Genomic DNA, 49,902 nt, shown 5'->3' on the forward strand with positions numbered 1-49,902 from the left:
AGAGGAATTGCCACAAGATACGATAAGCTAAAACGTAACTATCAAAGCGCTGTTGCTTTAGCTTGTATATTTATATGGTTGCCTCTTTAGCTCAATTTATCGGCTGTAAATGTCAACACACCCTAATTTAAAAAGACTTATATCTAATTTTTGTAAAAACTTAACATCATAAAATCAACTCCATTGTTAATTACCCTTGTCTATATGACTAGTATTTATAAGACTGCTTGTAGATAAAAAAAGCCGATCATCTGACCGGCTTATTCTCTTACAGTAAATTACTTCGCCATCAAGGCTTCAATGTCTTCCACCGACTTGACCACTGCAGCTGTTAAAACACGTGGACCTGCTTTAGTTACAGCCACATCATCTTCAATACGAATACCGATACCACGCCATTTCGCATCAACGCTTTCATCATCAGGCGCAATATAGAGCCCCGGTTCAACCGTTACAACCATGCCTTCTTCATAGGCACGCCATTCACCGTCTTGCTTGTATGAACCGACGTCATGCACATCCATACCAAGCCAATGACCCGTACCATGCATATAGAATTGGCGGTAACTTTCTTTTGCGATGATTTCGTCAATATCTCCTTGCATAATGCCAAGATCCAATAAACCTTGAACTAAAATACGTACAGCAACATTATGTGGTTCTTTATAAGAGTTGCCGATACGCACAGCATCAATCGCCGCAATTTGTGCATCAAGTACAAAATTATAAAGTGCTTTTTGTTCAGGGCTGAATTTACCGTTGACTGGGAAAGTACGGGTAATGTCTGATGCATACAGCTGATATTCACATGCTGCATCAATCAGTACCAAATCACCATCTTTGAGTTCTTTGTCATTTTCCACATAGTGCAAAATACAGCCATTTTCACCGCCGCCGACAATGCTATTATAGGAAGGCACACAGCCATTTTTACCAAAGACATAATTCAGTTCAGCCTCTAAAGCGTACTCCATCATGCCCGGTTTAACCGTTTGCATGGCACGAGTATGCGCTTCTGCTGAAATATCCGAAGCAATTTGCATCAATTCAAGTTCGTCTTCAGATTTGTGCAGACGCATTTCATCAATAATACGATCAAGCTGAATCACTTGTGCAGGCGCACTTGCACCCTTACGTGATTCACCGCTTGCAGCTGCAATCCACTGCGCCACACGAGCATCAAAATCTGCTTGCTGCCCAATACGGTAAAATAATTTATCTTTATTTTGTAATTTTTCTAAAATTTCTTCGTCTAATAAATCGATAGCAAAGGCTTCATCCGCGTCATAGTCATCAATCGCGCCATCAATACCCGCACGGTAACCATTCCAAATTTCCATTTCACGGTCACGTTCACGGCAGAACAAACTATAGCTATAACCTTCTTCTTCGCTATCAAAGGTTTCAATCACTGCAACCGCTTCAGGTTCAGCAAAACCTGTTAAATAAAAGAAACTACTATCAGCACGGAATTTATAGTCGGCATCACGGTTTCGCATGGCTTCTTTGCTCGTGGCAATAATTGCGATACTGCGTAAGCCCATTTCACCTGCAAGGATGTCACGACGTTCCTGAAAATCTGCTTGAGTTAATTTCTTCATTGATATGCTTCTTATACGCTTGGACTATGATTGATTTAATAGGATGATGAACTCCTTAGATAGAGCCCATCATCTATTAATTATTAATGCAAAAAGAATGCCTTAACTTGGACGGTGTGGGGTGAACATTTCAACCACATTGCCCGCTTGAGCCAATGAATTTTTAGCGCTCAGTTGTAGCAACGGTGTTTCTGAAACATCAACTTTGGTACGTCCCATCGACAGACTCACTGGGATTAAACGAACAAATTCGTATAATTCCTGATAGCTTTCTTCACCTTCTTCATCATCATCTGAATCTTCAAATTCTACTGAAGCGACATCTTGTAAATGCTCAATCAATTCTTGTTCATTGGTACGCAGATGTCCTGCCGCTAAACCAAAACCAAGAACCACACCTGCACACCAGTCTGCCAAGGCTTGCACACGTTCACCAAGTAAGTGATCATCATCTGGTAATAAAGGAAGATAGTCGAGTTCATCATCTGAAAGTGAATGAGCAACATCTTCTGCTTCTTCAGTTAACAATGCCAATGCATCTTCATCTAATTCAGCTACATCAAGTGTTGCTAAAATTTGTTGCCACTCTTCACGACTCGGTGGTTGTGACACACAAACTATACCAGTGAGTAAACCATGTAACTCACTTGGGCTTGAAATTTCTTCAATTTTAGAAAAATTGTGGGACCAATCTGACCAACCTGAAATATCGTCTTGCATTCGCTTATCCAATCTCTATACTTCGTATATATTACCTTTGTTTGCAAGACTGTGCGACTACGTTATGTTAGAAGAATTACAGCGTCTCCAAGCGCATATTAGCGTTTTAAAAACGCGACTGGCGCAATTTGAAAGCGAAAATGGTGCCTTACATGATGAGAAAAACTCATCAAATGAGCAGCATCATGCTCAAATTGTACATAAGAACGGCATTATCACCTCGAAACAAGAAGAAATTGAAACACTGAATGAGCAATTAACTGATTCACGTGCTCAACTTCAACAGCTCAATACTGATGCAACTGCTTTGGCTGACCGATACAGCCGCCTCGAAAAAAGCTGTACTGATCTAAAAAATCGTTTTCAGGAAATTTTGGCAGAGCGTAATGAGTTACGTATCGTCAAAGAAAAAATGCAAAATGAACAACGTCATGCTCAGCAAGAAATTCAAGGTTTAAAGCAAGAACGTGAACGTCTGCTACAAAAAAATGAACATGCCAAGGCCAAAGTTGAAGCGATTATTCAACGTTTAGCAATTTTAGGTACTGCTCAAGATCAACATGCACAAGAAATTCAACAATTGGCACATCCGGCTGAAAGTAATGAGGAAGTTTGATCATGAGTGAACAAATTGCAGTTGATTTAAAAGTTCTAGGTCATAGTTTCCGTTTAGCAACGACTTCTGACCAACAAGCAGATTTAGAACGTGCAGCGCAGCTGCTGAATGACAAATACGATGAATTTCGTCGTAAAGCGCCACGTATGGAACCAAGCAAGTTGATCATTATGGTCGCACTTGAGTTAATGCAAGAAGTCCTGTCGATGAATAAGAGTTTGCAAGAATATGCAAACTGCGAACTTTTGTTGCAAAATATTTTGGAACAAGTGGAAGAATTGACTGATTAATCGGTGGTTTAGTGATTATACTTTGCCCGATTGCTTCATTTTAAACACTTTGTCAGCGTTTGGTGATTTGCCAATAACGCTGAATTCGTTATACTGAGTACATCTCTGAGGTGTTCGCCAGCTAGGTCTAATCCCCTGCCGATACTTAAACTTATGGATGTGTTCTGTATATTCTGAGCGTATGCCCTCCTCGTGTGGGAAACCCAGCGAGTGTACGTCGCGTCCACCTTGAACTCATCGGGTTCAGGGTCACGACATTTGCAGCGGCATCTTCGGAGTGTTTATCTTCCAAGTCATTAAATGAATTTTCAGCATTCAACTCAATTCAAAAATATTCTAAAAAATTCACTATTCTATTTCTGCGCTATTCGACTCCTGTTCTTTTCTTAAAAACTGATGTTACGCACATAAAAGTAATTTCGCATTTTTAAAATAATTTTAAGCCTATTCGACGGAGTCTTACATCTAAGGATTAAATAAAGAGATTAGCCTTCGGCTGGAGATACTTTTGTTTCGGCAAAAGTACCCAAAACCATTGTCATCCGCAAAACTCGTTCACTACCGTCAAATTATTCAAAGCATCACAAAAACATTTTTGATTAGAAGTAGTCCTGTCTTAAACACTTGCGGATGACGTTACCGCGTATCGTTGTTTTATTTGAAGCAAATTGCGCTTTGATGTTACTGCGTAACATCAGTTAAAAATTTTTATTCAAGTTTGTTCACCTTCAAAAGCTGATTTAATCCGCCTTATTCAATTTTTGAGTTGTTCCAATTTAGCTTGCTGCCCATCTAAAAATCGATCCATTTCGGGAAGTATTTGGCGTAAATATTGAATAGATGAAATAGCTTCATCCACGTTCACGACGCCTTTTTCAACCAATCTGTATTGCTGCTCGAGTAAAGCGAGTACTTGATTTTGATTCGGCTGCTGCCCCTGACTCATCTGTGTGTTTATTTGCTGAAATTGTTGAAATACCTGTTCACGTTGCTGTAATAACTGGGTGTGCGTTTCATTATCTTGTCTTTCTTGTTTGGGTTTGGAACTTGAATGCTGTAAAACATTTTCCGTGGTTTGATCTGAATGTGTTTCGGACACTTTTTGTTGATCTAAAGGTAGCTGTTCATGAACCTCCTGCTGCCGTGGTTTTAAAAACTGAATCATCAACCATAAAATTAAACTAAACGTCAAACCTAAAACAATCCATTTTTTATTCATGATGCAGTCTCTAGACACCTTCTGATATTTAAAAAATTCAGAGCCGATTTGACTCTGAATTTACCTTTTTATTTAATTTTATCTAAATTATTAGTTGCCCCATCCTGCTGGCGCATAACCCAAACGAACACGCTGTGGGTGATTGCCAACTGGAACTGTGATGACTTTTTCACCTGTTGCAAAATCAATCACGGTTACTGCATCTGTCGCACTTTCAGAAATTACACAGCGTTTACCATCTGGGCTTTGCGTTGCCCAATACGGTTTGCCTGCAGCAATCAATTTGGCTGCAGTCAAAGTTTTACGATCGACGATAGTGGCATAATCATCCATGGTTCCTGCGACACATAGTTTTTCACCATCTCCACTGATGGAAAGCCCATGATGGCGTGAGTCATTCACCCATTTCGTGCGATCTGAGGGAATCGTTGTACTTCCCGGAAGCTGTGCAATGCGCGTGACTTTGTCTTGATTGAGATCATATTCGACCAGACCATTAAAAAATGAGACCTGCGCATAGATTTTGGATTCATCTTTACTAAATACAATCGGTCGAACTGAGTTTGATAAGTCTTTGCGTCCTACGGCATCTAAAGCAGGTCTAAAATCTATTTTTTTGAGGACTTTATAGTTTTGAGCATCTGCTATCGTGATGTAGCGTTTGCCTTTGGTAAAGTCTTGCCAAGAAGCATCCATGGCTGTTTCGACATTACCAATGGCTGAATTTAGGATTTTAGTACCGTTGGCAAAATAGATATTTTCATGTGGTTTATCGCCCGTCGCAAAACGTCCCAGTTCTTTGCCTGTGTTGATATCGAATATATGTACGACATTACCTGAAGATGCTGAAACAGCAACTTGTTGTCCATCGGGTGAAACCGCCATATGGTCTGCTCGAAATCCTTCAACGGGTGTGCGCCAATTGATTTTCCCCGTTGCTATGTTAATCGAGACTACATCTGCAAAACTTGGGCGTGATGCAACTACCGATTTGCCATCTGGTGTGGAATACATGTCATCGACCAATTGATCATTTCCCTCTCCTGCCGTATTACGAATATAGCTATAAGCGATTAATTTTACTGGGTTGAGGTAAATTTCAGTGAGGCGTTGTTTTTTGTCGGGCACCATATTGATGACACCAACTTTCTGATAGTTTTTTGCAGGATTGATCACTGTAACCGTACCATCCCAATTATTGCCGACAAAAAAGACTTGCTGGCTATTGGGTGGAACGGGTGCAGTGGTTGTCGCTGCGAAAATAAGTGGCGACACCGTAACTGTCATACAAAGAAGTGTCCTGATCCAGAGATTTTTTTCCATTTTTATTGTCCATTCATTTGTTTTTATGCATACCTTTTGACCAAAGCCATCAGATAAGTGTCGCTTTTTTAGCGCAAAGAAAGCTTATTAAATATACAAGTGTAGATATAGCGTATTTGTTTTAATTCCGATGAGTTGTTGATTAAAACCAAGTCTTCAATCTGCATTCACTTTTTTGGAAGCAAAAAAAAGCACCCGAAGGTGCTTTTTTTAGTTCATCAAATGATTAGTAAATAATTTGATTATTGTTGATTAGGTCATCTAGTTCGACTTTGCTCGTTTGATTGAGTAAGACCACGAGATCTTGTGATTCGTATTTCAGACCTGATGTGCCATCACGGTCAATTGAAATCACAGCTGAATCAGTTTCTTCGTCATATTCTACTGTTACAAACTCTGCGAGATTCGCTTCAGTTGCATCGTCAGAAAGTAATGAAGAGATATCGATTTGGTCAGCAATAGAAAAATCATTTACTGTTGTTAATGTATTACCGCCCAAATTGTCATCTGCAAGAAGGTCAAAAACAATATCATCACCAATAAGTAAACTTTCACTTTCTAATGAGAACATCGCAAACGATGCTGTCGCAGTCACTGTTTCCTGAATAGGAAGCACATTGTTACTGTTTCCTAACTCTGTTTCGAGCTGGGTTGTAAGTACATTTACATCTTGAATTGAGGTTTCAGGGACTGTAACTTTCACTACAAAATCTTCAACTTGACTACTTGAAGTGCCTTGATAAGCATAATACCCATCTGAATCTTTGCTTACTGATATATCATTTACCGAAACTTTGGCATCAACTAAAGCATCAAGAGCAGCAGATTTAAATTTCACACCATTTACATTCACATTTTCCTCTGCATCATTTAAAACTTCTGCATGTAAAGTAAATTGTAAAACTTTCTTTGGAGCGTCTGCTTCCGGAGCTACTACACCAAGTTGATCCTGTCCATTTTGATTTTTCTCACCTGTCTTAGCAATTTGAGTTCCATCCGTAAATAGTACACCTTCCAACATATTAATTTGGAAACCACTTACATTTTGGACACCCGTAATACTTAAGTTAAAACCATCAATATAGTTGGTTGTATCAGAGTTGTTTAAAATCATTGAATTGACAGGATATTTTTCACCTGAATACGCTTCATCAAATACAATCCAATCACTCGGAGTACCTTTTTGACCTCCAAAGTCTTTAGGGAAACTATTTGAGAAATTAAGCCCAAGCTCATTCTGAGTCAGAACTTTGTTAATTTTCTCCCAATTGATAATAATAATTTCAGAAACGTTAATTTCACTTTTCAAATTAGTAAAGATTCTTAGCGCATCGTTAATTTTATTGAAATCATTACCATACTGTGGATCATTGATAATAGCTTGCATCTGTGCAGCAATATCTACAATTTTCGCACCCGCAACAAGATCATTAGAAACATAATTACCTTGTGCATCTTTATAAATCGTGCCTAGGTTTGGAACGTTAATCACTGAACTTGACGCACCACCACCAGTTCCACCTGATGTTGAAGTTGATACCGAAATTTCACTTGTTAATGTTGCTTTTAACTCAATGAGTTCAGCATTGCCAGTTACAGGAGTTGTAACCTTACCATCAGTAACTTGAAGACTTATCGAAGGTAGTGCAGCACCTGAATTTAACTGATCCGCACCTTTCTGAGTTAAGGTTACAGATTGATCAGCCACTGATAATTGATAGAAACCGTCGGCACTAACTGTCGAGCCATTAGCAAATGTCACAGTCAGACTATCATTATCTGCATCCGATGCAGCATAAGCAGCAATTTTTTGACCGGCAACAGCTGCACCAACTGTGACTACTTCTGGTTCAATATTTCAATTTCAGGTGCAGCGTTTGTTACAGAAGCAGGATACAAAATTACACCGAACTCTAATTCTGAACTTGCAGTTGAACCATTCGATTTTTCAGTTGCAACAGATTCAAGCTTCACATTCAACTGTAAAGAATTACCTGTAACAACCAAACTTGGTGGTGCAATCGCCACTAAGCTTGAACCTTCGATAATCATGCCATCAGCGACAAAACTTAAATTACCATTTGTATCTGCAGTTCCGAGTAATACTCGAGTTCCATTTATAGTAACAGCGTAAATTTGCATTCCTTCAACCAAGCCTGAGAAATTCAGTGTTAAGTTTTAAGAACCATCTTGGTCATTCAATTTCGTATTAAGTAATCCTAGAGAGATATCCTCTCCAACTTCACCACTTAGGTTGAAATATGATCTATGGAAACCATTTTGATCTTTATCGCTACTACTTCCTTGAATCAAATCAGATACTTGCCATTCCACAGAAGAATTAGTCTGTTGATAAAAATTATTCAGATCTGATACAGCAGCATCAAGACTAGGATAATAACTTATCTTATCACCATGTGACTGATCGATTAATTGGAAATCATAGTTACCCTGACCTGCTTGGTTATGCATGTAGAAATCAAAGGTATAGAACCCTGACTCTTTAGCGGTAAAGCTAAGGTCTACCGATTGGCTCAAGCCTCCCCAACTCACAAATACAGGATCTTGGTTTCCAATAATCAACATACCACTATCATCTGCTTTACCTTTATAGCTATAAGTATGCCCAGCTTCCAAATACACATAACCTGTAATTGCAACGCCTTCATAGGTTGCTACACTTGAATCAACCAAACTTGTAGTTTCACTCGTGCTTGCAGGTGGAAGAGTTGTATTTTTCGAACTGGTTAAGTATTCAAAAACCGTTCTCAAGGTATCTGCTGGCATGCCATTACCATTACCTTGCAATAAATTATAAGATTTTCCATCAACAGTAACAGTTTTAAGATTATTCCAAGTTTGAATATTTAAATTAACTGCCGTTGGGCTCCAATCTAATAAATCTAATGTTAAAGAAGGCTTATCTGCCACTGCATCAACAACAATTTCCAATTCACCTGAAGTCACATGTTTACCATCAGAAACATTAAATTCTAGGCCTGCATATACTCCGCCGTCAGTTGCTGAAGCTTCGTTAGCATCTGGCGCAAATACAACTTTTCCGGCATTAATATCAGCATAAGATAGTGTTTGACCCACGATGATTGGTGTTTTATTCCCAGCAGCATCTACGATTGTCAATACACCGTCTTTTGGCAGATTTGTTACCGTAATAACAAGCTGATCATTTGCTGTATTTGCATCTGAAATACCAAAATGCGCCCATGTTAATGTCACACTTTGATCTTCTATCGTACCACTTGGGTTGTCTCAACTTCAGGAGCGATATTGTCCACTGGGACAGTTTTATCTACTTCCTCACCTGGACTACCTGATTTATCTTCATAACTATCTGTAGGGACAGTTACCGTAACGTTACCATCAACACCCGGAGGTACTTCACCAGTCACCACATATGAGCCATCTGGTTGTTCCACTGGCGGCGTAAATGGTACTTCGATTGGACCATTTGGACCTTCAGCAATGATTTTATCTTCTGTAATTGTCGATGGATCAACATCATCAGGATAAGTCACAGTGATGTTACCATCTGGTGTAATCGTCACTTCTGCTACAGGCGGAACCATATTGATGTTTTCGTTGCCTGTACCTGGTAGACCCAGGTTACCCGAAGTGTCTTCATATGAACCTTCTGGTACATTAACCGTAACTTTGCCTTCAACGTCCTCTGGCACTTTACCCGTTACCGTGATTGAACCGTCTGGTTGAGTCTCAGGTGTACCAAACTCAACCACGATGTCTTTGCCATTTGGATCTTTAACCGTAATTTGGTCAGGCGTAATTGTGGATGGATCGGTGTCATCAGGGTAAGTCTGTACGATGTCACCATTCGGTGTCACAGTCACTTCAACTTGTGGACGCTCAGTTGTCGCATGTTCAACTTTTCCTGGCGTAAATAAGTATGCAAAACCAGATAATTTGTTGTTTCAAAACAATACTATTGATGCATACAAAATACATGTGCAACGTGATGAAAAATTATGCGCAGATGATCAAGCTAAAGACCAAAAATGTGCAACTAAACTCTATATAGATGACTTTAAAGCGGGAGATTTTTATATTAATAATTCTGCTGATTTTTATTTAAAAGAAGGCGAATACCAATTTAAGGTGAAAAATTGTACAACTCATTGTAAAAATTATTCAGTTAGCTATTGTGTAAACGAAAAGTCACTTTTGAATAACTTATTACTTACAGTTGATAATAATGGCAAACCTATTATATTAAATAATGATGGCACTACGATTAATAATTGCCCGATTAGAGAAAATGCTCTAAATAATGTGATAAAACCAATTGAACCTAGTTTAGATAATATAAATTTAGCTGCCGATTCTTTATTTAAATTTAATGGTGGCAAACTAAATGATTTACTTCCTGCAGGTAAATCAAGCTTGAATGAACTAGCAACTAAACTTAATAACCAATATGCACGTATTGATATGATTAAGCTTACCGGACATACCGACCGTTTAGGCAGTGAAAATATAATCAGCAACTTGCATTGCAACGTGCACTAACTGTCAAAAATTACTTAATGAACCAAGGGATTGCTGCTGACAAATTAAGTTTCGCTTCAGCAGGTGAAACTCAGCCTGTAACCAATGGTTGTTTTGATGTGCAAGATCGAAATGCCTTAAAAGCTTGCTTACAAGCAGACCGCCGTGTTGATGTGCAAATTCTTGGTATAAAAAAACCTTAAATAAGTATGCGTTCCTTAAGCTAACTAGTGTTTAAGGAACGCTTTATATAAAAAAGATAAAACCTATTTTTTCGGACTTTTAAGCTTGAACGCGTTAAAATGCCTTTGAGAATTTTGTGCTACTTTGAAATGAACCATGACTTTGAGCACCACCAGCCTTCGTAAACAACTCCGTAAGCAGCGTCGTAGCCTAAACCTATGGGAGCAACGACAAGCTGAACAACAAGTCCTACAGCGCTTAATCAGACATAGTTATTTTAAGCGCAGTCAGCATATAGGCGTTTATTTACATGCATTTGGTGAAATTCACACTCAAAAGCTTATCCACTACTGTTTTTCGCATCAAAAACACGTGTATTTACCCATGATTTGCAACATGGATCAGCAACTGGTTTGGGTTGAAATCTCACGTCATCAATACATTAGTAAACGTTTTTCTCATCACCCACTCGGTATGAAAGAACCCATGGCAAGTCGTGGGAAGCATGTTTCTCATCTTGACCTTTTAATTATGCCCTTGCTCGCTTGCGACAAGTACGGCACACGTATTGGTATGGGGGGTGGCTTCTACGATAAAACATTAGCAACAGCCCACTCTACCCCCTACCGTTTAGGACTTGGCCATGATTTTCAACTCATTCAAGATCCCTTGGTCCGAGAGGCATGGGATCAACCGCTAGATGGCTTTATTAGCCCATCTCAAACTTTAAGCTTCAAACGTTAATTTGATATTCTTGACACTGAGTTACACTTATAAATCACATATTTAGTCATTTTTTATACATTTTAATTGGCATGACCCTTGTAATTTAAAAAATACACATCACTATAAAAAACATGGCAACACCGTTGTCACTCATTAGGAGTGCCCATGTCTGAGATTATTATGAATGAAGAAAGCTTGGAAACTACAATTCCGAGCGTATTACCGCTCTTAGCGCTACGAGATGTGGTTGTATATCCTCACATGCAAATTGCACTGTTTGTGGGTCGTGAAAAGTCGATCAATGCAGTCAATGTCGCACGTGACAGTGACAATCTTGTATTCGTAGTTGCACAAAAAGATTCGCTTACAGAAGAAATTGATCACGACAATTTATATCAATACGGTACTGTCGCGAAGATTGTGCAAGTTGTGAATCATGAGAATGATGAAAACTGTATAAAAGTACTGATTGAAGGCTTATATCGTGCCAAGTTAGAAAAAATTATCGATGCCGATGATTACCTGACTGCCGAGCATTCATTAAGCCCAATGACGGTTTCTGTTGACTCAGAAACTCAGAATAACCGTGTCGAAGAATTACGTACCTTATTTGCTCAATATGCAGAAGCAAAACTGCGTAATGCACGTGAATTGATTGCAGCAGCCAATAAAATTGATGATTTACTGCAATTATTATTCTTCGTAGCAACACGCGTGCCTTTGAATATTGATGTCAAACAAAAATTCTTAGAGCATGATGAATTTGAAGCACATTTAGCTGAACTCATGACCTACTTATTACAACAGTCAGAAGAACAGCAAATTGAGCAAACCTTACATGATTCTGTAAAACGCCAAATGGAAAAGAATCAGCGTGAATACTTCTTAAATGAAAAAATGAAGGTCATTCAACGCGAACTTTCTGACATGAATGGCGGTGCTGAAGATGACGTTGCAGAAATTGAAAAACGTCTAGCTGAAGCCGATTTACCTGAACATGTACGTAAAAAAGCTGAAAATGAGTTCCGCAAGCTAAAAGCGATGCAACCTGCTTCAAGCGAAGCTGCTGTCGTGCGTAACTACCTAGAAGTTATTTTAGATACGCCTTGGAACAAAGCCAGCAAAGTCAGCATTAACCTTGCGAAAGCTCAAGATATTCTTGATGCCGATCACTATGGTTTAGACGACGTGAAAGACCGCATCGTGGAATACCTTGCTGTTCAATCACGTGTGAAAAAACTTCGTGGTCCAATCCTGTGCTTAGTTGGTCCTCCAGGTGTTGGTAAAACTTCACTCGGTGAATCTGTTGCCAAAGCGACTGGTCGTGAATTTGTCCGTATGGCGCTTGGCGGCGTGCGTGACGAAGCTGAAATTCGTGGTCACCGTCGTACATATATCGGTGCGATGCCCGGTAAAATTGTGCAGTCTTTGACAAAAGTTGGCGTAAAGAACCCACTGTTCTTACTCGATGAAATCGACAAGATGGCGCAAGACTACCGTGGTGACCCTGCTTCAGCATTGCTTGAAGTCCTCGATCCATCACAAAACAGTAAGTTCAATGATCACTATTTAGATCTTGATCTAGACCTTTCTGAAGTGATGTTCATCTGCACTGCAAACAGCATGAATATTCCAGAAGCTTTGCTTGACCGTATGGAAGTGATTCGTCTACCGGGTTATACCGAAGATGAAAAAGTGAATATTGCTGAACGTTACCTTGTTCCAAAAGCCATCAAGAACAACGGTCTACGTGCGAAAGAATTAACCGTTCACGAAGAAGCCATCCGCGATATCGTACAACGTTATACACGTGAAGCCGGTGTCCGTAGCTTAGAACGTGAAGTGTCTAAAATTGCACGTAAAGTGGTAAAAGAAGCAGTGAGCAAGAAAGCGAAAAATCTTCAAATTGAAGTGAATTCGAAAAATCTTCCTGACTACTTAGGTCCACACAAATTCGACTTCGGTATGGCCGAAGAAGAAGCTGAAGTGGGTCGTGTAAACGGCTTGGCGTGGACATCTGTTGGTGGTGAACTACTAACAATTGAAGTTGCAGCAGTGAAAGGTAAAGGCAAGTTCATTACCACCGGTTCTCTTGGCGATGTCATGAAAGAATCGATCACAACAGCGATGACCGTTGTACGTACCCGTGCAGATGAACTGGGTATTGAAGCGATTCGCTTTGAAGAAACAGATGTGCATGTGCATTTACCAGAAGGTGCAACACCGAAAGATGGTCCATCTGCTGGTTTAGCCCTAACTACCGCTCTTGTTTCAGCTTTTACAGGCATTGCAATTCGTCCAGATATCGCAATGACTGGTGAAACCAGTCTGGGTGGCCGTGCAATGCGCATTGGTGGTTTAAAAGAGAAACTTCTCGCTGCTCACCGTGGTGGCATTAAGCTTGTCTTTATCCCACAAGATAACGTTCGTGACTTGACTGAGATTCCAGACAATGTCAAAGAAGGTCTAGAAATTAAACCAGTGAAATCGATTGATGAGATTTTACCTCTAGCCTTAGTTGATATGCCTAAACCTCTTGCAAAGACACCGATTGTCAAAGCAACTGAAGGTGGAAAAGCTGCTCGTCACTAAGCGCTAGCAACTCGCAATAAAAGAAAAAAGCCCTGTTTCGACAGGGCTTTTTTTCATTCATGCTTTCAACTAAATATTCGAAAAATTTCATTCAAATCCTTCGCTATGACAAGACTCAAGACAACAGCTACAACTTTTGATTGGATTACTATTTCAAATTCGACATCAAGATTAAGAATAGTCAATAAGAAAGTCTTACAAAATTTGAATGCTATTACTTGAAATATCGCCCTCTATCCCACATATATAGTAGAGAGATATACGCGCTGTATGTTTCTTTATTGGTTCCAATCACGTCTAAAAGCGTGATGATCATTGGAACAGGATGGTCATCTACATCTCCAGGTAGATGACCTTTTATCGCAGTCCACAGGCTTTCGGGGCTGCGTTTTTTATGTCATGTGTTTAAAGACATGCTATTTCAAATTTAAGATGGTTTTCACCAAACCATCGATCACTTGAGCCATTTTGTCTAAGTTTAATTTATCCAAGGTATCTTGCTCGGTGTGATAGTGCTTATTACGATAAAATGCCGTATCAGTGATCATCATCGCTGGCATATCAAATTGCCAATAATTCATATGGTCTGAAAAATCCACACCCTGAATAAATGAAGGTGAAATCAAGCGCTCACATTGTAGTTGCTTCAAAGACTCCATCGCCGCACAATACGATGAAGTTAAGTCACGAGACTGAATATTCCCCACCGATGCAATAAAATTTGTATGCGATGGATAAATCCATTTCAGTCCAACTGGATATTCTTGGGTGACTTTGGGATCAAAATAACCAATCATTTCCAGAATATATACACCTGAAATTTTATCCTTTTCCTTTGCTACCGATTTTGCATGGATAAAACTGCCCATCGACTCTGTTCTAAAATACGGCGGCTCTTCAAGGGTATAAAATACAAATTCAATATTTTGTTTTAATCGCGCTTTTTCAGCCGAAAGAATCCGAGCAGCTTCGAGTACACCTGCAACGCCAGAAGCATTGTCATCAGCGCCATGCTGCTCCTCAAATACATCGTAGTGCGCGCCAATGATCACTCGGTTGCTATGCCCTGCATTTAAGGGACAGACCACATTACGGTATGGTTGGCTGTTTACGGTATAGGTTTGAAAACGACAATTCACACCAAATAAACGCATCTGCTCACGAATCCAAGCAGACACCCGGTTTAACTCTTGAATATTCTTATAGTTACGATATTCAGCTTCATTACCAATAATTTGCTCTAAATAGACTTTTAAATTATCCGGTTCAGCCGTTCTAATATTGTTGGCATACGCCGCAAATGAACACCATCCAAAAATTGAAAGCATTGCTGCTTGCTTGAGCAAAAATAATTTACCGTCCTGCCATGTTTTTTTCATTGTTATTATTCCAATTTTCATCTTTGATCTAATCTGTTTATGCTGCGTATTTAAACAGCAAGCAGAACACGATTTCAATTGCAAATTGTGTCTGAACATACAAAGCTCAAGCGAACCGTTATAATGCTCTTTTGTATACTTTCAGGCGCTGTATGAAAATTCGTATTCTGACAATCGGTCAAAAAATGCCAGCATGGGTTCTGACGGGTTTTGAAGATTATTTCAAACGTATTCAGCCATTTGTTCAAACGCAAATCATTGAATTACCTATGGCTAAACGTGGCAAGAACGACTCTGAAGCCGATATTTTAAAATACCGTCAAATTGAAGGTGACAGCATTTTAAATGCCATGAAATCGAATGAAGTGCTGATCGCCTTAGAAGTCGGTGGTCGTGAGTTTAGTACCGAAAAACTAGCTGAAACCATGAAAGGCTGGATGCTTGAAGGCAATGATGTGGTTTTAGCCATTGGTGGGCCAGATGGACATTCTGAGGCGGTACGTAAAGCAGCAGCATGGCATTGGTCTTTGTCTAAACTAACTTTGCCACACCCAATGGTTCGTGTCATGCTCATCGAACAGCTATACCGTGCAATGAGTATTAATCATAATCACCCTTACCATCGTGCGGGTTAATCCGAACTAACATCCAGCGTATACAGCAGTTACAGCGTTGCAACAATGAAACAAACCGTTGAAATTATCCGAATTGTTACGCTGAATAATATAGTGCATGATCATCATATTCCTTTAAACAACCAACGGCGACCGCGATGAATTTACATACACTTCCAGGTTTATTTATTTCCCATGGCTCACCTATGCTTGCCATCAATCCTGAGCAAGTCGGTCCTGCGTTGGAACGTTTAAGCCTGAATCTTCCAAAACCGGAAGCCATTATTATCATGTCCGCACATTGGGAAAGTAACGCACTAGAAGTAAGTACCAGTGCCCGTCCTGAAACTTGGCATGACTTCCGTGGTTTCCCTGCGGAACTTTATGATATTCGTTATCCAGCGCCGGGTAACCCAGAGCTCGCAGAAGAAATTCTCCATTTGCTTGCCAATGCAGGGTTATTGGCACATGCCAACAGCACCCGTCCACGCGATCATGGCGTTTGGATGCCGTTATTGCATATGTATCCTGATGCTGACATTCCTGTGATTGAAATATCACTTCCGATGACCATGTCTGCACAAGAGATCTATAAAATTGGACAAACGCTTGCACCTTTACGTGACAAGCAAATCTTGTTGATTGGATCGGGCAGCATTACTCATAACTTACGTGAATTGGCTTGGGATGGACGTGCAGCAGCCGTGCCTGAATGGGCGTCTACATTCCGTAATTTTGTGGTCAATAAGCTCACTCATCAAGATTTTGATGCAGTTCTCGATTGGCAAAATATCCCATTTGTGCAACGCAACCATCCGACCATTGAACATTTTGCACCCATCTTCTTTGCGATGGGTGCAGGCCCCCGCTTCTCTATTGTTCACAGTAGCTTTAGTATGGGTTCGCTGGGTATGGATATTTATCGTTTTGATTAAACGTGAAATAAACTTGATAGCTTGACTTATTCATAATTTATATTAATAAGTTAACAAATTATTATTTATGGATACATTTTGCTACTTATTTGAGCTGAATGTATTCATATTTTTTTAAAATGAATGGGTTATGCTACAGGCTGAAATTCACTTAGAACAGTTAGCGTAATGAAATTAAAATATTTAGCGATCGCCCTCTTCCCTTTAGCCCTTGCAGCATGTCAATCAAGCGATATCCAAAAAGCTGGAGATTTAGCCGTGAGCGTATTACAACAACAAAATGCTGATAAAACTTTAGCTTCATATCAATGGAGCACCACCACTGAAAATGCACCAAAACCTTTAGTTTTAAATTTTCTAGAAAATGGCACTTTGGGTATTTCAACCAGCTGTAATAGCATGTCAACCCAATGGAAAGTGGAACACAATACACTTGTAACAGGCAACATTGCATCTACCATGATGGCGTGTCCTGATAATGCGATGAAACAAGAAGGACTTGCATCTTCACTCTTGAGTGACCGTAAAGCACCTTTTGTTTTAAATACCACAGATCCACAAAATCCAACGTTAACCATTATCTCTGCAACAGGTGAAAAACTGGTTTTCACTGGAAAATTAACACCTGAAACCCAGTACAACTCGCAAGGCGAAACCATTTTCCTTGAAGTCAGCCCTGAAACGAAACAATGTACAGGCGTTGCTCCACAAACTTGTTTGCAAGTACGTGAAGTGAAGTACGATGAAAAAGGCCTAAAAACACAAGTTGATAAAGACTGGACCTTATTTTACGATCAAATTGAAGGCTTTAAGCACACTCCTGCAGAACGCCAAATTATTCGCGTAAAACGTTTTGAACGTAAAAACCCTGCTGCTGACCAATCAAAATATGCCTATATTTTTGATATGTCAGTCGAACGTGAAGCCGTAAAAGGTACGTTGTAAGTTACAGCCGATAAAAAACCGAGGTCATCGCCTCGGTTTTTTTATATCTTCACAACTGCAAACGCTAATCAGCCGTGCAAAGTTTTCAAATCACGATGTAATGTTCAGCCAATGCTTTAGCGATGTAAATTTAAAGCTACTACAAAAGCAAAATGCCCTGCCTGAATTCATCCTGAAGAATCGCAATCAACAGACCTATATTTTTAAAGGCATACAGCGAATTACTGATTTACATGATTTTGAAGCAGAACAATTAACTCAAAAGAATCGGGTCTCGTAAAGAATAACGCTCCCCCCAAACCACACTCAAATTAACGATGGCAGTATGACATTCTTAGTGGCCGTAATTACATTGGCCACAATTATGATGTAGAAAAGCATACTTTGCGTTTTATAGGAGATGTAGGGAGTACACTGAAGTTCAGCACACAGTTACATCGGTCAGGGCTTCATTTTTAAACGTTTGCTCGACCAACCCTTAAATTTTCACTTCAGTGTTATGGATAGCGAAATCCAACTTACCCTGATGAGCACTAATTAACAATCCAATATATTCCAAACCATTAAGCCATAAAAAAACCGAGGCTTGAGCCTCGGTTTTCAGTTCAACTTACGGAGAACTTAGTAAACGCCTTGAGCAAGCATTGCGTCAGCAACTTTTACGAAGCCTGCAATGTTCGCACCGTTTACATAGTTCACAGTACCATCTTCTTCAGTACCGTATTTCACGCAGTTGCGGTGAATTTCTTTCATGATCGCGTGTAGACGCTCGTCAACTTCTTCGAAAGTCCAACCCAAACGAATTGCGTTTTGAGACATTTCAAGACCAGAAGTTGCAACACCACCCGCATTAGATGCTTTACCTGGTGCATAAAGAATTTTCGCTTCAACGAATTTCTCAACTGCAGCCAAAGTAGATGGCATGTTTGCGCCTTCAGCAACACAGATTACGCCATTAGCAAGAAGAGCTTCAGCATCAGCTTCATCTAATTCATTTTGAGTTGCACATGGCAGCGCGATATCACATTTGATTGACCAAGGGCGTTGACCTTCTAAATATTCAAAACCGTGCTTAGATGCAAATTCAGAAATACGGCCACGCTTAACGTTTTTCAATTCCATTACTTCAGCAAGAAGTTCAGTTGTGAAACCGTCTTTCACGTATACAGTACCAGCTGAGTCAGAAAGTGAAACCACTTTCGCACCTAAGTACATTGCTTTTTCAGCAGCGTATTGTGCAACGTTACCAGAACCCGAAATCGTTACAACTTTATCTTTAAAGCTATCGCCACGAGTTTTTAGCATTTCCTCAGCGAAATACACAGTACCGTAACCAGTTGCTTCAGGACGCGCAAGTGAACCACCGAAAGTTAAACCTTTACCAGTGAACACACATGCTGTGTCATTGCTTAATTTTTTCATCATACCAGCCATGTAGCCAACTTCACGGCCACCTACACCGATGTCACCCGCAGGGATGTCAGTGTTAGAACCAAGATGACGGTATAATTCGATCATTAATGCTTGGCAGAAACGCATGATTTCGCCTTCAGATTTACCTTTAGGGTCAAAATCTGAACCACCTTTACCACCACCCATAGGAAGTGTAGTTAAAGCATTTTTGAAAGTTTGTTCAAAACCTAAGAATTTAAGAATTGAAAGGTTCACTGATGGGTGGAAACGCATACCACCTTTGAATGGACCAATTGCTGAGTTGTATTGAACACGGAAAGCACGGTTAACTTGAGTTTGACCTTTGTCATCTACCCATGAAACACGGAACTGAATTGCACGCTCAGGCTCAACAAGACGTTCTAGCAAACCGTAGTCAGCATATTGTGGGTTCTTTTCGATGAATGGCCAAAGGCTCGTCATCACTTCTTCAACAGCTTGAAGAAATTCAGGTTGATGTTCATCACGTGTTTTAACGTAGTCTAGGAAGTCGTTAAGGCTGTTATATTTCAACACTTAATCCTCAGCAGATGTATGGATCAAAATTGATCACAATTTTGATCAAAGATATATTTTGGCGCAAAATATTAAATATCTTTTGTAACTAATCAGCAATAGTTTTTTTAAAAAATCTTTAAATTCTTTAAAGAACAGCGATTTAAATTGATTAATCAGATATTTTAGTTATAAATATTATTACTTTTAGGAATATTTTAATGAATTATTTTGCTCATTTATGATGCATCTATAGACCCATTTTTGCGCACAGCAATTCATACTGAAACATGCTAGAATTCAACGTCCTCTTTGGTTTTTCACTGCCTTCATTTGTACTCGCGACTACCCATGACTTCTGAAATTTCCCTCATCCAACAAATTGATGCCCTATTGCCACAAACTCAATGTGGACTTTGTGGACACCGAGACGGCTGCTTACCCTATGCCAAAGCCATCAGTGAAGGAGAAGAAGCCAATAAATGTATACCCGGTGGTCAACCTGTGGCAGATTCACTAGCAGCGTTATTAAATCGTCCACACTTAACAGCAGAAGCCAGTGTTTGGCCCATCCAAAGTGATGGGCGCCCGCAACGGGTCAAAGCCGTGATTCGTGAGGATGAATGCATTGGTTGTACCAAATGTATCAGTGCCTGCCCTGTTGATGCCATTATTGGCTCAGGCAAATTGATGCATACGGTCTTGACGGATTTATGTACGGGCTGCGAACTCTGCATCCCACCGTGTCCAGTGGATTGTATCGACCTTGTCGAAGAGCTTGATCAAGTGCCATCTGAACCTGTTCGAATCGCAGAACAGAATGATTTACGTCGCCGCTACTATGCACATATTCAGCGTGAGGAAAAGCGCCGAATTCATCGTAAAGGCCCTATTGTACGCGCAGAAATTGATACGGAACTTTTTGCCCAATTTTCGACCCAGACAGACTCAGTACCGGTCATTGAAGTCGTGGAAAAACCTGCTACGCCAGTCGTTCAACTCGATGCAAAAACCACCATTGAACTTGCAAAAATTCGTACACAAATTAAGAAATTAGAAAAACAACTGAGTGTTCGAGACGATGCAAAAAAACGTGAGTTACTCCATACGCTCACGCAACAATTAACACAACTGCAAGGGGCTTAATCATGGCTGTTAAAAACATGACTAAGAAGCAAATTCAAACTTTTTTTGAACGCTTACGTGAGCAACGCCCCAACCCGAAAACTGAACTCAATTATAGTAGTCCATTTGAACTTTTAGTGGCTGTTACCCTATCTGCTCAGGCCACAGATGTCAGTGTCAACAAAGCCACAGATAAACTTTTTCCAGTAGCAAATACTCCTGAAGCTATTTATGCGTTAGGTGTTGACGGACTGAAGGAATATATCAAGACCATTGGCCTGTATAACTCAAAAGCGGAAAATGTCATTAAAGCCTGCAAGATTCTCATTGAGAAGCACAACAGCATCGTTCCGAATAATCGTGCAGATTTGGAAGCCTTACCCGGTGTCGGTCGTAAAACTGCAAATGTGGTGCTGAATACTGCTTTTGGTCAACCGACCATGGCCGTTGATACACATATTTTTCGTTTAGGTAATCGTACAGGATTGGCTGTCGGCAAAAATGTTCTGGAAGTCGAACACCGACTCGTCAAAGTGATTCCTAAAGAATTTATCGTCGATTCACATCATTGGCTGATTTTACATGGACGCTATTGTTGTATTGCCCGCAAACCCAAATGCGATGAATGTATCGTGTCTGATGTATGTAATTGGAATGATAAGTATGAGTTTGGTGCATTAAGACCGATTAAAACCACCCAAATTGAAGATTAATCTCTTCAATTTCGGGCTAGATGGAATTTGTAAGAATCAATTGATCAAATTGATGATTAATTTTTATCTTGTTCTTTCTGTTTTTTATCAAACTCTTGCTGCAGTTTTGGATGTAAGCGATATTGCTTAGGGTTCAGTTTAGCTTGCTCTGCTTCTTCCACTTGCACCTTACGCAACATTTTAAAGCTGACAAATAATAAGCCCAATAACACCGCCACAGCGATGATGACCATTATAACCAAAGCAAATTTCATAACAGATTCGCCCTAAAAGCCACATAAAAAAAGAGCCCCACTATGCAGTAGGACTCTTTGATTGTCAAAAATTCAAAAAAGCTGAATTATTTAGACTGATCTAAAATCGCGAACAAATCAGTTTGAACTTGATCGATTGGACGAAGACCATTTAATTTGTCATAAGTCGGTGCGTTTTCGCCAGAAGCTGCACGACCTTGGTAGAAACCAACCAATTGCTCAGTTTCAGCGTGGTAAGAACCTAAACGCTTACGAATTGTTGCTTCTTGGTCATCCGGACGTTGAACAAGGTCTTCACCAGTTTCGTCATCTTTACCTTCCACTTTTGGTGGGTTGTAAACGGTATGATATACACGACCAGATGCTGGGTGTTGACGACGACCAGATAAACGTTGAACGATTTCTTCGTCAGGTACATCGATTTCAATTACGTGATCGATGCTGATACCTTCGTTTTCAAGCGCTTCAGCTTGTGGAATCGTACGCGGGAAACCGTCGAAAATGCAGCCGTTAACACAGTCAGGTTGAGCAATGCGTTCTTTTACAAGACCAATAATAAGCTCATCAGATACAAGGCCGCCATTATCCATGACGCTTTTAGCTTGTAGACCTAATTCAGTACCTTCACGAATCGCAGCACGGAGCATATCACCGGTTGAAATTTGTGGGATATCGTAGCGCTTACAGATCAACTGAGCTTGTGTCCCTTTACCTGCTCCAGGTGGTCCGAGTAATATAATGCGCATAAAAAAACATCCTCATTTTAAACATTGTATATGACGCTATGTAGTGATCTGAACCCAAGATTCAGATCATCTTCCAGCATCTAATTATAAGAAAGCCACAAACAAATGTATTGTACCCGCGATAAAACCGGTTACACCACCCAAGACAATTAAAATCCATTCGTCTTCCTGAAATGCAGGACGTAATAGATTTTGAAATTCTTTCGGTGTTAGCTCACGAATACGGTCTCTAAACATTTGAAAGATTTTCTGTGCACGGCTCGCATTAAACGCAGGGTCGCATACAGGCACCATCGTAATTTCAATTGAGCGATCGATCAAGTCTGTCTTGAGTTTTGCGTACTCTTTTGGACCTAAAGACAACTGTAATGAGGTACGAACCAGTGGAGATTCCATAATTTCATTAATATGACGTTTCACAATGCGACGGGTCTTATCTTTCTTCCCGCCATACATCATTTCGGTCATGATGGATTTTAACGTAATTAGGTCTTCTGTGACTACACTTGCGAATACATCCGAAACTTCTTCTTGGCGTTTCATAAACGCCCCTTGAACATTGTACGTTCCAATACGTGGAATCACAGGTTTAATCCAAGGGAATTTACGATCTTTAGTTAATTCAAATAATTGCAAATACTTTACGGGGTGCGGCTCAATTGGATTAAATACCATCCAGATGGCAATCCAGTTGGTCAAAAATCCCCAGATTGCTGCCCAAAATGGAACCGTCCAATGCCAAGGCACCACAAACCAAACGATCATTTGGAAGATACCAAAGAACATCCCAATCAAGGCACTGATATGCCAAATAAAGTTGATTTCTTTCTGGCCAACTTTAAGGAACATCCGCACCATCAAGAGACGATCCGCTTCCATTTGACTCACCACCATTTCTCGCATGTCAACAAGTGACTCTACGTTCATGGTCAGTTCGGTCACGAGTTCTTTTAAGGTATTTGGCAGCTGTTTATGTGCTTGGGCATAAATACGGCGTTTAATCGAATACGGTAAGTTTTCCCAAAGCACCGCATTTCGGTCTAGCATGACTTCATCAATCAAATGCTCAAGTTCAAAGCCAACTTGTTCACCAATGATGCGCGCCATATCCTCAGGATCCATTGCATCCAAAAACTCGCGTAAGGAACCCAATTTAGACAATGTGTTATCCGTAATAATGCCAGAAATACGTCCAGCTTTTCTTGGCACAATCCCCTGCCATCCCACGGGTAATGGACCTAAATGGAATCCCCAGAAATTAATTGGGTAAAATACCATTTTCAGTGCCATCCAAACGTGTGCCCAGGTAACGAATGCGGTAACGGGGATAATACTCAGCACAGCCCAAAAATCGGGACGTTGCAAAAAGGTTTGCCACAATTCGTTAACGTACTCAAGCATGCATAACTTCCATATTTAATTTTATTCAGTGAGTGCGGTTATAAAATAAAGTTGATTATTTTCACTACAAACCAAAACTTAAAGTATATGAGATTTGTAGTCTCGGTTCGGTTTCCACAATCACATTACCTGATTTGTCTTCTAATTTTTCACCCGCACCCATGCCTACACTAAACGTACTAATACGCTCGGCACTCAACATCACATAAGCAAGATCGATACCACCACCTAAACGCGCTTCATCTTCACCATCTACTTTCTTGGAGTCGATGTGGCCCGCATAAGCTCCGATATAATAACCATTTTTATCTTTGCCAGTGAAATGAACTGGGTAACGAAAGCCGACTTGCCCGCCAGGTGTTTTATCATCGTTCAAGAAAACACCAGCTTTTGCATAAGCAATGCCATATGGGTTTACCCACTCACCATTCACGTGAATAATTTTTTGAGTAAAACCTGCTCCAACATTCCATGGTTGATAACCCTCACCTGTTAATTTTGCCTCAGGTAAAAATGAATTGTCATTGGCATGTGCGATGCTTCCAAGCATCATAAATGCAAGCAATGGATATAATTTATTCATTGTTTTCACAAACTTCCTTAGTATTATTTTTTGGAATATTCCTTTTTTATACGTTTCGACTTTAGCAGAATAATATGAACTGTTATACACAAAGCCCCATATTTTTCATGTCTGCAAAGTCAAAATATAGACTGCAATCACAGCAGAGTCGTTTTTATTTATCAAAAAAATGTCAGTTGCGCTAGAATATGCCTCTTCCGTTATTTTAGCTCTCAGTCTTTAAGTCGAACGCGTATGAAGCAGCATTATCCTTTAAAAAATGTCCAGCAAGAAAAGCGGATTTATCGTAATCGCGTGGTGATTTCGATAGGGATTGTCTCCTTCTTTATGCTGTTGCTTGTGGCACGTTATGCATATTTGCAAATCAAGAGTTATGAGACCTTTTCAACTGCTGCAGATCAAAACCGAATTCGACTGCAACCACTTGCACCTTCTCGTGGTTATATCTATGACCGTAATGGCGTGTTATTAGCCGATAATTATCCGGTTTTCTCAGCAACCATGAGCCGTGCGGATGTTGAAGATATCGATGATACTGTTGAGCGCCTAACACCTTTATTAGAGCTTACATCTGAAGATATCGAACGCTTTAAAAGTCGAATTAAAACCTCTAAAAAGACTGAACGTGTTTCGATTAAACTGAATTTAAATGAAAATGATATCGCCCGTTTTAGTGAGGTGAAATATCAATTTCCGGGTGTCAATATAGAGACCCAAATGACTCGCTACTATCCACATGGCGAACTGTTTGCCCATGTGATTGGCTACGTAGGTCGTATTAATGACAAAGAACTAAAAACGATTGATAAAGATTTATACGCTGGCTCAAACCTAATCGGTAAAATTGGCGTTGAAAAATCATACGAAGAACTTTTACACGGTATGCCGGGAAATGAGTCGGTTGAAGCCGATGCCTTTGGTAATGTGTTACGTCATCTAGGTCGTAAAGATCCGATTCGTGGTAATGACTTATATTTATCCCTAGATTATGGACTGCAAATGGTCGCTTCAGAGCAGCTTGCAGATCGACGTGGTGCAATTGTGGCGATTGACCCACGTACTGGAGAAATTCTTGCTCTTGTGTCCAGTCCTAGTTTTAACCCCAATTTATTTGTTACTGGCATTAGCAGTAAAGATTATTCTGAACTGCGTGATAGCCTCGATCAACCTTTATATAACCGTGCTGTACAAGGGGCTTATCCTCCAGGTTCAACGATCAAACCGATGTTTGGTCTGGGTGGTATTCATTATGGTCTAGTGGACTGGAGTACTGCCATTTCAGATCCGGGCTATTTCACGCTTCCGGGTGACAGCCATCGTTTCCGTGACCACAAAAAAACTGGTCATGGCTCAGTTAATTTACACAAAGCTCAAGTCGTTTCCTGCGATACCTATTTCTATGTCTTGTCCTATCGTATGGGCATTGAAAAAATGAATACGTGGATGCGTCAGTTTGGCTTCGGTGAAAAAACCGGTGTAGATTTACCAAGTGAAAGTACGGGGCTATATCCAAATCCTGAATGGAAGCTCCGCACACGGAAGTCCAACTGGCTCAAAGGTGAAACTATTTCTGTCAGTATTGGTCAGGGTGCATTTACTGCAACACCATTACAACTGGCGATGGCGACTGCCATTACCGCCAATCAAGGCTCACATGTTACACCTCACGTTTTGCGTGAAAGTAAAGGCGCTAAGGTTCATAAAGTCCATAACGCCCCGAATGGTCGCATTCAATTTAATGGTAAGCCAGATGATTGGATTAAAATGCGTGATGCCATGATTGATGTGGTACAAACAGGGACAGGTCGTGGTATTCGCACCCCAATGTATCAAATCGCAGGTAAAACAGGAACTGCACAGGTTAAAAGTATTGCCCAAGGTAAACGTTATAACGAGTCCTTATTGACAGAGCGTCAACTTGACCATGGTTTATTTGTTGGTTTTGCCCCTGCGGAAAAACCTGAAATTGCGATTGCAGTCGTTTGGGAAAATGGTCGTCACGGTGGTTCTGCTGCTCAAATTGCGAAACCGATGTTTGACTACTGGTTATTAACACGTAAAAAGAATCCAATTCGTCCTGCAGGCCATCAAATTAGCGGTGGTCTCATGACTGCGGGTCTAAAACCGAGTGAGTTACCAAGCGGCTCTAATATTTTATCAGCCGATCCAAATGCGAGCCCAACAGCTCAGCAGAACAACAGTGCCACTCAACAACCGAATAGTGTAAATACAACACCTCGTGCTGCCAGTGCAGCACATGCAACCGATGAGGAATAATTCATGAAAAATCAATTAAGAATCATTGGGGGTGAATGGAAACGCCGTCAACTGCCTTTTGCCAGTATTGACGGTTTACGCCCTACACCTGACCGTGTCCGCGAGACATTATTTAACTGGCTCATGTGGGATGTTCAAAATGCCAAAGTCCTCGACCTCTGTACAGGTTCAGGGGCATTATCGTTTGAAGCACTCTCACGTGGTGCAGCAGAAGCCGTTTTAATTGAACCTGATCGCACCCAAGCGAAGTTTCTCATGGACAATTTAGAACTCTTAAGGGTGAGCAAACAACGTGTGCAACTCAAAAACATGACGGCACAACAAGCCATTCCTAACTTGAAAGATCAATTTGATCTGATTTTCTTAGATCCCCCTTATAGTCTTGATTTATGGCAAGAACTTGCTGAATTGGTCGATCCGTGCATTGCAGACAATGGTTTAATTTATATCGAAGCTGACCGTGATCTTGCTCAGTTAAAGCTCCCGAGCAGTTGGCAGCAAATCAAACAAACCAAAGCAGGTACGGTACGTGCAGGCTTATATAAAAAGGCTTAATGTAAATGCACACAAAAAAGGACGTCAATGCGTCCTTTTTTATTACTTGAAAATCATTAAACCTGTGGTCTAAGTGGACGCTGGCTGTTAAATCCACCTGGGGTTTTAGCTTTATCCACGGGCGTTACTTTAGGACGTTGTTGCTGTGGTTTTTGCTGCTGGGGCTTGCTTGTATTGGGTTTAGCTGGCGTCTGAGGCTTTGCGCTTGGACGATGCACATTTGACGGATGCTGAGATGAAGGTTTCTGTACATTCGGTTTATGCGCATTTGGTTTATGCACATTCGGTTTATGAGTATCGTCTGGACGGCTATTCGAATTCGGTCGTGGTGAGTTTGGTCGATGTTGCAGGCTATTCACTCGACCATATGAACGGTCATAACGCTGACTTGAGTCATAACGCTGTCCGTATGAACCACCATATTGACCTGAATAACCATATTGATTTGCATAGCCATATTGATTCGAATGGTATCGGCCATCATCAAATGGCGCCACGACACACCCTGTAAATGTAACTGCAACCACAGATAGCAAAGCAACTTGTTTAAGCATGTGTAGCACTCCTCTTTGATGAAGAGCATTTTCACCTCTTTGATGAAGAGCATTTTCACTTATCGAAATGAATTCAATCGGAAGTCTGTGTACATCTGCTGTATTTAAACATTCATGTTTTATTCATCATTTAACATCCAATTTTTCTTCATTTGCTCAGTCAGCCACATTTATATAGAAAAATTCACTACAATAGCGCCACGTATTTCAAAGCTGTAATTTAATGACTTGGCTGATTTTTATTCTTGGTGCCATCTTTGCGGGATTCGTACAAGGATTAACAGGGTTTGCATTCGCCCTTATCGCAATGTCATTTTGGGTTTGGATACTTCCCCCGCAAATAGCCGCACCCTTGGTCGTCTGCGCTTCAGTTTATAGCCACTTCATTTCATTATCATCAGAACGTAAAAGCATTCCGATCAATAAAAATATCATTTATCCCTATTTAATTGCAGGAATTTTAGGTGTACCGCTCGGTACGTATTTATTAGACAGCATTAATCCAGATACATTTAAATTGGTTTTGGGCGCTTTTTTAATGTTTTGGTGCCCAATTTTATTTTTTAATCCTAAATTTTCATTCATCCAAAAATCAGGGAAATGGGCGGATTCTAGTATTGGATATATTGCTGGAATCTTGGGTGGTCTTGGAGGCTTTTGTGGTGCATTACCCTCTGCATGGCTCATGCTGAAAAATACACCCAAAGCAGAACAACGCTATATTTTGCGACATTTCAATTTAGCCATTCAGCTCGTCACACTCATTAGCTATCTGCTACAAGGGATCATCCATCGTGAACATCTGCCCTATTTAGCCGTGCTTTTGGTGATTATGGCTTTTCCCGTGATTTTTGGTGCCAAACTTTTCTATCGTATTTCAGAACGCCAATTTAAGCATATCGTGTTAGGGCTATTATTTTCTTCAGGCTGCTTCTTGGTGACAATGAGTATCTTAACCTGATGACTCAAAACCTAAAGATATTTTGTCCAAATCATTCTAGAAAAACCCCTTCTCAGTTAGATATTCACATCTTGTAACAATGACACAGTTCACATTTAAATAAAAATTAGCCAAATGGTAAAAAAGTAATTAATTTTTCTGACGAAAATTAATAGAATATTGCACCTCATAATTTTGCTTAAAATAAAACCATGAAAAAGTTCATCCTGCTTGCAGGTGTAACTCTGCTTAGCGGCTGTATGTTTGGCACGTCCAGCGAAATTAAAAAAGCTGAAAAACTACTCTCACATTTTCAATGCAATAATATTGAAAGTTCACATATGACTCATAGCTCGATTACAAGTTTTCATGAAGAAAAACTGGCATCAAGTAAACAAAAGGTCGTGTCATATATCGACAGCTATAAAGAAGGCGAAAAATTATTTCGTATCCCGCTCATTGATGTAGTTGATCAGCAATACATTATTTATAAGGCGGCATGTCAAAATCTGGGCGGTATCCATCCCGACTTTAATGATTAAAATCAATATAAAAATCTAAACAGAAGAATCTAAATAGAAGAATCTAAACATAAAAAAGGACAGCCGATGCTGTCCTTTTTTTGGATTGTTGGATTAGTGATAGCGTGTATCGACACTGAATTTTTCAGGAAATTTGGCATGTATTTGCGCGTAAAAATCCATGATTTCAGCCATATCTTTTTCATAATCGCCTGTAGGATAAACAATTTTACCCACCCCAGTCTTTTTCTGCGCATAGTCCATATAGGCTAAAGCAATCGGCACACCCGCTTGCATAGCAACATGGTAAAAACCAGTTTTCCACTTCTCTTGTTTGGCGCGTGTCCCTTCTGGCGTCACCAACATGACCAATTTTGGATGATGCTTGAACAAGTCAGCCATCAGCTCAACCATACTTTGACGAGCTTCACCATCTTGTTTTGGACGTCGATTAATACCAATTCCGCCCATGGCACGTACAAAAGGCCCAAACGGGAATTTCATATAACTGTCTTTAATCGTGATACGAACATTAACCCCTAAAGCTTTCAGGGCAAGGCGTGCATAAAGTGCATCCCAATTACTGGTATGTGGCGCTGCAATCATGACACATTGGTCGATATTTAAATCCCAATGGTTATCAATTTGCCACCCCATTAAGTTCAGACTTTTTTCCGCTGTTTTTTCAAACACAATTTGCACCGACAGTTTTTTCTATGCCACAGAGTTTAACAACGCAAAATAATTATAAAAGCCTATATTGTTCAGTAATCCACCAATTAATATATAAATGTCCTTTAGCGTTCACTTTTAGGTAAATCACCAATATTTCACTATTTACGAATTTTAAAAATCAAATGTCTGTTTTGATGTATTAACCAAACACACAATTGTTAACAAGAATAGGCTATTTTTCTTGCGCAATAAAAGCCACGCTTAGCATTATATTGGGTACGTACGGTGTATAAATCTCATGAAAAAACTAATGCTCGCTCTCTGTATGGTCAGTGCAACCTTAACGGCATGTTCAAAGACTAGCAATGATTCTGAAACTGCGACACCACCAGATAATAACGTCATTGCCAATACCGACGCTGCCTCAGAAAGCCCGATTGCCACAGGTGATAACACCGAAAATGCACTTGATTGGGCGGGTGAATATAAAGGAATTCTGCCTTGCCATGATTGCAAAGGAATTGAAACCGAACTTGAACTTAAACTTGATAAGAGCTATGAACTCAGCCAAGAGTTTTTAGGTAAAGCTGCAAACACTGAAAATAAAGTGAAAGGCAGTTTTAAGTTTTTGCCAGATCAACCTGGGATGATTCAACTTGATGCCCAAGGCGACAATCGAATTTATTTTGTAGGCGAAAACTTTATTGAGCTTCGTGGTGATAAAGGTGAAAAATTGGAAATGCCTGAATTTAATTTCCAGCTCACTAAAAAGCTTGATTAGCGTTTTTATTTAACATTTGTAGTCATATGTTAGTCATAAAAAATCCCCGCAAAAGCGGGGATTTTTTGTTTAATCCAAATGTATTAACGGGTTAATTATTTACCGCCAAATACATAAGAAAGACCTACACGACCACCAACTTCGCTACCACCAGCAACACCGATTGCAGCGCTAAGTGAAGTACGGCCATCAGCAAATACGCTTGCAACACCTAGAGCACCTGCAGATTCACCTTCGTAGTGACCAACACCACCAAATACTGCAAATTGACCTGCACCAATGTTAGGAATTTGTTGTTGAGCAGCTAAAGCAATTGCAACACCACGGTAAGCTGTTTTCTCTACGTCATCAATACGGCTGTTCAATTGGTCAACACGGCTGTTTAAACCAGCTGCAACAGTATTGAACTGAGTTAAACGCTCATCAACTTGTACGATTTTTTGGTCAACTTCAGCAACTTTAGCATCAATAGCTTCTGTTGCACCTGCTACAGCACCATCAACAGAAGATTTGATGTTGTCAACAATACTTACGCCATTGATACGGAAATCACCAGAGTCAACATAGTCAGCAGTGATTTTTGTTGTTGCAGTAGTTTGCTTACCTTCTGAATCAACAGTCGTTTTCTTAACTTCAACGCCATAAACGTTTTGGTCATCTACTTTATTAATCACACCAGTTGAAACTGATTGAGTAGTTTTGATAGTAGCCTCACCAACGTTTTCATTAGCGACTGCAGTAGCACCAGTAGCACCAGTAGTTTTTACAATACCTGCTTGAAGTTTAGATTTATCTACAGATGTAACCGATTCGCTATAAGTTACATTTTTATTAGTAATTGTATTATGAACAACTGCTTGTTCAAATTTACCAGTTGTATATGTTGCTGTACCTGTACGAGTTGGTAATAAATCAGCTACATCTGCTGCTGTTACATCAGCAACTCCTGCCAGTGTATAATTACCATCAGCATTTTCAGTTGCTGCATAGAATTTTGAAGCAACTTCATTGCCAGCGTCATCATTATAAACTTCAAGAATTGTACGACTACCAATAGTATATTGACGAGTTTTTAATGTCGAACTATTTGCTGCACCTACTTGTTTTTCATTTGTAATAACACTGCCGTCATACTGAAGAGTGCCTAAGCTAAGATCAGCTAATGCAATACCATTACCTGTTAATGCAACAAAATTGTTGCCATCTTTAGCACTTACACCATAAATATTTTTAGATACATCTAAAGGCTGACCAGTTACGGCATCATATGCACCAGTATTTCCAATAATACCTGAGTTTACATATTTAGAATTTGAAGTACCTGGAACGATTAGTGTACCTTTAAACTGAGTAGTAACACCTTCTGGATTAATATACGCACCTTGTAATTGTTGATTCAAACCACCAACATTACCTTGATAACCATATACTAAATGTTCATTATTAATTGCTTTTAACTCATAGCCAGTAGTTGTTGTACCAGCTGTAGAATCCATTAATTGACCGCCATTAGATAGCGTGTCAAGTAAAACATCATTACCCTTGTATTCTACTAGTTGATCATTTCCAGCAGCATCTTTAACAAATTCAAAAAAACCTTCAGATGTTTTTGAACCCAACTTTGTTACGCTAACTACTTCTTTACCAGATGCCGTTTTATAGTTAAAAATTTCATAAGTTACTTGAGAACCATTTCCAGTAACTGAACTAACAGCACCAGTCCCCAAGTCAGTCCCGCTAGTACCTTGATTAAGAACTGGTGAGAACACATAACCTGTACTATTAAACAAACCTTCAGATCGCTGGGTTGGATTTGCATTTTTTGCATTTGCACCAACTGCTAAAAATGCCAAACTTGCTGCTAAAAGTGTCTTTTGAAATTTCATACAAATTCCTTCAATTTTTATAAAAAGACTGGTAGACCCTAGGATGATGTTTACCAGCGAAACTTTTACGAATGCGTACTTATCGTCTGGAGAATCCGCAATTCATAGCCAACCGCCCCTGCGGTGCTGTGGCAATAATATACAAAATGAAACATTAATATCAATCAAAATTTGATTTATTTTTAAATAAAAAATATTTTAATTCTTTTTTTTATACAAAAAATACTATAATTTATTGTTTTTTTGATATTTTTTATATAATAAAATTAATATTAAAGAATTATATTTCCTTTAACTTTTACTCTTTAATCAATCAATATTTGATTGCTCGTAAACACGTATCGTTTATCCTCCTTACAAAAAATTACTCTTATTTATCAATAATTAGACGAAAAATGATTGTTATTTATTTGGCTATTTTCTACAATCAACATTTAAATTTACCGGACTCTTATCGACATTCTGTTACATTTAAGAGTCCTTAATTTTTGTAAGCAGAATCAATGAAATATGAGTAATCTACAAGAAAAGTTAGCTTTTAGTGAACGCTTGAAACAGGCACTAATAGATTCAAATCACCCTATTAGCCCAACTTATTTGTCAAAAGAGTTTAATCATAGATATGATGGCGCTCCTGTTTCAGTACAATCGGCAAATAATTGGTTATTAGGTAAAGCGATTCCAAATCAAGATAAACTGGCTATTCTTTCTATTTGGCTCAATGTCACTAGCCAGTGGTTACGCTTTGGCGACAACACATTAGGATCATCCAATCTTGAGTCAAATGATCAATCAGAACTTGATTATTTTTTAAAATTTCGGACATTGAATGCGAGTCAAAAACAAATCATCAAAGATTTAATTGACCAATTCATTCAGAGATAGAACTATCCTTATTCAACAATTTTAAATATTTTTTATTTTCAAGCTCGTAAAAATTAATTCTCTCTTCATAGTCACGTATTGTCTTGTAAAGCATCTGTAACTCTTTTTTACTCACGAGAATTTTTTCACAATTGGGATCGAATACTTTTGAATGTTTATTCATGCATTTTATTCGCTTACCGTCTTGATTTATCATTGCTATTCTTATAAAGAACATGTTGATAAAATCATAAATTAAAATTTTAAATATTCCAATATATAAATCATACAAATCAATAACAATTTCTTATTCTCAATATAAAGAATAAAAATGATCACATGTTTTACATTAATTTGCGTTATGTTATTCAAATAATCACATAATTACAACACACATCACAAAAAAAACCCTGCAAAATGCAGGGTTTAATTTTATCTTGCAGCAATTAGCTTACATCATACCGCCCATGCCACCCATACCGCCCATATCAGGCATAGCAGGTTTATCTTCTGGAATTTCAGTGATCATACATTCAGTTGTAAGCATTAAGCCCGCAACAGATGCAGCATGCTCAAGCGCAGAACGTGTTACTTTCGCTGGGTCAAGAATACCCATTTCTAACATATCGCCATACTCTGAAGTCGCAGCGTTATAACCGAAGTTACCTTCACCGTTTTTCACAGCATTGATTACAACTGAAGGCTCATCACCAGAGTTTGCAACGATTTGACGAAGCGGCGCTTCAATCGCACGACGTAAAATATTGATACCAACATTTTGATCATCGTTAGCACCAGACACACCTTCAAGTGCTTTTGCAGCACGTACAAGTGCAACACCACCACCTGCTACAACACCTTCTTCAACTGCAGCACGAGTTGCATGAAGTGCATCATCAACGCGATCTTTCTTCTCTTTCATTTCAACTTCAGTTGCAGCGCCGATTTTGATTACAGCAACACCGCCTGCCAATTTAGCAACGCGTTCTTGAAGTTTTTCTTTGTCGTATTCTGAAGTTGATTCTTCAATTTGAGCACGAATTTGAGTTACACGTTCAGCAATTTGCTCTGCAACACCTGCACCATCAACAATTACTGTGTTTTCTTTAGAAACAGTCACTTTATGCGCTGTACCTAAGTGCTCAAGTGTAGTTTGGTCTAAAGACATACCAACCTCTTCAGAAACTACAGTCGCGCCAGTTAAAATCGCGATGTCTTGAAGCATCGCTTTACGACGATCACCAAAACCAGGTGCTTTAACAGCACAAACTTTGATAATGCCACGCATGTTGTTTACAACAAGAGTTGCAAGTGCTTCACCTTCAACATCTTCAGCAATGATAAGAAGCGGTTTACCTGTTTTAGCAACAGCTTCAAGTACAGCAATTAATTCGCGGATGTTGCTGATTTTTTTATCAACAAGAAGAATGTATGGGTTTTCAAGTTCAGCTGTTAGTGTATCTTGCTTGTTTGCAAAGTACGGGCTGATGTAACCACGGTCAAACTGCATACCCTCTACAACATCTAGAGAATCTTCAAAGCCTGAACCCTCTTCAACTGTAATTACACCCTCTTTACCGACTTTTTCCATTGCTTGAGCAATAAGTTTACCAACAGTGGTGTCAGAGTTCGCAGAAATAGAACCTACTTGTTCAATCGCTTTAGAGTCAGATGCAGGTTTTGCAGTCGCTTTAATTTCAGCAACTACAGCTTTAACCGCGATGTCGATACCGCGTTTAAGATCCATTGGGTTCATACCCGCAGTTACTGATTTAATCCCTTCATTAAGGATTGCTTGTGCAAGAACAGTTGCAGTTGTTGTACCGTCACCCGCGATGTCGTTGGTTTTTGAAGACACTTCACGAACTAGCTGAGCGCCCATGTTTTCAAACTTATCTTTTAACGTGATTTCTTTAGCAACAGAAACACCATCTTTAGTGATGTGCGGCGCACCGAAAGAACGGTCGATGACAACGTTACGGCCTTTAGGACCTAAAGTCACTTTTACAGCATCTGCAAGTACATTTACACCCGCGATCATTTTTGAACGCGCTGAATCACCAAATTTTACGTCTTTAGCTGACATGTCTAACTCCGAATCTTTTTAAAATTTTTAACAATTTATGATGAATAAAAGGGTCTAAATGCGTGTACGAAACTTAAGCTTCAAGTACCGCTAAGATGTCAGACTCTTTCATAATAAGAAGCTCTTCGCCTGCTACTTTTACTTTTGTACCGGCATAAGTGCCAAACAATACGTTGTCACCAACTTTAACGTCTAATGCACGTACGCCATTGTCAGTTACTTTGCCATTACCTACAGCGATTACTTCGCCTTGAGCAGGTTGTTCAGCTGCTGAAGTACTTAAAATAAGACCACCAGCAGTTTTAGTTTCCTTTTCAACACGGCGAATCACAACGTTGTCATGCAAAGGACGAATATTGCTCATAGTTAACTCCAGACTAAGTCTATTTACTAGATAAAAGACGATGACATTTTGATTTCCGTAAGCCATCGACAAAAAATAATTTAGATGACACTTTTGTGGGGATGGAAAAAAACCCTTCAAGGGCAAAATTTAATTTTTTTCATTTTTTTGTATTTTTTTTCTTCAAAATTTAAATTTAAAGGATTAAAGCTCATCCAAAATATGAGTACTAAGATTTTCTTCGAATATTTTTAACTTTGAATGATAAAAATAATGCTGCACATTCATCTGCTCATCAATGACATTAAAACTGTTGGCAAGGTTATCGTGTAGGCGATATGACATTGCAGTTCCAGCATGAATATCCCAAACTGGATGCGCAGCACCTAAAGCATAAATCTGATTGAGGTCATAGCTGGCTGGAACATGTAAATGCCCATGCAATAAACCATTTAAACCGTGTTGACTCCACTGTTCGAGTGCCAAACGCCCTTGAACAGGACAATCTTTCACACCATGCGGGTCATTGGGCGGCGTATAAAAAGGTTGATGCGCTATGATTAATTTCACTTTATTGGGCGGCGCATGTTTAAGTAATTCCTCGACATGATGTATTTGCTCCAGCGATACATGCCCTCGCGTATGGTAACGACGGCGAATACTATTGATCCCAATTAAATAAAAATGCTCGGTTTCCAGTACATTTTCCATGGCACCAAAAAAAAATTGATAACGTGCAAAAGGGCTAAAAACACGGTTCCATAAATGATATAGCGGAATATCATGATTCCCCGGCACAACGATATAAGGCAGCTTTAAGCTTTCTAAAAATTGCTTACATGCATAAAACTGACGATAACGCGCACGTTGGGTCAAGTCTCCACTGGCAACCACGGCCTCGATACGCTGTTCACGACAAAATTGCTGAATAGCGCGCATACACTCTGGCTTTTCAGTGCCGAAATGCAGATCAGACAGATGCAGTATCATGTGGCACCCGTATCTTTAAGGCTTGTTTTTGCACTCGAATTTTAAGCGGCGGTTTCATTTCTACAATCTCACCATCCACAGCAACGGTCATTTTTTTTCGTTGGGTATGTATGGTGACTTCATCAGCGGCAAAACTATACACATCTGGTGCATTGTCGATATTGCCACGGATCAATTGCCATAAAATTTTAAATAAAGTTTTCTTATCACTTTTTGCGACCACCACACCTGCAACTTTACCTGCCTCTGCATCTTTAGCGATTTGCAAATTTAAATCGGCCAATTGCAATTGATTATTGCCAAAAAAGATCAAGGGCGTTTTGACTGGATAAATATGATGATCGACTTCGATTTCCAATTTTAACTCTTTGCGATCTCGAATCAGCACATCCAAACCTGAGGTATAAGCATGTAATGGAAAACGACCAAACTTTTGATTATAAAACTCTCTTTTTTGTATAAATAATGGATACAAGCCTAAACTGGCATTGTTTAAATAGATATGTTCGTTGATTTGCGCCACATGCACCTGTCGATTAGTGCCTGTCGCAATCACCTGTGCTGCTTGAATTAAATCGAGAGGAATATTGAGTACCCGCGCCACATAATTAAATGTGCCCAAAGGTAAGACCCCCATAGGAATATCGGTATGCATCAACTGATGAGCAACAGCATTTAAGGTTCCATCACCACCTGCAGCAACCACAACCCCCAAATTATCAGGGTCTTGATGGCGTGCAAATACCTTGCTCATTAAAGTATCAAAACTCGCTTCCTGCCCAAGCTCAAATGACTGTATTTCGAAATTATGATCGGATAATATCCGCACAAGTTCCTCGTAGACTTCATCTTTGTTTGCAGCATGAAATCCTGATTTTTTATTATAGATAATAGATAAAGGCTTGGCTTGTTTAATCACTTTTTATACATCTTGGCCGCTTAGTATTGTATTTTGTCGAATTTAACAGCAAATAATAGCGCCTTTATGTAAAAATCGAATTACCACCATTTATTTAATCAATAATAATTCTCAAATACAAATTACATGCAACTTTTTGTTTTTATTAAAAATAACTATATAAAATATTGTCCATCACGTTAATAAATAAAGTGAAAATTCACCACATAATATGTTAAGTTATTGTATTTTATCTATATTTAATATAAATAGCATTAACTACCAAAAAAAATCTACCACTTCTTTAGTCTTATTTTTTTTATGATTTTATGCTTTAATACAGCCACTTTTTTTCATCTTTTATCTGCATGATGTATCCCATAATGCAGATTATACTTTGTACGGTTAGTACATTTTTGAGATAGGCCTCACCATGACCCAAGTGAACGCACCAGAATTCGTTCGTCACCCTAAGCTCATTGCTTGGGTGGAAGAAATTGCCAAATTAACCAAACCAGCAAAAATCGAATGGTGTGACGGTAGCGCAGAAGAATATCAACGTTATATCGACTTGATGATCGCTAACGGCACTATGCAAGAACTTAACCAAGAAAAACATCCTGGTTCTTACCTTGCTAATTCTGATCCTTCTGACGTTGCTCGTGTTGAAGGTCGTACTTACATCTGTTCTGAAAAACAAGAAGATGCAGGCGCAACAAACAACTGGGAAGCTCCAGCTGAAATGCGTGCTCGTCTGAATGGTTTATTTGACGGTTCAATGAAAGGCCGTACTTTGTACGTAGTTCCTTTCTCTATGGGTCCTTTAGGTTCTCATATTGCTCACATCGGTATCGAACTTACTGATTCTCCTTACGTTGCTGTAAGCATGTCTAAAATGGCTCGTATGGGTAAAGCTGTTTATGACGTACTTGGTACTGACGGTGACTTCATTCCTTGCGTACACACTGTTGGTGCTCCGCTTGAAGAAGGTCAAAAAGACGTTGCTTGGCCTTGCAACCCTGAAAAATACATCGTTCATTATCCAGAAACTCGTGAAATCTGGTCTTACGGTTCTGGTTACGGCGGTAACGCATTGTTGGGTAAAAAATGCCTAGCTTTACGTATTGCATCTTCTATGGGTCGTCAACAAGGCTGGTTAGCTGAACACATGCTCATCCTTGGCGTGACTAACCCACAAGGCGAAAAACACTACATCGCAGCTGCATTCCCTTCTGCTTGTGGTAAAACAAACTTCGCGATGTTGATTCCACCAGCGGGTTACGAAGGTTGGAAAATTGAAACTGTAGGTGACGATATTGCTTGGATCAAACCAGGTGAAGATGGTCGTTTATATGCAATCAACCCTGAAGCTGGTTTCTTCGGTGTAGCACCTGGTACAAATACCAAGACTAACCCAAACTGTATGGCGACTCTTCATAAAGACGTAATCTATACCAACGTTGCTGTAACTGACGAAGGTGAAGTATGGTGGGAAGGTCTGACTAAAGAAGCGCCTGCTAACTTGACTAACTGGAAAGGTCAGCCACACGTTGCTGGTGAAAAAGCTGCGCATCCAAATGCTCGTTTCACTGTTTCAGCGGGTCAATGTCCTTCTATTGATGCTGACTGGGAAAATCCAGCAGGTGTTCCGATTTCTGCGTTCATCTTCGGTGGTCGTCGTGCAGACACAGTGCCTCTAATTTCAGAAGCATTTGACTGGGTTGACGGTGTTTACAAAGCTGCAACTATGGGCTCTGAAACAACTGCTGCTGCTGTTGGTCAACAAGGTATCGTTCGTCGTGACCCATTCGCAATGCTTCCATTTGCGGGTTACAACATGGCTGACTACTTCTCTCACTGGTTAGAACTTGGTGAAGAAGTTGCTGCTAAAGCTAAAGCTGCTGGCAATAAACTTCCTGGTATCTACAACGTGAACTGGTTCCGTCGTGATGCTGAAGGTAACTTTGTATGGCCTGGTTTCGGTCAAAACATGCGTGTTCTTGAGTGGATCATTGACCGTTGTGAAGGTCGTGCAGACGCTGTTGAAACACCTATCGGCCTTGTTCCAACATACGAACAATTGAACTGGACTGGTTCAGACTTCACTAAAGAGCAATTCGAGCTTGTAACTTCTCAAGATAAAGATCAATGGATCAAAGAACTTGAAAGCCACACTGAATTGTTCAACAAACTTGGTGATCGCTTACCAAAAGCACTTAAAGTACGTCAAGACGAACTTTTAGAAGCTGTAAAAAAATCTGCTTAATCGGCCTTTAATTTCCCTCCTTTAAAAGAGGGATTAAGAAAGATTTAAAAGACCGCCTTGTGCGGTCTTTTTTATATCCACTAAGCCACATCTTGAGCTTTTTGTTTTATGCGAATTGCCATTAAATATTCATCCAAAACATCAACTTCAGCTGCGCTGAATTGCAAATATAACTTTGTCCGTCTTTGCAAAATATCTTCAGAACTTCTCACCCATTCCTGCTCAACTAAATAATCCACTTCTTGAGCATACAAGCCATGTCCAAAGTTTTGCCCAAGCTCATCAATCGAAGTTAAATGATTCAGCAAAATCCAGACACGGGTTCCATAAGCATGCGCCCAACGACTGGCCAGGCTGCTCGAAACACCTCGCACTTTTTGTTGGATTTCAACTACCAACTGCTCTACCGATTCTAAATTTTCCGCACCAGGCAATGTTGCATCAGCAGTCCAAGGTTTGGATCGATGATGAAAAACCGTTTTAAGCTGATCTAGCGCCGCTTCTGAAAGTTTTCGGTAAGTGGTGAGTTTGCCACCAAAGATTGAAAGTAATGCAGCCCCTTCTACATCGGTCAGTGCCAAGGTGTAATCTCGCGTGACTGCGGCTGGATTATCTGACTCATCATCACACAGCGGACGCACACCTGAATAAGTTGAAATAATGTCCGTTTGCGTCAATTGAGTTTTAAAGTGATCATTTGACACATCAAGCAAGTAATCGATTTCTTCCTGGCTTATCTTTACTCGATTTGGGTCTGCGTGATATTCACGATCTGTCGTGCCGATCAAGGTATATTGTTCTAAATAAGGGATCGCAAAGACAATGCGATGATCATCATTTTGCATAATAAAAGCTTTATCACCCTCAAAAAGTTTTGGAACAATGATATGACTACCCTGTATCAGCCGTATACCATAAGGTGACTCTTGCTTTAACCCCTGTTTTATAAAGTCAGCAACCCAAGGACCTGCCGCATTCACCAAGACTTTAGCCTGCACATTTTGCAATCCCTTGGCATTTTTTAGACATACCTGCCAAATTCCAGCTTTGCTATATGCATTTAAACATTCTGTTCGAGTCAGAATCTGTGCACCATGTTCTCGTGCTTGTATCGCATTCAGTACAACTAAGCGTGCGTCATCTACTGCACAATCGGAATATTCGAACCCTCGGGTAAATTTGGATGCTAAAGGACTAGCTTCCACATCAAATTCAATACCATTTGAGCCTGAAAGCTGTTCTCGCTTACCCAAATAATCATAAAAGAATAATCCAGTCCGAATCAGCCAAGCCGGACGTAAGTGCGGTTCATGTGGCATGATAAAACGCATCGGTCGAATAATATGAGGGGCTTTTTTAAGCAGAACTTCGCGTTCTGCCAGTGCTTCACGTACCAAACGAAATTCTTTATGCTCTAAATAGCGAAGACCACCATGAATTAATTTGCTACTTGCAGATGAAGTGTGGCTCGCGAGATCGTCTTTTTCACAGAGCAAAACACTTAAACCCCGCCCCGCTGCATCACAGGCAATACCAACACCATTTATTCCACCACCAATGACCACCATGTCATATATTGATTGTTGTTGTGTATTCATCGCTCCCTCCCGCTATGTCTTTTTATTCAACAATGCTTCGTTTTCTTTGCTTTATTATTTTTCTCATTGATCATGCTTTTTTGATCAAGTACCTATTTTGATCAAGATATTTGTACGCTGAGTTTTTTATATCCTTCAATAAATGAGAAGTTATATTTTAAATGTACGTTTAAAAGCTTGCTGGCTCAAGCATGAAATCAATCATTTTAAAGTCAGAACCTATATTCAAAGCAAACATAATTACAAGCAGTTGATTTGTATTTTTTTTCAACCTAATCTTTTTTAAAATTTTATTTCAAGCTTTTATATATTGCATGTTCAGCTGCAGAAGCCTTCAGTTTTGATGTACCCCGTTTATGCACTTACAGATACCATCTTTGGTGGTACTGCAGAATTTTTTGCCCTAAGTTTCAAAGAAGCTGGCTATGAGACATGGTTCTTCATCTATGTAACCATCATGATTTTTATTTCATTATTGGTCTACGTCTTTATGAAAGACACCAAACACCATTCCAAAATTCAGGAGCATTGATCAGGTTCATTTGATGATGACTTATTGATCAAGCTGATCAAAAACAGCATGTTTTTCCAATCAAAGCCTCAATCGATGAGGCTTTGTTGTTTTCATTTAGTCGTGAAAAATCTATCTGATCAAAAAAATCGCATTTTATAGACTAAAGTCGCATGATTTTCTGCGACAACAGGAGTATAAATTAAATAAATATAGTTCCATCTCCCATTTCGACAAAATATATTGATTTAAACTTTTCCCAAAGAGTTTAAATGGATATGTTTTGCATTCATTCCTTGGAGAATGATGTGTCAAACTCATCTGAGCCAGTTGTTCCTGAACAATTGGATAGAAAAACTCGTGTCAAATCTATCCTCGGCGGATCTGCCGGCAACCTCGTTGAATGGTACGACTGGTATGTCTACGCTGCCTTTACCCTTTACTTTGCACCGCAATTTTTCCCTGACGGTGACAATACTGTAAAACTCTTACAAGCAGCTGCAGTCTTTGCACTCGGTTTCTTAATGCGTCCAATCGGCGCATGGGTCATGGGTATTTATGCGGACCGTAAAGGTCGTAAAGCAGGTTTAACGCTGTCTGTATCGTTGATGTGTGTCGGCTCACTGATGATCGCATGTGCACCAACCTATGATTCTGTAGGCATGCTCGCACCCGCTATTCTACTTTTAGCGCGTTTACTCCAAGGCTTAAGTGTTGGTGGTGAATATGGTTCTAGTGCCACCTATTTGACTGAAATGGCAGGTAAAAACCATCGTGGCTTCTTCTCAAGTTTCCAATATGTCACACTGATTTCAGGTCAGCTATTGGCACTTTGCGTTTTAATTATCTTACAACGCAATTTCTCAGAACAAGCTTTAACTGAATGGGGCTGGCGTGTTCCGTTCTTCATCGGTGCATTACTCGCTATTGTGGTGTTCTGGATTCGTCGCGGTTTAGTTGAAACTCAATCCTCTAAAGAAGCTCAAGAACAAGCTAAAAATGGTGGTCCAAAATCAGGTGCTTTAGCGTTATTTACCAAATACCCTAAACAAGCCTTCACTGTGATCATGTTGACTGCCGGTGGTACTTTAGCGTTCAACACTTTTACCACATATTTACAAAAATATTTGGTCAACACGTCTGGCTTTGAAAAAACCACAGCAACTGAAATTACCACTGCTGCAATTTTCATCTTCATGCTTTTACAACCTGCTGTCGGTGCGCTTTCAGACAAAATTGGTCGTAAGCCAATTATGATCGCCTTTGGTGTGCTTGGTGTGCTGTTTACCATTCCTATTTTCAATGGTATCGGTTCAACTACCAGCCCAACCACAGCATTTATGCTTTGCATGAGCGGTATGGTGATTGTCACTGGTTATACTGCGATTAATGCCGTAGTAAAAGCAGAGTTGTTCCCTGCACACATCCGTGCCCTAGGTGTTGCATTGCCTTATGCCATTGCAAATACACTCTTTGGTGGTACCGCAGAACTTGTAGCTTTGAGCTTCAAAAATGCAGGCCATGAAAACTACTTCTTCTACTACATTACATTCATGATTGGTTTATCTTTAATTACCTATGTCTTCATGAAAGATACTAAAAAACATAGCATGATCACTGACGATTAATTCGCTCAGCCCTGCTATTCCACTTAAGCTCATCAAAGCCTATTTTGATGAGCTTTTTTTATCTCCATTTCCATCTACTCATCGTTTCGGCTGCATCAAAGATTTAATCAAACTTCTTTGGCTTTCTTTGTTTTCGCCATCGAGTCGACAGACGGACTATGGCATACTGAACATACAAATACACACGGCGAATGAATGATGAAAAATATTTACAAAGTTTTAAGTTTGGGTATTGTTGCAATGTCGATGGCTGCTTGCCAAAGCACTCCACGTGCTTTTAATGGTCAAACGGGCTTTCAAATAGAGTCCAAATCTGCAGATAGCGCAACACTTGCATATACTTTAGCGGGTCGCCAAAACCAACAACTGGATGCCAATAAATTACAACGTGCTTGCCAAAAAGTATTAAATACGCAAAAGACCTATAAATTACAAATCTTAAGCGTGAACGAAATTGCAAATCCTGCTTTGGAAAATACCCAGTACGGCCGTCAAATTGGTAATACACGTGCGAACTTCGGTCTATCAAATACTCCTGATCTACGTAACTCTGAAAACTTAGGCGCGCGTGATGCACTCGATGCTCGCCCTGCCACCTTACGTGTGGTTCGCTATACCTGTTCTTAATCAAATTTGCTGTTCAAAAGATAAAAATAAGACGCTTAAAGCGTCTTATTTTTTATGGGTTTAATATTTATAGGGTTTTATAAAAACTCACATTACGAAACTCAGGTGATTCATCCAAATCAGGCCATGTTGTCGCGCTTCGTTCATCGAGTTTTTCATATTTAGGATGACTAAAGTTTTTCACACGACTGTCTGCCACCCACACTTCAGGAGCAAACTTTAAAAACTCATCCAAAAAGAAACGATTGCATTGGTCATACAGCACATCGGCAGCCAATAAAATATCGACTTGCTCCGCTTTATACAGATCATCTAAATATTCGAGTTCAACATTGTTTAGCTCTGCATTGGCACGGCATGCATCTAGGCTCACTTGGTCGATGTCACAGCAGATCACGCGTTTCGCCCCTGCCATTTTCGCGGCAATCGCCACCACGCCTGAACCTGCACCAAAGTCCAACACGACTTTATCTTTGACATGATGCGGCTCTGCCAACAACCACTGCGCCATTGCAAGCCCTGAAGCCCAACAAAAGATCCAATACGGCGTATCATTCCATATACGACGAATGACTTCATCATCCAATTTATCGGTTGGAAATACAGGCGGTATCAACCATAAAGAAATGGGGGTTTCAGGCAACTGTTGTGCATGTAATTCACAATGCGGAATGACTTCATGCAGTGCTTTCAGTAAATGTTCAGGGGCTTGGGGGAATTGGAAAGTACAGCTCATTAGAATTTTATTTTTCGAATATGCAGAGTTTTAGTGTCATATAAGCCTAAATTAAGATCGGAAGTTCCCTCTCCTTTTAAAGGAGAGGGTTAGGGAGAGGATTATTTATAAAAAAGCACCCTCACCCCAACCCTCTCCCACAGGGAGAGGGAGCAGCATAGAATCAATTTGAGACGATCAGTTCCCTCTCCTTTTAGGAGATGAGAAGCATTGCTTCGCAAGGGAGTGGTCTAAAGATTAACCCAACGCTTTTTCAGCAGCTTCAACAGTTTGACGAATCAACGTTGTAATGGTCATAGGACCTACACCACCCGGAACAGGTGTATAAGCAGAAGCAACTTCTTCAATACCCACCAATTGGATATCACCTACACCGCCGCCATCACGTGGATGGAAGCCAGCGTCAACAACCACTGCACCTGGTTTGATCCAATCTTTTTGAATCAATTCAGCTTTACCTACCGCACCCACAATAATGTCAGCTTGCTTAACAAAGTCAGCTAAGTTTTGAGTACGTGAGTGGCAAGTGGTCACTGTTGCATTCGCTTCAAGTAGCATCGCAGACATTGGTTTACCCAAAATTGCAGAACGACCCACAACAACCGCATGTTTCCCTGCGATTTCAATGTTGTTTTCTTTTAAAATGGTCATGATGCCTGCAGGAGTCGCAGAACCATATGCTGCTTCACCCATTGCCATACGGCCGAAACCTAAGCAGGTCACGCCATCCACGTCTTTTTCAAGAGAGATCGCATCGAAACAAGCACGCTCATCAATTTGAGCAGGTACGGGGTGTTGTAACAAAATACCGTGAACATCTGGATTTGCATTCAATTTTTCAATTTCAGCAAGCAATTGCTCAGTTGTGGTTTCTTTAGGAAGCTCAACTTTTAATGAATCCATACCAACACGGCGGCAAGCATTCCCTTTCATACGTACATAAGTTGCAGATGCACCATCGTCACCTACCAAAATAGTCGCAAGAATTGGGGTACGACCAGTTTTCTCTTTTAGCGCTTCTACGCGAGTCAACAAGTCAGCTTCAATTTTCTTCGCCAATGCACGACCATCTAAAACTAATGCCACGGCACTTCTCCAAGTGATGATATGAATCAATTTTGCACATAATACATGATTATTTTAAATTTTTTACCTTGTATGCTGCTTTTATGCTCATACAGATGAATCTGCTATTGTTTTTTTTTCAGAGCTTGCTAATATACGCATCAACAAGACATGGCGGGGTGGCAGAGTGGTCATGCAGCGGACTGCAACTCCGTGTACGCCGGTTCGATTCCGACCTCCGCCTCCAATCTTGTTAAGCCCGAGTGGTGAAATCGGTAGACACAGGGGATTTAAAATCCCCCGCCCACAAAGCGTGCCAGTTCGAGTCTGGCCTCGGGCACCATTCTTCTACTACTGAAGATGGTGTAATAAAGAACCCAGCGATAAGCTGGTTTTTTTATGCCTAAAGTTTAGTAAGACAATAAAAAAGAGGGACATCGCCCTCTTTTATTATTTTAAAACACCCTGCAAATACATCGCGTTTTAAAAATAATCCTTTAGATCACTTCAACCACAATCTTACCCACATGGTCGCCTGTATCCATGGCTGCATGTGCTTCTTGAATTTGATCAAACTTAAATGTTTTGTAAATCATTGGCAGGCATTCACCTTTAGACCATAACGGAACAACATTTTCCTGAATGCCTTTGGCAATCTCTGCTTTTTCTGCAGTATTACGCGCACGCATGGTTGAGCCTGTAATCGTCAAGCGCTTCATCATGATTTGACCCAATTTCACCTCTTTGGCTTTTGCACCGCCTAAAAATGCGATATAGACCAAACGACCATCACGACGCAATAGATTGAGGTTCTGCGCCAAATACGGTGCTCCAACGATATCTAGAATGACATCTACACCTTGCTCATTGGTCGCTTCATTAATCACTTGCTCAAAGTCTTGAGTCTTGTAGTTAATCGCATGTGTGATATCAGAGATCGCTGCTACTTTTTCATCTGAACCGACCGTAGCAAAGGTTTTCATGCCCAAGGCATTACACAGCATGATTGCTGTGGTTCCAATACCGCTAGTACCGCCATGAATAAGTACCGTTTCACCTGCTTTGGCTTTACCCATTTGGAATACATTGGCCCATACGGTAAAGAAGGTTTCAGGAATGGCTGCCGCTTGGGTAAAGCTGACGCCTTCAGGAATCGCAATGGTTTGGCTTTCAGGCACCACGCAATATTCTGCATAACCGCCACCATTGGTCAGTCCGCAAACCTTATCGCCCACCTTAAACAAAGTGACTTCTGCACCCACAGCAACCACTTCGCCTGCAACCTCTAAACCCGGTACTGGTGTTACCCCTTTCGGCATTGGGTACAAGCCTTGGCGCTGTAAAATGTCTGGACGATTGATGCCAAAGGCATGCACTTTTACCAACACTTCATCCGCTTTCGCTTCTGGGATGGCAACGCTTTCATAGGCCAGTTTATCTACACCGCCTGGCTCAGTAATAATGACCTGCTGCATGCTTTGCTGTGACATTGTTTTTCCTTTTCAATTATTGACTATTCATCTATCTATGCACTATTTGAACATAGAAAGCATACAGATTGAATAACAATGGACTTATGTATAATTGGCTGACTATTTAGCAAATTAATAATAGGCAGCACATGGTTCAGGTTGTTGAATATAACGAAGATAACGCCAGCGACTATGAATGGTTCGATGGTTTTGCCGTGATTCGTTTCTATGCAGACTGGTGCGCGCCCTGTGTGCAGAACTTCCCTGTATTTGAGCAGTGCGCAAGTCAAATGTCCGCACAGCATGCACAGCTCAAATTTGGCAAGGTAAATATTGATTCCTCACCGATACTAACCTTGCGCTATAACGTTTATGGACTACCTTCAACCTTAGTATTTTATCGCGGGCAAGTCATTCAACGTATTGCAGGAGTTAAATCGCTGACTGAATTAACAGCCATCATTCAAGATGCTATGCAGTCACATTCAACTCATGACTAAACGGATGTACCTTTTATTTGGATGCAGACTCATTCGGCAGGCGTACAAACTTCATTAAAGTATTACGCACCAATGGCAACACGATCAAAATGAGCGGGAACGCCACCATCCATGACATACCCCAAGCGCGCAGCCAAATACCAAGAAAGCCTTCAACTAAGCCTTTATTCATCAGCATATTAAAGCAGGAAATTGAACCGCTCATAATGCCGGACAGAATTAGAGGCATCAGCCAAGTCATGTGTTTGGGATGAAATTTTGGGAGTTGATTCATCTGTAAATACCTATTATTCGTCTTGGGCTGCGTTCTGGGCTTTTACGGTTTGTTTTAGTGTTTTCATAAATTGGCCGAAATGCGGCATGAAATCTTTAAATAAAGGATGGTCTTTATTTTCCAACAAGGTTTCACCAAACAGTTTCAGACCCACAGCAAAGGCTTTGGTCTTTTCATCATCTAACAATTGCGCTTTGGTCAAATGCTCCAGCACCTTAAACATATCATCATGGTTGTAGGCATTAAACTGCAACGCTTCGGTATAAGTCGAAGGATTGCCCTGCGCATCAGCAATGTGTTTGAGCGTGATTTCATATTGATGCTGTTTCATTGTGTCACCTCCATACGGCTGATTTCGACTGCCGCCTGATCGATTTTTTCTGCAATGGCATAGACCTGTTCAGGTGTTAGTTCACAGTGCTGAATTTTGATGCGCAGTGATGCTTTTAAGTTTTCCATCGCACGTTTGATGTCGACGTATTGTTCGTTGTTATGAATCTGCTTACGGGTATCAAAACGACACAGAATTTTCTCTACTGTGGCTTTTTCGGCATCCAGATGCGCTAAGCCTGACTGCGTAACGCTGTATTGTTTACGGTCTTCCGCATTTAGTTCTGCATGTATGTATTGCTGTTCTTCGAGGTAATTCAGCGTTGGGTAAATTGTACCTGTGCTTGGACTGTAACCGCCACCGACGATTGCTCCAACATCTTTGATAATGTCATAGCTGAACTTAGGCGCTTGGGAAATAAGATGCAGCACCAATAGTTTCATGTGCCCTGCTTCAAACAGGCGTTTTCGGATTTTAACTAGACTATCGCTACCGTCGAGAAGGTCTGAATTTGACATCGCAAAGATACACCTTAAGATTAATTAAGATATATCTTAATACAATTGAATTATATTAACCTACTTTTTTAATTCTTATTTTGTTTGGAGCTTCAATTAAAATATTAACTACTTCCATCGGTTTACAATTTTCACTAAACCAGAATTGTAATTTTTTACCCTTAAATGGCCTTATCCTAACTGATCCATTTTTATTAGCATTTCGATCTATTTTAGCTATATCTAGCGGAATAGCACCATCACCAACATAAATATCCATTTGACTTTCATGCGTACCTAAGTAGCTAGAATATGAAATTCCAAAGTTAATACAGCTCCAATTAAAATACGTATCATGCAAAGTCAACTTATATATTGGCATTTCATTGATTTCATTGATTTTGAACCTATTCCCATTCCACTTAGGTTTCAATTCTTTTATCAAACTATCTTCCAAACCAGCAGCTAGATTAGGGTCTGTTGACATTTGTTGATTAAAAAAATAGCGAGATAGTAAAATTAAATCGCCAAACCCAATTTTACACTCGCTATGCCTCGAACAATGCTAAATGATCAACACTGGTCCAAGTTACT

General features: G+C 40.0%; 51 protein-coding genes, 2 tRNA genes, 1 other RNA gene and 2 pseudogenes. 27 read left to right on the forward strand and 29 right to left on the reverse strand.

Annotated features, from left to right (window positions below; translation table 11 throughout):
- A pseudogene (locus FTU64_RS13490) lies at positions 1–90 on the forward strand (IS5/IS1182 family transposase); the annotation flags it as partial.
- A gap of 188 nt (positions 91–278) precedes the next feature.
- On the opposite strand, the gene pepP reads toward FTU64_RS13490, so the two are convergent.
- Positions 279–1,601: a Xaa-Pro aminopeptidase gene (pepP, locus tag FTU64_RS13495; RefSeq protein WP_180060026.1), complete on the reverse strand. Its 1,323-nt coding sequence runs from the start codon at positions 1,599–1,601 to the stop codon at positions 279–281.
- A 102-nt stretch (positions 1,602–1,703) separates the two neighbouring features.
- Positions 1,704–2,321, reverse strand: a complete 618-nt coding sequence (locus FTU64_RS13500) for a UPF0149 family protein (RefSeq protein ID WP_180008931.1) — start codon at positions 2,319–2,321, stop codon at positions 1,704–1,706.
- 64 nt (positions 2,322–2,385) lie between these two features.
- On the opposite strand from FTU64_RS13500, the gene FTU64_RS13505 reads away from it, so the two are divergent.
- The 3 genes from FTU64_RS13505 to ssrS all read left to right on the forward strand — a co-directional run bounded on the left by FTU64_RS13505 (position 2,386) and on the right by ssrS (position 3,509).
- On the forward strand, positions 2,386–2,937 hold the full coding sequence (locus FTU64_RS13505; RefSeq protein WP_180060028.1) for a hypothetical protein: 552 nt from the start codon (positions 2,386–2,388) through the stop codon (positions 2,935–2,937).
- A 2-nt stretch (positions 2,938–2,939) separates the two neighbouring features.
- Positions 2,940–3,227, forward strand: coding sequence for a cell division protein ZapA (locus FTU64_RS13510; protein WP_168378082.1), 288 nt, complete (start codon positions 2,940–2,942; stop codon positions 3,225–3,227).
- Positions 3,228–3,326: 99 nt separating this feature from the next.
- A non-coding RNA gene (ssrS, locus tag FTU64_RS13515) (6S RNA) lies at positions 3,327–3,509 on the forward strand.
- Between the two features lie 472 nt (positions 3,510–3,981).
- Here the strand turns inward: ssrS and FTU64_RS13520 are convergent.
- The 6 genes from FTU64_RS13520 to FTU64_RS13545 form a co-directional block, all read right to left on the reverse strand.
- Positions 3,982–4,446, reverse strand: a complete 465-nt coding sequence (locus FTU64_RS13520; RefSeq protein WP_168378083.1) for a hypothetical protein — start codon at positions 4,444–4,446, stop codon at positions 3,982–3,984.
- 90 nt (positions 4,447–4,536) lie between these two features.
- A complete protein-coding gene (locus tag FTU64_RS13525; protein WP_257222264.1) occupies positions 4,537–5,733 on the reverse strand; it encodes a YncE family protein in 1,197 nt (398 codons plus the stop codon).
- A gap of 262 nt (positions 5,734–5,995) precedes the next feature.
- Positions 5,996–7,531 carry a type I secretion C-terminal target domain-containing protein gene (locus tag FTU64_RS16430; RefSeq protein ID WP_180055785.1) on the reverse strand — a complete coding sequence of 512 codons (1,536 nt, stop codon included), beginning with the start codon at positions 7,529–7,531 and terminating at the stop codon, positions 5,996–5,998.
- Between the two features lie 77 nt (positions 7,532–7,608).
- Positions 7,609–7,911 carry a hypothetical protein gene (locus tag FTU64_RS13535; RefSeq protein WP_180060030.1) on the reverse strand — a complete coding sequence of 101 codons (303 nt, stop codon included), beginning with the start codon at positions 7,909–7,911 and terminating at the stop codon, positions 7,609–7,611.
- A 36-nt stretch (positions 7,912–7,947) separates the two neighbouring features.
- Positions 7,948–9,006: a cadherin-like domain-containing protein gene (locus tag FTU64_RS13540; protein WP_180055787.1), complete on the reverse strand. Its 1,059-nt coding sequence runs from the start codon at positions 9,004–9,006 to the stop codon at positions 7,948–7,950.
- Between the two features lie 11 nt (positions 9,007–9,017).
- On the reverse strand, positions 9,018–9,629 hold the full coding sequence (locus FTU64_RS13545) for a hypothetical protein (RefSeq protein ID WP_180055788.1): 612 nt from the start codon (positions 9,627–9,629) through the stop codon (positions 9,018–9,020).
- Here FTU64_RS13545 and FTU64_RS13550 point away from each other — a divergent pair.
- From FTU64_RS13550 to lon, 4 genes are all read left to right on the forward strand, one after another.
- The gene (locus FTU64_RS13550; protein ID WP_180060032.1) at positions 9,610–10,311 is read left to right on the forward strand and encodes a cell envelope biogenesis protein OmpA; all 702 of its coding nucleotides are present in this window, start codon (positions 9,610–9,612) and stop codon (positions 10,309–10,311) included. The genes FTU64_RS13545 and FTU64_RS13550 overlap by 20 nt on opposite strands.
- Positions 10,296–10,493 carry an OmpA family protein gene (locus FTU64_RS13555; protein WP_180060033.1) on the forward strand — a complete coding sequence of 66 codons (198 nt, stop codon included), beginning with the start codon at positions 10,296–10,298 and terminating at the stop codon, positions 10,491–10,493. The genes FTU64_RS13550 and FTU64_RS13555 overlap by 16 nt, the downstream gene beginning before the upstream one ends.
- 136 nt (positions 10,494–10,629) lie before the next feature.
- Positions 10,630–11,217, forward strand: a complete 588-nt coding sequence (locus FTU64_RS13560; RefSeq protein WP_180060035.1) for a 5-formyltetrahydrofolate cyclo-ligase — start codon at positions 10,630–10,632, stop codon at positions 11,215–11,217.
- A 147-nt stretch (positions 11,218–11,364) separates the two neighbouring features.
- Complete coding sequence (gene lon / locus FTU64_RS13565; RefSeq protein WP_180055790.1) at positions 11,365–13,791, forward strand: endopeptidase La; 2,427 nt, start codon at positions 11,365–11,367, stop codon at positions 13,789–13,791.
- Positions 13,792–14,207: 416 nt separating this feature from the next.
- On the opposite strand, the gene FTU64_RS13570 is transcribed toward lon, so the two are convergent.
- Positions 14,208–15,170 (reverse strand): M20/M25/M40 family metallo-hydrolase, encoded by a 963-nt coding sequence (locus tag FTU64_RS13570; RefSeq protein ID WP_373684069.1) that lies wholly within the window; start codon positions 15,168–15,170, stop codon positions 14,208–14,210.
- Between the two features lie 152 nt (positions 15,171–15,322).
- On the opposite strand from FTU64_RS13570, the gene rlmH reads away from it, so the two are divergent.
- The 4 genes from rlmH (at position 15,323) to FTU64_RS13590 (ending at position 17,944) form a co-directional block, all read left to right on the forward strand.
- A complete protein-coding gene (rlmH, locus tag FTU64_RS13575; protein WP_078189858.1) occupies positions 15,323–15,805 on the forward strand; it encodes a 23S rRNA (pseudouridine(1915)-N(3))-methyltransferase RlmH in 483 nt (160 codons plus the stop codon).
- Between the two features lie 137 nt (positions 15,806–15,942).
- Positions 15,943–16,719: a dioxygenase gene (locus FTU64_RS13580; protein WP_180060037.1), complete on the forward strand. Its 777-nt coding sequence runs from the start codon at positions 15,943–15,945 to the stop codon at positions 16,717–16,719.
- Positions 16,720–16,887: 168 nt separating this feature from the next.
- Positions 16,888–17,664, forward strand: a complete 777-nt coding sequence (locus FTU64_RS13585) for an META and DUF4377 domain-containing protein (RefSeq protein ID WP_180060039.1) — start codon at positions 16,888–16,890, stop codon at positions 17,662–17,664.
- A 100-nt stretch (positions 17,665–17,764) separates the two neighbouring features.
- Positions 17,765–17,944, forward strand: coding sequence for a hypothetical protein (locus FTU64_RS13590; protein ID WP_180060041.1), 180 nt, complete (start codon positions 17,765–17,767; stop codon positions 17,942–17,944).
- A gap of 341 nt (positions 17,945–18,285) precedes the next feature.
- On the opposite strand, the gene gdhA is transcribed toward FTU64_RS13590, so the two are convergent.
- Positions 18,286–19,632 carry an NADP-specific glutamate dehydrogenase gene (gene gdhA, locus FTU64_RS13595; protein WP_227591817.1) on the reverse strand — a complete coding sequence of 449 codons (1,347 nt, stop codon included), beginning with the start codon at positions 19,630–19,632 and terminating at the stop codon, positions 18,286–18,288.
- A gap of 330 nt (positions 19,633–19,962) precedes the next feature.
- Between gdhA and FTU64_RS13600 the strand changes: the two genes are divergently transcribed.
- A complete protein-coding gene (locus tag FTU64_RS13600) occupies positions 19,963–20,757 on the forward strand; it encodes an RnfABCDGE type electron transport complex subunit B (protein WP_180003967.1) in 795 nt (264 codons plus the stop codon).
- Positions 20,758–20,759: 2 nt separating this feature from the next.
- On the forward strand, positions 20,760–21,449 hold the full coding sequence (gene nth, locus FTU64_RS13605; RefSeq protein WP_180020700.1) for an endonuclease III: 690 nt from the start codon (positions 20,760–20,762) through the stop codon (positions 21,447–21,449).
- A 56-nt stretch (positions 21,450–21,505) separates the two neighbouring features.
- Here the strand turns inward: nth and FTU64_RS13610 are convergent, their stop codons facing one another.
- From FTU64_RS13610 to FTU64_RS13625, 4 genes are all read right to left on the reverse strand, one after another.
- Positions 21,506–21,703, reverse strand: a complete 198-nt coding sequence (locus FTU64_RS13610; RefSeq protein WP_078189865.1) for a hypothetical protein — start codon at positions 21,701–21,703, stop codon at positions 21,506–21,508.
- Positions 21,704–21,789: 86 nt separating this feature from the next.
- A complete protein-coding gene (adk, locus tag FTU64_RS13615) occupies positions 21,790–22,449 on the reverse strand; it encodes an adenylate kinase (protein ID WP_078189866.1) in 660 nt (219 codons plus the stop codon).
- An 84-nt stretch (positions 22,450–22,533) separates the two neighbouring features.
- Complete coding sequence (locus FTU64_RS13620; RefSeq protein WP_218948322.1) at positions 22,534–23,850, reverse strand: hypothetical protein; 1,317 nt, start codon at positions 23,848–23,850, stop codon at positions 22,534–22,536.
- 64 nt (positions 23,851–23,914) lie between these two features.
- Complete coding sequence (locus FTU64_RS13625; RefSeq protein ID WP_180060043.1) at positions 23,915–24,433, reverse strand: hypothetical protein; 519 nt, start codon at positions 24,431–24,433, stop codon at positions 23,915–23,917.
- A 234-nt stretch (positions 24,434–24,667) separates the two neighbouring features.
- Between FTU64_RS13625 and mrdA the strand changes: the two genes are divergently transcribed.
- The gene (mrdA, locus tag FTU64_RS13630) at positions 24,668–26,710 is read left to right on the forward strand and encodes a penicillin-binding protein 2 (protein WP_180060045.1); all 2,043 of its coding nucleotides are present in this window, start codon (positions 24,668–24,670) and stop codon (positions 26,708–26,710) included.
- A 3-nt stretch (positions 26,711–26,713) separates the two neighbouring features.
- Positions 26,714–27,265, forward strand: a complete 552-nt coding sequence (gene rsmD, locus FTU64_RS13635; RefSeq protein ID WP_168378319.1) for a 16S rRNA (guanine(966)-N(2))-methyltransferase RsmD — start codon at positions 26,714–26,716, stop codon at positions 27,263–27,265.
- A gap of 56 nt (positions 27,266–27,321) precedes the next feature.
- Here the strand turns inward: rsmD and FTU64_RS13640 are convergent, their stop codons facing one another.
- Positions 27,322–27,819: a hypothetical protein gene (locus FTU64_RS13640; RefSeq protein WP_180060047.1), complete on the reverse strand. Its 498-nt coding sequence runs from the start codon at positions 27,817–27,819 to the stop codon at positions 27,322–27,324.
- Positions 27,820–28,042: 223 nt separating this feature from the next.
- On the opposite strand from FTU64_RS13640, the gene FTU64_RS13645 reads away from it, so the two are divergent.
- Positions 28,043–28,780, forward strand: a complete 738-nt coding sequence (locus tag FTU64_RS13645; RefSeq protein WP_180060050.1) for a sulfite exporter TauE/SafE family protein — start codon at positions 28,043–28,045, stop codon at positions 28,778–28,780.
- Between the two features lie 191 nt (positions 28,781–28,971).
- Complete coding sequence (locus FTU64_RS13650) at positions 28,972–29,301, forward strand: hypothetical protein (protein ID WP_078189873.1); 330 nt, start codon at positions 28,972–28,974, stop codon at positions 29,299–29,301.
- A 93-nt stretch (positions 29,302–29,394) separates the two neighbouring features.
- Here the strand turns inward: FTU64_RS13650 and FTU64_RS13655 are convergent, their stop codons facing one another.
- Positions 29,395–29,973 (reverse strand): 1-acyl-sn-glycerol-3-phosphate acyltransferase, encoded by a 579-nt coding sequence (locus FTU64_RS13655; RefSeq protein WP_171262613.1) that lies wholly within the window; start codon positions 29,971–29,973, stop codon positions 29,395–29,397.
- 280 nt (positions 29,974–30,253) lie between these two features.
- On the opposite strand from FTU64_RS13655, the gene FTU64_RS13660 reads away from it, so the two are divergent.
- The gene (locus tag FTU64_RS13660; protein ID WP_180055800.1) at positions 30,254–30,736 is read left to right on the forward strand and encodes a copper resistance protein NlpE; all 483 of its coding nucleotides are present in this window, start codon (positions 30,254–30,256) and stop codon (positions 30,734–30,736) included.
- Between the two features lie 95 nt (positions 30,737–30,831).
- On the opposite strand, the gene FTU64_RS13665 is transcribed toward FTU64_RS13660, so the two are convergent.
- Positions 30,832–32,622, reverse strand: coding sequence for a YadA C-terminal domain-containing protein (locus tag FTU64_RS13665; RefSeq protein WP_180055801.1), 1,791 nt, complete (start codon positions 32,620–32,622; stop codon positions 30,832–30,834).
- A 510-nt stretch (positions 32,623–33,132) separates the two neighbouring features.
- On the opposite strand from FTU64_RS13665, the gene FTU64_RS13670 reads away from it, so the two are divergent.
- Positions 33,133–33,507 (forward strand): hypothetical protein, encoded by a 375-nt coding sequence (locus FTU64_RS13670; RefSeq protein WP_180024135.1) that lies wholly within the window; start codon positions 33,133–33,135, stop codon positions 33,505–33,507.
- A gap of 430 nt (positions 33,508–33,937) precedes the next feature.
- Here FTU64_RS13670 and groL read toward each other — a convergent pair whose 3' ends face one another.
- From groL to FTU64_RS13690, 4 genes are all read right to left on the reverse strand, one after another.
- Complete coding sequence (groL, locus tag FTU64_RS13675; RefSeq protein ID WP_078192965.1) at positions 33,938–35,572, reverse strand: chaperonin GroEL; 1,635 nt, start codon at positions 35,570–35,572, stop codon at positions 33,938–33,940.
- A 73-nt stretch (positions 35,573–35,645) separates the two neighbouring features.
- The gene (groES, locus tag FTU64_RS13680; RefSeq protein WP_078192966.1) at positions 35,646–35,936 is read right to left on the reverse strand and encodes a co-chaperone GroES; all 291 of its coding nucleotides are present in this window, start codon (positions 35,934–35,936) and stop codon (positions 35,646–35,648) included.
- Positions 35,937–36,119: 183 nt separating this feature from the next.
- Positions 36,120–36,905 (reverse strand): metallophosphoesterase, encoded by a 786-nt coding sequence (locus FTU64_RS13685; protein ID WP_180055802.1) that lies wholly within the window; start codon positions 36,903–36,905, stop codon positions 36,120–36,122.
- The gene (locus tag FTU64_RS13690; protein WP_180055803.1) at positions 36,886–37,824 is read right to left on the reverse strand and encodes a diacylglycerol kinase family protein; all 939 of its coding nucleotides are present in this window, start codon (positions 37,822–37,824) and stop codon (positions 36,886–36,888) included. Before FTU64_RS13690 ends, FTU64_RS13685 begins: the two co-directional genes overlap by 20 nt.
- Before the next feature lie 412 nt (positions 37,825–38,236).
- Here FTU64_RS13690 and FTU64_RS13695 point away from each other — a divergent pair, with 412 nt between their 5' ends.
- Positions 38,237–40,069 carry a phosphoenolpyruvate carboxykinase (GTP) gene (locus tag FTU64_RS13695; RefSeq protein ID WP_180055804.1) on the forward strand — a complete coding sequence of 611 codons (1,833 nt, stop codon included), beginning with the start codon at positions 38,237–38,239 and terminating at the stop codon, positions 40,067–40,069.
- Between the two features lie 80 nt (positions 40,070–40,149).
- Here the strand turns inward: FTU64_RS13695 and glpD are convergent, their stop codons facing one another.
- Positions 40,150–41,667 (reverse strand): glycerol-3-phosphate dehydrogenase, encoded by a 1,518-nt coding sequence (gene glpD / locus FTU64_RS13700; RefSeq protein WP_180055805.1) that lies wholly within the window; start codon positions 41,665–41,667, stop codon positions 40,150–40,152.
- A gap of 355 nt (positions 41,668–42,022) precedes the next feature.
- On the opposite strand from glpD, the pseudogene FTU64_RS13705 reads away from it, so the two are divergent.
- From FTU64_RS13705 to FTU64_RS13715, 3 genes and pseudogenes are all read left to right on the forward strand, one after another.
- Positions 42,023–42,199, forward strand: a pseudogene (locus tag FTU64_RS13705) (alpha-ketoglutarate permease); the annotation flags it as partial.
- A gap of 287 nt (positions 42,200–42,486) precedes the next feature.
- The gene (locus FTU64_RS13710; protein ID WP_078190125.1) at positions 42,487–43,806 is read left to right on the forward strand and encodes an MFS transporter; all 1,320 of its coding nucleotides are present in this window, start codon (positions 42,487–42,489) and stop codon (positions 43,804–43,806) included.
- 198 nt (positions 43,807–44,004) lie between these two features.
- Complete coding sequence (locus FTU64_RS13715; protein ID WP_078193296.1) at positions 44,005–44,433, forward strand: hypothetical protein; 429 nt, start codon at positions 44,005–44,007, stop codon at positions 44,431–44,433.
- A 67-nt stretch (positions 44,434–44,500) separates the two neighbouring features.
- On the opposite strand, the gene FTU64_RS13720 is transcribed toward FTU64_RS13715, so the two are convergent.
- Together FTU64_RS13720 and folD are read right to left on the reverse strand one after the other, a co-directional pair.
- Positions 44,501–45,169, reverse strand: a complete 669-nt coding sequence (locus FTU64_RS13720) for a methyltransferase (protein WP_180003940.1) — start codon at positions 45,167–45,169, stop codon at positions 44,501–44,503.
- Positions 45,170–45,406: 237 nt separating this feature from the next.
- Positions 45,407–46,255 carry a bifunctional methylenetetrahydrofolate dehydrogenase/methenyltetrahydrofolate cyclohydrolase FolD gene (gene folD / locus FTU64_RS13725; protein WP_078192972.1) on the reverse strand — a complete coding sequence of 283 codons (849 nt, stop codon included), beginning with the start codon at positions 46,253–46,255 and terminating at the stop codon, positions 45,407–45,409.
- Between the two features lie 152 nt (positions 46,256–46,407).
- On the opposite strand from folD, the gene FTU64_RS13730 reads away from it, so the two are divergent.
- Together FTU64_RS13730 and FTU64_RS13735 are read left to right on the forward strand one after the other, a co-directional pair.
- Positions 46,408–46,481, forward strand: a tRNA-Cys gene (locus FTU64_RS13730).
- A 10-nt stretch (positions 46,482–46,491) separates the two neighbouring features.
- A tRNA-Leu gene (locus FTU64_RS13735) sits at positions 46,492–46,577 on the forward strand.
- A 154-nt stretch (positions 46,578–46,731) separates the two neighbouring features.
- On the opposite strand, the gene FTU64_RS13740 is transcribed toward FTU64_RS13735, so the two are convergent.
- Positions 46,732–47,724 carry an NAD(P)H-quinone oxidoreductase gene (locus FTU64_RS13740; protein ID WP_180041692.1) on the reverse strand — a complete coding sequence of 331 codons (993 nt, stop codon included), beginning with the start codon at positions 47,722–47,724 and terminating at the stop codon, positions 46,732–46,734.
- Between the two features lie 131 nt (positions 47,725–47,855).
- Here FTU64_RS13740 and FTU64_RS13745 point away from each other — a divergent pair, with 131 nt between their 5' ends.
- Positions 47,856–48,206: a co-chaperone YbbN gene (locus FTU64_RS13745; RefSeq protein WP_180041690.1), complete on the forward strand. Its 351-nt coding sequence runs from the start codon at positions 47,856–47,858 to the stop codon at positions 48,204–48,206.
- A gap of 13 nt (positions 48,207–48,219) precedes the next feature.
- Here FTU64_RS13745 and FTU64_RS13750 read toward each other — a convergent pair whose 3' ends face one another.
- Genes FTU64_RS13750 through FTU64_RS13765 form a run of 4 tightly spaced genes read right to left on the reverse strand, consistent with a single transcriptional unit; the run spans position 48,220 to position 49,795 of the window.
- On the reverse strand, positions 48,220–48,480 hold the full coding sequence (locus FTU64_RS13750; protein WP_111885646.1) for a DUF2798 domain-containing protein: 261 nt from the start codon (positions 48,478–48,480) through the stop codon (positions 48,220–48,222).
- 13 nt (positions 48,481–48,493) lie between these two features.
- Positions 48,494–48,811, reverse strand: a complete 318-nt coding sequence (locus tag FTU64_RS13755; protein ID WP_180011006.1) for a DUF3861 domain-containing protein — start codon at positions 48,809–48,811, stop codon at positions 48,494–48,496.
- Entirely contained in the window at positions 48,808–49,329 is a 522-nt protein-coding gene (locus FTU64_RS13760) for a PadR family transcriptional regulator (protein WP_180060052.1), read from the reverse strand. The genes FTU64_RS13755 and FTU64_RS13760 overlap by 4 nt, the downstream gene beginning before the upstream one ends.
- Positions 49,330–49,384: 55 nt before the next feature.
- Positions 49,385–49,795, reverse strand: a complete 411-nt coding sequence (locus tag FTU64_RS13765) for a hypothetical protein (RefSeq protein ID WP_180060054.1) — start codon at positions 49,793–49,795, stop codon at positions 49,385–49,387.
- Positions 49,796–49,902: the final 107 nt, after the last annotated feature.

It is taken from the genome of Acinetobacter sp. YH12128 (assembly GCF_013418655.1).
Lineage (GTDB): Bacteria > Pseudomonadota > Gammaproteobacteria > Pseudomonadales > Moraxellaceae > Acinetobacter > Acinetobacter amyesii.

What these genes read in the sequence shown, in the direction of transcription:
- pepP (WP_180060026.1), bottom strand. Translation starts at nt 1,601, where the DNA reads ATGAAGAAATTAACTCAAGCAGATTTTCAGGAACGTCGTGACATCCTT.
- FTU64_RS13500 (WP_180008931.1), bottom strand. Translation starts at nt 2,321, where the DNA reads ATGCAAGACGATATTTCAGGTTGGTCAGATTGGTCCCACAATTTTTCT.
- FTU64_RS13505 (WP_180060028.1), top strand. Translation starts at nt 2,386, where the DNA reads ATGTTAGAAGAATTACAGCGTCTCCAAGCGCATATTAGCGTTTTAAAA.
- FTU64_RS13510 (WP_168378082.1), top strand. Translation starts at nt 2,940, where the DNA reads ATGAGTGAACAAATTGCAGTTGATTTAAAAGTTCTAGGTCATAGTTTC.
- FTU64_RS13520 (WP_168378083.1), bottom strand. Translation starts at nt 4,446, where the DNA reads ATGAATAAAAAATGGATTGTTTTAGGTTTGACGTTTAGTTTAATTTTA.
- FTU64_RS13525 (WP_257222264.1), bottom strand. Translation starts at nt 5,733, where the DNA reads ATGACAGTTACGGTGTCGCCACTTATTTTCGCAGCGACAACCACTGCA.
- FTU64_RS13535 (WP_180060030.1), bottom strand. Translation starts at nt 7,911, where the DNA reads ATGCAAATTTACGCTGTTACTATAAATGGAACTCGAGTATTACTCGGA.
- FTU64_RS13550 (WP_180060032.1), top strand. Translation starts at nt 9,610, where the DNA reads ATGTCACCATTCGGTGTCACAGTCACTTCAACTTGTGGACGCTCAGTT.
- FTU64_RS13560 (WP_180060035.1), top strand. Translation starts at nt 10,630, where the DNA reads ATGACTTTGAGCACCACCAGCCTTCGTAAACAACTCCGTAAGCAGCGT.
- lon (WP_180055790.1), top strand. Translation starts at nt 11,365, where the DNA reads ATGTCTGAGATTATTATGAATGAAGAAAGCTTGGAAACTACAATTCCG.
- FTU64_RS13570 (WP_373684069.1), bottom strand. Translation starts at nt 15,170, where the DNA reads ATGAAAAAAACATGGCAGGACGGTAAATTATTTTTGCTCAAGCAAGCA.
- rlmH (WP_078189858.1), top strand. Translation starts at nt 15,323, where the DNA reads ATGAAAATTCGTATTCTGACAATCGGTCAAAAAATGCCAGCATGGGTT.
- FTU64_RS13580 (WP_180060037.1), top strand. Translation starts at nt 15,943, where the DNA reads ATGAATTTACATACACTTCCAGGTTTATTTATTTCCCATGGCTCACCT.
- FTU64_RS13585 (WP_180060039.1), top strand. Translation starts at nt 16,888, where the DNA reads ATGAAATTAAAATATTTAGCGATCGCCCTCTTCCCTTTAGCCCTTGCA.
- FTU64_RS13590 (WP_180060041.1), top strand. Translation starts at nt 17,765, where the DNA reads ATGTTCAGCCAATGCTTTAGCGATGTAAATTTAAAGCTACTACAAAAG.
- FTU64_RS13600 (WP_180003967.1), top strand. Translation starts at nt 19,963, where the DNA reads ATGACTTCTGAAATTTCCCTCATCCAACAAATTGATGCCCTATTGCCA.
- nth (WP_180020700.1), top strand. Translation starts at nt 20,760, where the DNA reads ATGGCTGTTAAAAACATGACTAAGAAGCAAATTCAAACTTTTTTTGAA.
- FTU64_RS13610 (WP_078189865.1), bottom strand. Translation starts at nt 21,703, where the DNA reads ATGAAATTTGCTTTGGTTATAATGGTCATCATCGCTGTGGCGGTGTTA.
- adk (WP_078189866.1), bottom strand. Translation starts at nt 22,449, where the DNA reads ATGCGCATTATATTACTCGGACCACCTGGAGCAGGTAAAGGGACACAA.
- FTU64_RS13620 (WP_218948322.1), bottom strand. Translation starts at nt 23,850, where the DNA reads ATGCTTGAGTACGTTAACGAATTGTGGCAAACCTTTTTGCAACGTCCC.
- FTU64_RS13625 (WP_180060043.1), bottom strand. Translation starts at nt 24,433, where the DNA reads ATGAATAAATTATATCCATTGCTTGCATTTATGATGCTTGGAAGCATC.
- mrdA (WP_180060045.1), top strand. Translation starts at nt 24,668, where the DNA reads ATGAAGCAGCATTATCCTTTAAAAAATGTCCAGCAAGAAAAGCGGATT.
- rsmD (WP_168378319.1), top strand. Translation starts at nt 26,714, where the DNA reads ATGAAAAATCAATTAAGAATCATTGGGGGTGAATGGAAACGCCGTCAA.
- FTU64_RS13640 (WP_180060047.1), bottom strand. Translation starts at nt 27,819, where the DNA reads ATGCTTAAACAAGTTGCTTTGCTATCTGTGGTTGCAGTTACATTTACA.
- FTU64_RS13645 (WP_180060050.1), top strand. Translation starts at nt 28,043, where the DNA reads ATGACTTGGCTGATTTTTATTCTTGGTGCCATCTTTGCGGGATTCGTA.
- FTU64_RS13650 (WP_078189873.1), top strand. Translation starts at nt 28,972, where the DNA reads ATGAAAAAGTTCATCCTGCTTGCAGGTGTAACTCTGCTTAGCGGCTGT.
- FTU64_RS13660 (WP_180055800.1), top strand. Translation starts at nt 30,254, where the DNA reads ATGAAAAAACTAATGCTCGCTCTCTGTATGGTCAGTGCAACCTTAACG.
- FTU64_RS13665 (WP_180055801.1), bottom strand. Translation starts at nt 32,622, where the DNA reads ATGAAATTTCAAAAGACACTTTTAGCAGCAAGTTTGGCATTTTTAGCA.
- FTU64_RS13670 (WP_180024135.1), top strand. Translation starts at nt 33,133, where the DNA reads ATGAGTAATCTACAAGAAAAGTTAGCTTTTAGTGAACGCTTGAAACAG.
- groL (WP_078192965.1), bottom strand. Translation starts at nt 35,572, where the DNA reads ATGTCAGCTAAAGACGTAAAATTTGGTGATTCAGCGCGTTCAAAAATG.
- groES (WP_078192966.1), bottom strand. Translation starts at nt 35,936, where the DNA reads ATGAGCAATATTCGTCCTTTGCATGACAACGTTGTGATTCGCCGTGTT.
- FTU64_RS13685 (WP_180055802.1), bottom strand. Translation starts at nt 36,905, where the DNA reads ATGATACTGCATCTGTCTGATCTGCATTTCGGCACTGAAAAGCCAGAG.
- FTU64_RS13695 (WP_180055804.1), top strand. Translation starts at nt 38,237, where the DNA reads ATGACCCAAGTGAACGCACCAGAATTCGTTCGTCACCCTAAGCTCATT.
- glpD (WP_180055805.1), bottom strand. Translation starts at nt 41,667, where the DNA reads ATGAATACACAACAACAATCAATATATGACATGGTGGTCATTGGTGGT.
- FTU64_RS13715 (WP_078193296.1), top strand. Translation starts at nt 44,005, where the DNA reads ATGAAAAATATTTACAAAGTTTTAAGTTTGGGTATTGTTGCAATGTCG.
- FTU64_RS13720 (WP_180003940.1), bottom strand. Translation starts at nt 45,169, where the DNA reads ATGAGCTGTACTTTCCAATTCCCCCAAGCCCCTGAACATTTACTGAAA.
- FTU64_RS13740 (WP_180041692.1), bottom strand. Translation starts at nt 47,724, where the DNA reads ATGTCACAGCAAAGCATGCAGCAGGTCATTATTACTGAGCCAGGCGGT.
- FTU64_RS13745 (WP_180041690.1), top strand. Translation starts at nt 47,856, where the DNA reads ATGGTTCAGGTTGTTGAATATAACGAAGATAACGCCAGCGACTATGAA.
- FTU64_RS13750 (WP_111885646.1), bottom strand. Translation starts at nt 48,480, where the DNA reads ATGAATCAACTCCCAAAATTTCATCCCAAACACATGACTTGGCTGATG.
- FTU64_RS13755 (WP_180011006.1), bottom strand. Translation starts at nt 48,811, where the DNA reads ATGAAACAGCATCAATATGAAATCACGCTCAAACACATTGCTGATGCG.
- FTU64_RS13760 (WP_180060052.1), bottom strand. Translation starts at nt 49,329, where the DNA reads ATGTCAAATTCAGACCTTCTCGACGGTAGCGATAGTCTAGTTAAAATC.
- FTU64_RS13765 (WP_180060054.1), bottom strand. Translation starts at nt 49,795, where the DNA reads ATGTCAACAGACCCTAATCTAGCTGCTGGTTTGGAAGATAGTTTGATA.